At 72.4% G+C, this 48,350-nt stretch carries 43 protein-coding genes and 1 pseudogene; 31 read left to right on the forward strand and 13 right to left on the reverse strand.

Annotation, left to right across the window (positions count from 1 at the left end):
- Positions 1–43: 43 nt before the first annotated feature.
- A complete protein-coding gene (locus AB0C17_RS05895; protein WP_357476866.1) occupies positions 44–2,170 on the reverse strand; it encodes an MMPL family transporter in 2,127 nt (708 codons plus the stop codon).
- 135 nt (positions 2,171–2,305) lie between these two features.
- Between AB0C17_RS05895 and AB0C17_RS05900 the strand changes: the two genes are divergently transcribed.
- From AB0C17_RS05900 to AB0C17_RS05920, 5 genes are all read left to right on the forward strand, one after another.
- A complete protein-coding gene (locus AB0C17_RS05900) occupies positions 2,306–2,821 on the forward strand; it encodes a MarR family transcriptional regulator (protein WP_357381178.1) in 516 nt (171 codons plus the stop codon).
- Positions 2,818–4,473, forward strand: coding sequence for a CocE/NonD family hydrolase (locus AB0C17_RS05905; RefSeq protein WP_357477266.1), 1,656 nt, complete (start codon positions 2,818–2,820; stop codon positions 4,471–4,473). The genes AB0C17_RS05900 and AB0C17_RS05905 overlap by 4 nt, the downstream gene beginning before the upstream one ends.
- Before the next feature lie 169 nt (positions 4,474–4,642).
- Positions 4,643–5,551: a hypothetical protein gene (locus AB0C17_RS05910; RefSeq protein ID WP_357380990.1), complete on the forward strand. Its 909-nt coding sequence runs from the start codon at positions 4,643–4,645 to the stop codon at positions 5,549–5,551.
- A 97-nt stretch (positions 5,552–5,648) separates the two neighbouring features.
- Positions 5,649–6,224 (forward strand): metalloregulator ArsR/SmtB family transcription factor, encoded by a 576-nt coding sequence (locus tag AB0C17_RS05915; protein ID WP_357476869.1) that lies wholly within the window; start codon positions 5,649–5,651, stop codon positions 6,222–6,224.
- Positions 6,225–6,246: 22 nt separating this feature from the next.
- Positions 6,247–7,521 carry an MFS transporter gene (locus tag AB0C17_RS05920; protein WP_357380994.1) on the forward strand — a complete coding sequence of 425 codons (1,275 nt, stop codon included), beginning with the start codon at positions 6,247–6,249 and terminating at the stop codon, positions 7,519–7,521.
- Positions 7,522–7,571: 50 nt separating this feature from the next.
- Here the strand turns inward: AB0C17_RS05920 and AB0C17_RS05925 are convergent, their stop codons facing one another.
- Positions 7,572–7,775, reverse strand: coding sequence for a cold-shock protein (locus AB0C17_RS05925; RefSeq protein WP_184686822.1), 204 nt, complete (start codon positions 7,773–7,775; stop codon positions 7,572–7,574).
- A gap of 181 nt (positions 7,776–7,956) precedes the next feature.
- Between AB0C17_RS05925 and AB0C17_RS05930 the strand changes: the two genes are divergently transcribed.
- Positions 7,957–8,631 carry a 50S ribosomal protein L11 methyltransferase gene (locus AB0C17_RS05930; protein ID WP_357380996.1) on the forward strand — a complete coding sequence of 225 codons (675 nt, stop codon included), beginning with the start codon at positions 7,957–7,959 and terminating at the stop codon, positions 8,629–8,631.
- 89 nt (positions 8,632–8,720) lie between these two features.
- A complete protein-coding gene (locus AB0C17_RS05935; RefSeq protein ID WP_357476872.1) occupies positions 8,721–9,329 on the forward strand; it encodes a VTT domain-containing protein in 609 nt (202 codons plus the stop codon).
- 45 nt (positions 9,330–9,374) lie between these two features.
- Here AB0C17_RS05935 and AB0C17_RS05940 read toward each other — a convergent pair whose 3' ends face one another.
- Positions 9,375–10,028 carry an MBL fold metallo-hydrolase gene (locus tag AB0C17_RS05940; RefSeq protein WP_357476875.1) on the reverse strand — a complete coding sequence of 218 codons (654 nt, stop codon included), beginning with the start codon at positions 10,026–10,028 and terminating at the stop codon, positions 9,375–9,377.
- Between the two features lie 8 nt (positions 10,029–10,036).
- Positions 10,037–10,753 carry a maleylpyruvate isomerase family mycothiol-dependent enzyme gene (locus AB0C17_RS05945; protein ID WP_357381002.1) on the reverse strand — a complete coding sequence of 239 codons (717 nt, stop codon included), beginning with the start codon at positions 10,751–10,753 and terminating at the stop codon, positions 10,037–10,039.
- Between the two features lie 223 nt (positions 10,754–10,976).
- Here AB0C17_RS05945 and rsgA point away from each other — a divergent pair, with 223 nt between their 5' ends.
- The 5 genes from rsgA (at position 10,977) to AB0C17_RS05970 (ending at position 19,273) form a co-directional block, all read left to right on the forward strand.
- Entirely contained in the window at positions 10,977–12,056 is a 1,080-nt protein-coding gene (gene rsgA, locus AB0C17_RS05950) for a ribosome small subunit-dependent GTPase A (RefSeq protein WP_357476878.1), read from the forward strand.
- 209 nt (positions 12,057–12,265) lie between these two features.
- Positions 12,266–15,208: an excinuclease ABC subunit UvrA gene (gene uvrA, locus AB0C17_RS05955; protein WP_357381007.1), complete on the forward strand. Its 2,943-nt coding sequence runs from the start codon at positions 12,266–12,268 to the stop codon at positions 15,206–15,208.
- A gap of 100 nt (positions 15,209–15,308) precedes the next feature.
- On the forward strand, positions 15,309–15,797 hold the full coding sequence (locus AB0C17_RS05960) for a Rieske (2Fe-2S) protein (protein ID WP_357476881.1): 489 nt from the start codon (positions 15,309–15,311) through the stop codon (positions 15,795–15,797).
- An 83-nt stretch (positions 15,798–15,880) separates the two neighbouring features.
- On the forward strand, positions 15,881–17,824 hold the full coding sequence (uvrC, locus tag AB0C17_RS05965) for an excinuclease ABC subunit UvrC (protein WP_357476884.1): 1,944 nt from the start codon (positions 15,881–15,883) through the stop codon (positions 17,822–17,824).
- A 792-nt stretch (positions 17,825–18,616) separates the two neighbouring features.
- Positions 18,617–19,273, forward strand: a complete 657-nt coding sequence (locus tag AB0C17_RS05970) for a C39 family peptidase (protein ID WP_357381013.1) — start codon at positions 18,617–18,619, stop codon at positions 19,271–19,273.
- A gap of 115 nt (positions 19,274–19,388) precedes the next feature.
- Here the strand turns inward: AB0C17_RS05970 and recQ are convergent, their stop codons facing one another.
- On the reverse strand, positions 19,389–21,245 hold the full coding sequence (gene recQ / locus AB0C17_RS05975) for a DNA helicase RecQ (protein WP_357381015.1): 1,857 nt from the start codon (positions 21,243–21,245) through the stop codon (positions 19,389–19,391).
- A gap of 172 nt (positions 21,246–21,417) precedes the next feature.
- On the opposite strand from recQ, the gene rapZ reads away from it, so the two are divergent.
- The 8 genes from rapZ to AB0C17_RS06015 all read left to right on the forward strand — a co-directional run bounded on the left by rapZ (position 21,418) and on the right by AB0C17_RS06015 (position 28,466).
- Positions 21,418–22,341 carry an RNase adapter RapZ gene (gene rapZ / locus AB0C17_RS05980; protein ID WP_262014426.1) on the forward strand — a complete coding sequence of 308 codons (924 nt, stop codon included), beginning with the start codon at positions 21,418–21,420 and terminating at the stop codon, positions 22,339–22,341.
- Entirely contained in the window at positions 22,338–23,342 is a 1,005-nt protein-coding gene (gene yvcK, locus AB0C17_RS05985) for a uridine diphosphate-N-acetylglucosamine-binding protein YvcK (RefSeq protein ID WP_357381018.1), read from the forward strand. The genes rapZ and yvcK overlap by 4 nt, the downstream gene beginning before the upstream one ends.
- A gap of 54 nt (positions 23,343–23,396) precedes the next feature.
- Positions 23,397–24,377 carry a DNA-binding protein WhiA gene (whiA, locus tag AB0C17_RS05990; RefSeq protein WP_018788213.1) on the forward strand — a complete coding sequence of 327 codons (981 nt, stop codon included), beginning with the start codon at positions 23,397–23,399 and terminating at the stop codon, positions 24,375–24,377.
- 265 nt (positions 24,378–24,642) lie between these two features.
- The gene (gene gap, locus AB0C17_RS05995) at positions 24,643–25,647 is read left to right on the forward strand and encodes a type I glyceraldehyde-3-phosphate dehydrogenase (RefSeq protein ID WP_357476887.1); all 1,005 of its coding nucleotides are present in this window, start codon (positions 24,643–24,645) and stop codon (positions 25,645–25,647) included.
- The gene (locus tag AB0C17_RS06000) at positions 25,644–26,843 is read left to right on the forward strand and encodes a phosphoglycerate kinase (protein ID WP_357476890.1); all 1,200 of its coding nucleotides are present in this window, start codon (positions 25,644–25,646) and stop codon (positions 26,841–26,843) included. Before gap ends, AB0C17_RS06000 begins: the two co-directional genes overlap by 4 nt.
- Complete coding sequence (gene tpiA / locus AB0C17_RS06005) at positions 26,844–27,635, forward strand: triose-phosphate isomerase (RefSeq protein ID WP_357381024.1); 792 nt, start codon at positions 26,844–26,846, stop codon at positions 27,633–27,635. It abuts the gene before it with no gap.
- Between the two features lie 95 nt (positions 27,636–27,730).
- Positions 27,731–27,991: a preprotein translocase subunit SecG gene (gene secG, locus AB0C17_RS06010; RefSeq protein WP_091420428.1), complete on the forward strand. Its 261-nt coding sequence runs from the start codon at positions 27,731–27,733 to the stop codon at positions 27,989–27,991.
- 130 nt (positions 27,992–28,121) lie between these two features.
- Positions 28,122–28,466 carry an RNA polymerase-binding protein RbpA gene (locus AB0C17_RS06015; RefSeq protein WP_018788218.1) on the forward strand — a complete coding sequence of 115 codons (345 nt, stop codon included), beginning with the start codon at positions 28,122–28,124 and terminating at the stop codon, positions 28,464–28,466.
- Positions 28,467–28,531: 65 nt separating this feature from the next.
- Here the strand turns inward: AB0C17_RS06015 and pgl are convergent, their stop codons facing one another.
- The 6 genes and pseudogenes from pgl to tkt all read right to left on the reverse strand — a co-directional run bounded on the left by pgl (position 28,532) and on the right by tkt (position 35,661).
- Positions 28,532–29,302 (reverse strand): 6-phosphogluconolactonase, encoded by a 771-nt coding sequence (pgl, locus tag AB0C17_RS06020; RefSeq protein WP_357381026.1) that lies wholly within the window; start codon positions 29,300–29,302, stop codon positions 28,532–28,534.
- 69 nt (positions 29,303–29,371) lie between these two features.
- The gene (locus AB0C17_RS06025; protein ID WP_357474555.1) at positions 29,372–30,388 is read right to left on the reverse strand and encodes a glucose-6-phosphate dehydrogenase assembly protein OpcA; all 1,017 of its coding nucleotides are present in this window, start codon (positions 30,386–30,388) and stop codon (positions 29,372–29,374) included.
- On the reverse strand, positions 30,385–31,899 hold the full coding sequence (gene zwf, locus AB0C17_RS06030) for a glucose-6-phosphate dehydrogenase (RefSeq protein ID WP_357476893.1): 1,515 nt from the start codon (positions 31,897–31,899) through the stop codon (positions 30,385–30,387). The genes AB0C17_RS06025 and zwf overlap by 4 nt, the downstream gene beginning before the upstream one ends.
- A gap of 50 nt (positions 31,900–31,949) precedes the next feature.
- Positions 31,950–32,144 (reverse strand): annotated as a pseudogene (locus tag AB0C17_RS06035) (glucose-6-phosphate isomerase); the annotation flags it as partial.
- 183 nt (positions 32,145–32,327) lie between these two features.
- On the reverse strand, positions 32,328–33,506 hold the full coding sequence (gene tal / locus AB0C17_RS06040) for a transaldolase (RefSeq protein WP_357476896.1): 1,179 nt from the start codon (positions 33,504–33,506) through the stop codon (positions 32,328–32,330).
- A gap of 16 nt (positions 33,507–33,522) precedes the next feature.
- Positions 33,523–35,661 carry a transketolase gene (tkt, locus tag AB0C17_RS06045; RefSeq protein ID WP_357476899.1) on the reverse strand — a complete coding sequence of 713 codons (2,139 nt, stop codon included), beginning with the start codon at positions 35,659–35,661 and terminating at the stop codon, positions 33,523–33,525.
- A 263-nt stretch (positions 35,662–35,924) separates the two neighbouring features.
- Here tkt and AB0C17_RS06050 point away from each other — a divergent pair, with 263 nt between their 5' ends.
- The 3 genes from AB0C17_RS06050 to AB0C17_RS06060 all read left to right on the forward strand — a co-directional run bounded on the left by AB0C17_RS06050 (position 35,925) and on the right by AB0C17_RS06060 (position 38,361).
- Positions 35,925–36,884, forward strand: a complete 960-nt coding sequence (locus tag AB0C17_RS06050; RefSeq protein WP_357476902.1) for a heme o synthase — start codon at positions 35,925–35,927, stop codon at positions 36,882–36,884.
- Positions 36,885–37,103: 219 nt separating this feature from the next.
- Entirely contained in the window at positions 37,104–37,436 is a 333-nt protein-coding gene (locus AB0C17_RS06055) for a hypothetical protein (protein ID WP_349876021.1), read from the forward strand.
- A gap of 10 nt (positions 37,437–37,446) precedes the next feature.
- Positions 37,447–38,361 (forward strand): hypothetical protein, encoded by a 915-nt coding sequence (locus AB0C17_RS06060; protein WP_357476905.1) that lies wholly within the window; start codon positions 37,447–37,449, stop codon positions 38,359–38,361.
- 26 nt (positions 38,362–38,387) lie between these two features.
- On the opposite strand, the gene AB0C17_RS06065 is transcribed toward AB0C17_RS06060, so the two are convergent.
- Together AB0C17_RS06065 and AB0C17_RS06070 are read right to left on the reverse strand one after the other, a co-directional pair.
- Positions 38,388–40,055, reverse strand: coding sequence for a right-handed parallel beta-helix repeat-containing protein (locus AB0C17_RS06065; RefSeq protein ID WP_357476908.1), 1,668 nt, complete (start codon positions 40,053–40,055; stop codon positions 38,388–38,390).
- 72 nt (positions 40,056–40,127) lie between these two features.
- On the reverse strand, positions 40,128–41,090 hold the full coding sequence (locus tag AB0C17_RS06070; protein ID WP_357476911.1) for a COX15/CtaA family protein: 963 nt from the start codon (positions 41,088–41,090) through the stop codon (positions 40,128–40,130).
- A 98-nt stretch (positions 41,091–41,188) separates the two neighbouring features.
- Here AB0C17_RS06070 and AB0C17_RS06075 point away from each other — a divergent pair, with 98 nt between their 5' ends.
- The 8 genes from AB0C17_RS06075 to AB0C17_RS06110 are packed head-to-tail and all read left to right on the forward strand — an operon-like array spanning position 41,189 to position 47,963.
- Positions 41,189–41,965 carry a metalloregulator ArsR/SmtB family transcription factor gene (locus AB0C17_RS06075; RefSeq protein ID WP_357381045.1) on the forward strand — a complete coding sequence of 259 codons (777 nt, stop codon included), beginning with the start codon at positions 41,189–41,191 and terminating at the stop codon, positions 41,963–41,965.
- Positions 41,962–43,392, forward strand: a complete 1,431-nt coding sequence (gene sufB, locus AB0C17_RS06080) for a Fe-S cluster assembly protein SufB (protein WP_013287447.1) — start codon at positions 41,962–41,964, stop codon at positions 43,390–43,392. The genes AB0C17_RS06075 and sufB overlap by 4 nt, the downstream gene beginning before the upstream one ends.
- A gap of 60 nt (positions 43,393–43,452) precedes the next feature.
- The gene (sufD, locus tag AB0C17_RS06085; protein ID WP_357476914.1) at positions 43,453–44,595 is read left to right on the forward strand and encodes a Fe-S cluster assembly protein SufD; all 1,143 of its coding nucleotides are present in this window, start codon (positions 43,453–43,455) and stop codon (positions 44,593–44,595) included.
- Entirely contained in the window at positions 44,595–44,939 is a 345-nt protein-coding gene (locus AB0C17_RS06090) for a non-heme iron oxygenase ferredoxin subunit (protein WP_013475890.1), read from the forward strand. Before sufD ends, AB0C17_RS06090 begins: the two co-directional genes overlap by 1 nt.
- The gene (gene sufC, locus AB0C17_RS06095; protein ID WP_018788235.1) at positions 44,939–45,712 is read left to right on the forward strand and encodes a Fe-S cluster assembly ATPase SufC; all 774 of its coding nucleotides are present in this window, start codon (positions 44,939–44,941) and stop codon (positions 45,710–45,712) included. Before AB0C17_RS06090 ends, sufC begins: the two co-directional genes overlap by 1 nt.
- 9 nt (positions 45,713–45,721) lie before the next feature.
- On the forward strand, positions 45,722–47,026 hold the full coding sequence (locus AB0C17_RS06100) for a cysteine desulfurase (protein WP_357476918.1): 1,305 nt from the start codon (positions 45,722–45,724) through the stop codon (positions 47,024–47,026).
- Positions 47,026–47,499 (forward strand): Fe-S cluster assembly sulfur transfer protein SufU, encoded by a 474-nt coding sequence (sufU, locus tag AB0C17_RS06105; RefSeq protein WP_357474541.1) that lies wholly within the window; start codon positions 47,026–47,028, stop codon positions 47,497–47,499. The genes AB0C17_RS06100 and sufU overlap by 1 nt, the downstream gene beginning before the upstream one ends.
- Positions 47,496–47,963, forward strand: a complete 468-nt coding sequence (locus AB0C17_RS06110) for a metal-sulfur cluster assembly factor (protein WP_357476921.1) — start codon at positions 47,496–47,498, stop codon at positions 47,961–47,963. Before sufU ends, AB0C17_RS06110 begins: the two co-directional genes overlap by 4 nt.
- The last annotated feature ends 387 nt before the right edge of the window (positions 47,964–48,350 follow it).

Here is a 48,350-nt window from a genome sequence, read left to right on the forward strand (position 1 = left end):
GGGCCGGGCGCGTACGCGCCCGGCCCCCGCCCGTCTGTTCGGCTCAGTCCCGTGCGGGAACCGGCTCGGCCGGCGCCACGGCGGGCGCGTCGGCGTCCCGGGCGATCCGCCCGGGCCACCAGAACCGGTCGCCGAGCAGGAACGCCAGCGCCGGCACCAGCACGGTACGGACCAGCAGCGTGTCCAGCAGCACGCCGATGCAGACGATGATGCCGATCTGGGTGAGCGTGATCAGCGGCAGCACGCCGAGCACCGCGAACACCGCCGCGAGCAGCACACCCGCACTGGTGATCACGCCGCCGGTGACGCGCAGCGCGGACAGCATGCCGTCGCGGGTGCCGCTGCGCCGCGCGTCCTCCCGGGCCCGGGTGACCAGGAAGATGTTGTAGTCGACGCCGAGCGCCACCAGGAACACGAACGCGAGCAGCAGCACCCCGCTGTCCAGCGCCGGGAAGTCCAGCACGTGGTCGAAGAGCAGCCAGGCCGCGCCGAGGCTGGCGAAGAACGAGCCGATGACGGTGAGCACCAGCAGCAGCGGCGCCAGGATCCCGCGCAGCAGCAGCACCAGCACCGCGCCGACCAGAAGCAGGATGAGCGGCAGGATCAGCTGGAGGTCCTTGGTGTTCGCCTCGTTCGAGTCGTACGTGGCGGCCACCGAACCACCGACCAGCGCGCCGTCGGGGGCGTCCGCGCCGTCCACCGCGGGCGGCGCCGAATCCGGTACGGCGGCCACGGCGTCGCGCAGCGCCACCACGGCCCGGTCGGAGGCGGCGCTGCCCGGCTCGGCGGTGAGCACCACGTCGATCTGGGCGACCCGGTCCCCGGCGGCGCCGGGGCGGGCCGAGGCGACCCCGTCGACGTCGGAGGCGGCGGCGAGGACCGCCGGGGCGGCCTGTGGGTTGGTGATGACCGCGACCGGCTGGGTGCTGCCGGCCGGGAAGGCCCGGGCGAGCGTCTCCGCCCCGGCGACCGCCTCGGGCTTCTCGCTGAACTGCTCGGTCTCGGACAGCCCGGTACGGATGCCCAGGCCGCCGAGTGCGAGGCCGGCGAGCAGCAGGACGGCGAGCGCGGCGACCGGCAGCGGGCGGCGGACCACCAGCTCGCCGAGGCGGCCCCAGATCCGGCCCTCGCGGGCGGCGCTGCCGACCCGGGGGACGAACGGCCAGAACAGGCCCCGGCCGAACAGCAGCAGCGCGGCCGGAAGCACGAACAGCGCGGAGAGCATGGCGAGGATCACGCCGGTGGCGCAGGCCAGGGCCAGCGCCCGGTTGGTCTCCTGCTCGGAGAGCAGCAGCGTGAGCACGCCGAGGACGACGGTGCTGCCGCTGGCCAGGATCGGCTCGGCGGTACGGCGCAGCGCGGCCCGCATGGCGGCGAACCGGTCCTCCTCGCGGCGCAGTTCCTCCCGGTAGCGGGCGATGAGCAGCAGCGCGTAGTTGGTGGCGGCGCCGAAGACCAGCACGCTGGCGATGCCCGTCACCTGCCCGCTGGGCAGGTAGATGCCGAACGCGGGGACGAGGGACTCCACCACGCGCAGCGTGATCTGCTCGGTGGCGCCCACCACGAGCAGCGGCACCAGCCACAGGAACGGGCTGCGGTAGGTGATGAGCAGCAGCACCGCCACCACGGCGGCGGTGAACAGCAGCAGCGTGGTGTCGGCGCCCTCGAAGACCTTGCCCAGGTCGGCGGTGAACGCCGGGCCGCCGGTGACCTCGACGTTCAGCTCGCCGGGCAGGTCACCGACCGCCTCGCGGAGCTTCTCCACCTCGTCGACCACCGCCGACGGGCCGCCCTCGGTGGACAGCGGCACCGCGACCAGCGCCACGGTGCCGTCGGGGGAGACCTGGGCGGGGGAGACCCGCCCGCCGGCGGCGAGCGAGTTCAGCTCGCCGGCGATGCCGTCGAGCGTGCTGCGGTCCGTGCCGCTCAGCGGTGCCTGGTCGGCGCGGCTGACCACCACGAGGGCGGTCTGGGCGTCCTTGGAGGGCAACTGGTCCTGGAGCCGTTCGACCTGCGTCGACTGCCATTCCACGGACAGGCCGGTGCCGGACACCGGGTCGGGGTTGTCCGGCTTCGGCAGCCCGAAGGCGACCACGCCGACGACGAGCGCGACGGCCAGGGTGAGCCAGGCGGCGAGCCGGCCCCGGACGACGCGGGAGAACAGTGACATCGGATGCCCTCACATATTGGTCGCGGAGGATTCTCTTTGAGCGAGTATCTTGATAAGCGAGATTATCCGGGGTGGCTCTATGCTGCAACCGGACCGGTTCGGACAGGGGGGCGACAAGCGGTGGCGGCGCACAGGATGTATCGGCGACGCGACGACCCGCGCGGTCGGATGGTCGCCGAGATCACAAACGACCTGCGCCGTTACTCGGTCGACGCCCAGCACATCGGGCACGCGTTCGCCGGGCTGCACGGGCTCAACGCCACCGACCTGTACGCCCTGATCGCGGTCATGGAGGCCGAGCTGGTGGGCGACCCGATCACCCCCGGCCGGCTCGGCGAGGCGCTCAACCTCTCCTCCGGCTCGGTGACCGCGCTCGTCGACCGGCTGGAGCGCGGCGGCCACATCCGGCGCGACCGGGACACCACCGACCGACGCAAGATCCTGCTGCACTACGCCGACCGGGGCGCCACGCTGGCGCAGAGCTTCTTCGGGCCGCTCGGCCGCCGTACCGACGAGGTGATGGACCGCTTCAGCGACGACGAGCTGGCCGTGGTGCGGCGGTTCATGGCCGAAATGGTGCACTCCATGCGTACCCACCGGGACGAGATCCGCGCCGCCCCGCGCCGCGGCGCCGGGTCCGGGGACGCCTGACCGTGCGGCTGGTCACCCGGGCCGCCGCCGCGGCGCTGCGACTGCCCGCCGCCCGCACCGGGCGGGTCGCGGTCCGCCGGGACATCCCGGTGCGGGTACGCGACGGCGTGACGCTGCGCACCGACCACTACGCGCCCGACCTGCCCGCCGCGCCGTGCGTGCTGATCCGCACCCCGTACGGTCGGGGCGGCCCGGTCCGGCTGCTGGGCCGCCTGATCGCCGAGCGGGGCTTCCACGTGGTGATCCAGTCGTGCCGCGGCACGTTCGGGTCCGGCGGCGAGTTCGCGCCGTTCGTGCACGAGCGCGACGACGGCCTGGACACGCTCGACTGGCTGCGCCGCCAGCGGTGGTGGACCGGCGCGTTCGGCATGTTCGGCGCCAGCTACCAGGGCTTCGTGCAGTGGGCGCTCGCCGCCGAGGCGGGCGAGGAACTGCGCGCGATGGTCGCCGTGGTGACCGCGTCGGCCACCCGCGACTCCACGTACGCGGGCGGGTCGTTCGCCCTGGACACGGTGCTCACCTGGGCCGAGCTGATCGAGGCGCAGACGGTGCCCTGGCTGGCCCGGCAGTGGGAACTCAAACGCGGCCAGCCCCGGCTCGCCCGCGCCCTGACGCACCTGCCGCTGGCCGAGGCCGACCGGATCGCCACCGGCGTGACGGTGCCGTTCTTCCAGGAGTGGCTGCGCCACCACACCCCCGGCGCCGACTACTGGCGTACCCGGGTCTTCGGCGACCGGATCACCGAGGTCCGCGCGCCGGTCGTCATGGTCAGCGGCTGGCAGGACATCTTCCTGCCCGCCCAGCTCGACGACTTCGCCCGCCTGCGGGCCGCCGGGGCGCGTCCCCGCCTCGTCGTCGGGCCGTGGACGCACGGCAGTCCCGGGCTGCTCCTGGCGTCGCTGCGGGAGGGGCTGGACTGGCTCGACGCGCACCTGGCCGGGCGGCCCGCGCCACAGCGGGCGCCGGTGCGGGTGCACGTCGGCGGCGTCGGCGGCGGCTGGCGCGACCTGCCGGACTGGCCGCCGCCCGCCACGCCGGTCCGGTGGTACCTGCGGTCCGGTGGCGCGCTCGCCCCGCAACCGCAGGAGCACGGCACGCCGGACCGCATCCGGTACGACCCGGCCGACCCGACCCCGTCGCTGGGCGGGCCGCTGCTGGTGACCCAGCGGGCCGGCCCGGTGGACAACCGGCCGGTGGAGGCACGCCCGGACGTGCTCACGTACACCAGCGAGCCGTTGCGGGAGCCGGTCGAGGTGGCCGGGCCGGTACGCGCCGAGATCCACCTGCGCAGCGAACTGTCGTACCTGGACGTGTTCGTGCGTCTGTGCGACGTGGACCGGCGCGGGCGCTCGTGGAACGTCTGCGACGGCCTGGTGCGCGTCGAGCCGGGCCGGTTCCCGCGGGATGCGTCCGGCGTGGTCACCGTGCCGGTCCCGCTCTGGCCGGCCGCGTACCGCTTCGCGCCCGGGCACCGGCTGCGGGTGCAGGTCTCCGGCGGCGCCCACCCCCGGTACGCGCGCAACCCCGGCACCGGCGAGCCGCTCGGCACCGCCGTGACCCTCCGTGCTGGGTGGCGGGAGATCCTCCACAATCGCGAGCATCCCTCGGCGCTGGTGCTGCCGTTCGTGCCGGCACCGTCCATAGCGGGCTGAGAGTTCAAAAAGCGCCCCTGAGCTGGGCATTTCTGCCTAACTGCGGTTAAGCTCGGAGCAAGTGCCCGGTGCCGTGCAGTTCTCCGGCGGGGCGCGTCCGCGGATCTCATGTCATCGCGCGGTGTGATTGTCGTGTCCTCGCCGGTCATCGATCGGAAGGGGATCTGCCATGACGTCGGCCCCGGCGAACCTGCTGGCCGTCCGGAATCTGTTACTCACCTACCTCAACGTCGACAAGAACGCCGTACGCGCCGACGACCTGGAGCCGGCGGAGGTCGGCATCGTCGGCGACGTCAACCACCGCGGCGGCTACCACTGCGGCTCCGACCGGGTCGTCACGAACGACTACTCCGTGGTGGAGTCCAGCCGGGACCGGTCCGGGCTCACGCTCTACGCGTCGGCGCTGGACGTCGGCACGTTCTCCGTCCGCTCCGGCGGCGGTACGCACAACCTGCGGACGTTCTCCACCTGGATGGTGGCGCAGTGCGTGGCGAACGCGGCCGACACCCGGGACATCCGGGAGATCGTCTACTCCCCGGACGGGCGGACCGTACGCCGCTGGGACCGGCTGGGACGGCGCACCGGCGGCGACAGCAGCCACCTGTTCCACACCCACTTCAGCTTCTTCCGCGACTCCACGAAGGCGGGCCGGGACCAGACCCCGCTGTTCCGCCGCTACCTGACCGCGATCGGGATGATCGCCATCGCGAACCCGGAGGACGACATGGAACAGACCGACAAGCTCATCAACGACACCGGAGCCAAGAACCGTACCGTCGGCGATGTCCTGGCCGACCTGCAGAACCTGCGCAACTGGCTCATCTCGCCGGCCAACACCACCGGGCTGGTCAACCCGCCCATGGCGAACTCGCCGTTGCAGCAGATGCTGGCGATGCTGCGGGCCTGGCCGGCGCTGGTGGCGCAGGTGAACGAGCTGTCCGGCAAGGACTTCACCGACGAGGAGCAGATCGTCTCCGGGGTGCTGGCCGGGCTGCCGCCGGAGAAGATCGCCGAGGCCATCCCGCCGCAGATCGCCCGGGACGTCGCCGACGAGCTGTCCCGGCGGCTGACCGCCTGACCGTCCGGCGCCGCGACCGTCACATCGCGGCGCCCCGGTTCCCCGCAATCCGCAATATGTGTTGCGCAATGTTTCTTGCGGATGTCAGACTCGCCGCATGGAACAGCCCTCCGTCCGGCAGATCACCGACTCGCGAGTGCTCGCCGCGCTCGCCCATCCGCTGCGCCGCCGGCTCATGGACGTGCTGAAGGTGTACGGCCCGTGCACCGTCGGCATGCTCGCCGAGCGCACCGACCAGGCACCGGCGAACGTGAGCCACCACCTCAAGGTGCTCGCCGCCGCCGACCTGCTGGTCGAGGCGCCCGAGCTGGCCCGGGACCGCCGGGAACGCTGGTGGAAGCCGCGCAACCGGGGCGTGCGCTGGTCCGAGTCCGACTTCGGCGACGACCCGTCCACCCGGGTCGTCGTCGAGGCCGCCGGCTCGCTCAACCTGGAGCGGCACGCCGAACTGGTACGGGCCTGGCATGCCGCGTCGGACGAGACGTACGCCGCCTGGAACGACGCGCCGTTCAGCACCGACCACTGGCTGCACCTGACCCCGGAGGAACTGGACACGCTCGGCCGTGAGGTGATCGCCCTGCTCACCCGCTGGGCGGACCGGCCCGTCCCGGACGACGGACAGCACCGCGAGCCGGTCTTCGTGTTCGCCCACGGCGTTCCGGGCCGGCCGTGACCGCCGCAGCGGGGCGGCGGTCGTGACCGCCCCCGCGCACACCTCAGGGCCGGTCGACGCCGCACCCGGCCCGCTGTTCCGGCACCACGACTTCCGGCTGCTCTGGACCGGTCACACGGTCAGCGCCGTGGGCAGCAACATGACCACAGTGGCGCTGCCACTGGTGGCGGTCGCGGTGCTCGACGCGACCACGTTCCAGGTGGCGGTGCTCACCGCCGCCGCCTGGCTGCCCTGGCTGCTCGCCGGCCTGCCGGTCGGGGCGTGGGTCGACCGGGTCCGCCGCCGCCCGGTGATGATCGCCGCCGACCTCGCCGCAGCGGCGCTGTTCGCGAGCGTGCCGGTGGCCGCCCTGGCCGGACTGCTCACCGTCGGGCATCTGCTGATCGTGGCGCTCGGCGCCGGCCTGGCCCGGGTCTTCTTCGAGACCGCCGACCAGGTCTACCTGCCCACGCTGTTGCGTCCGGCGCAGGTGCCCGAGGCCAACGCGCGGCTGCACGCCACGCAGACGGCGAGCTACCTGGTCGGGCCGGGACTGGCCGGTCTCGTCGCCCAGCTGGTCGGCGCGGTGACCGCTGTGGCAGTGGACGCGTTCAGCTTCCTGCTGTCCGCGCTGTGCCTGCGGCGCATCCGCGCGGTCGAGCCCCGACCGCACCGTCCGGACGGGTCGACGTCGCTGCGCCGCGAGGTCGCCGCCGGGCTGCGATTCGTCGCCCGCGACCCGTACCTGCGGGTCCTGACGGTGTTCGGGGCGGCGAGCAACATCGGGCTCACCGGCTACCAGGCGGTGCTCGTGGTGTTCCTGGTCCGGACGGCCGACCTTCCGGCGGGCCTCGTCGGCCTCCTGATCGGGCTCGCCAGCCTCGGCGGCGTGATCGGCGCCGCGCTCGCCGCGCGCCTGGCCCGCCGGCTCGGCAGTGCCCGCACACTGCTGGTCGCCGGCGCCCTGACCGGCCCGCCCGCGCTGCTCATCCCACTGGCCGGGCCCGGCGCGCGTACGGCGTGGCTGGTGCTCGGCGGCGTGCTGGTGAGCCTGGGCGTGGCGATCGGCAACGTGGTGAAGGGCAGCTTCCGGCAGACGTACACGCCGCACCGGCTGCTCGGCCGGGTGACTGTGAGCATGCACCTGCTCAACTACGGCACCATTCCGCTGGCCGCGCTGCTCGCCGGGGCGCTGGGCGCGGCCTGGGGGCCGGGCGGCGCGATCCGGGCGATGACCGCCTGGCTGGCGCTGACCCCGCTGATCCTGCTGGCCGGGCCACTACGGAAACGGCGCGACCTGCCGGTCGCGCCGTCCTGATGATGCGCTGCGACGGCGGTCGGGTTCCGACCGCCGTCACCGGCACGTCACTACATGGGACGGACGTTGTCCGCCTGCGGGCCCTTCTGGCCCTGCGTCACCTCGAACTCGACCTTCTGGCCCTCGTTCAGCTCGCGGTAGCCATTGCTCTGAATGGCCGAGTAGTGGACGAACACGTCCGGGCCTCCGCCGTCCTGCTCGATGAAGCCGAAGCCCTTTTCCGAGTTGAACCACTTGACCGTGCCGGTTGCCATGCGTCTCTCCCTGTTCAATGCGGGCGAGCACCTGTCCCTCGACCGATGATCGCCCTCTACCACCCCCGACAGTAACCGTCCGGACGGCATTCCGCTGCCGGAAGCGCGCGGCGCGCCCGTGAATACGCGCGCGGCGGGAAAAAGACCCCACCGCCGGGCGGGGCGCGGCATGCTTGCCCCGATGAGCACGCAGACCGCTCTGGCCGACCTGGAACAGGAGATCGCGGCGCCCGGCGCGGGCCCGGACCGCCTGCGCCTGGTCGGCACGCCGTTCGTCCCCGAGGTGCGCCTGCACCTGGCCGAGGACGCCATCCTGTGGTGGGCCCGGATGGAGGCCGCCGCCGGGCGGTCGCTGCCGCCGCCGTACTGGGCGTCGGTCTGGGCCGGTGGCCAGGCGCTGGCCCGGCACCTGCTGGACCATCCCGAGCTGGCCGCCGGGCGACGGGTGCTCGACCTGGGCGCCGGATCGGGGCTGGTCGCCATCGCCGCCGCGCTCGCCGGGGCCGACGAGGTGGTCGCCAACGACATCGACCCGTACGCGGTGGCCGCCGTCACGGTCAACGCCCGCGCCAACCGGGTCCGGGTGAGCGTCGACGGCGCCGACCTGCTCGACGGGGTGGCGGACGCCGACCTGCTGGTGGCCGGCGACGCGCTCTACGACGCGGGCCTGGCCGCCCGGGTCCTGCCCTACCTGCGGCGCTGCGCCGCGCACGGGGTGCAGGTGCTGGTCGGCGACCCGGACCGGGGCCACCTGCCGCCGGACGGGCTGGAACCGGTGGCCAGCTACCTGGTGCCGACCACCGAACCCTTTGTCGACTCCCCGGTACGCCGGGTGCAGGTGCTGCGCCCCCGCTGACCCTCAGGGATCTCCGGGTCGGGTGTCGGGGACCACTGGGGGTTCATGCCCCATGTGCCGGCGTGCCGCCGGGACATAGCGTGCAGCTCATGAACGAACTCGTGGCCGCCGCCGGTGAGCTGCCCACCAGCCTGCTGATGGGGCTGCTCGGCGTGGTCATGCTCGCCGACGCCGTACCCCTGATCGGGGTGCTGGTGCCCGGCGACGCCGCGGTCCTCGCGGCGGTCGGCGCGGGCCGCGCGGCCGGCGGAGCGCTCACCGTCGCGGCGGTGGTCGCCGGCTGCCTGGCCGGGTGGTCGCTGAGTTTCTTCGCCGGCCGGCGCTGGGGCGGGTGGCTGCGGGACAGCCGGGTGGGCGGCTGGATCGGCGAGTCCCGCTGGGCCGCCGCCGAGACGCTGCTGCACCGCGGCGGCGGCCGGATCGTGCTGGTGGCGCCGTTCCTGCCGGTGTTCAACGCGTTGCTGCCGCTGGCCGCCGGCGGGCTGCGGATGTCGTACCGGCGGTTCCTGGCCTGCGCGGCGGCCGGGGCGACCGCGTGGGCCGGGCTCTACGTGGCGCTGGGGCTGGCCGCGCGGGCACTGACCGGCCTGTTGCCCGCGGCGCTCAACCCCACCGTGCTGACCATGGCGGTCGGGCTGCTGCTGGCCGGCCCGGTGCTGCTCGCCACCCGGCGGCGGTTGCGGGCGGTCACCGGCTGACCGCGCCCGGCCCGGCCGCCACGGGGGAGGCCGGGCCGGGCGTGCTCACCAGCCGCGGGCGCGCCACTGCGGCAGCGCGGGCCGCTCGGCGCCGATGGTGCTGTCCCTGCCGTGGCCGGGGTAGAACCAGGTGTCGTCCGGCAGCCGGTCGAACAGCTTGGCCTCGACGTCGTCGATGAGATGGCCGAAGCGCTCCGGGTCCTGGTCGGTGTTGCCCACACCACCGGGAAACAGCGAGTCCCCGGTGAAGAGATGCGGGGTGCCGGCCGGGTCGCGGTAGAGCAGCGCGATCGAACCCGGCGTGTGCCCGCGCAGGTGGATGACCTCCAGCGCGCAGTCACCGACCGGCACCGTGTCGCCCTCGGCGAGCCGCTCGGCCTCGATGGGCAGGCCCTCGGCGTCGTCGGCGTGCACCAGTGCGCGCGCACCGGTCTTGGCCACCACCTCCTCCAGCGCGACCCAGTGGTCCATGTGCTGGTGGGTGGTCACCACGGCGGCCAGCCCGCCGTCGCCGACCAGCTCCAGCAGGCGAGGCGCCTCGTTCGCGGCGTCGATCAGCACCTGCTCGCCGGTGGCCCCGCAGCGCAGCAGATAGGCGTTGTTGTCCATCGGGCCCACCGACAGCTTGGTGACGGTGAGCCGGTCGAGCTCGCGTACGGCCGGCGGGCCGCCGGGCGTGACGTCTCCGGTGTAGGTCATGACGATGTTCAGATCCATTCCGGTGGGTTCGGCAGGGGGCCGTCGGGTTCGACGGTGAGCATCTCGCCCGCGCCCCGGCCGGTCAGCCAGGCGGCGAGTTCCGGCGCGGGGCCGGTGACCGTGGGCGCCCCCTCGGGGTCGCCCACGACGAGTTCGGACGCGGCGCCGTCGAAGCGCAGCACCATGGACGGCGCGGCCGGGTTGGCGGCCAGCCCGGTGACCACCTCGTGCAGCAGCCGCTGGGCGAACGCCTCCGGCCACTCCGCGGGCCGGTAACCGGCGGCCAGGTCGACGTGGTGCACCTCGACCTCGCGCAACCGGCCCCAGACCAGCATCGCCGCCGGCCACGGGCCACGCCGGGTCCGCACCGTGGCGCCCCAGGCGTCGACGGGCATCGCCGCCACCGCCGCGTCGAAGCGCTGGCCGCTGCGGCGTACGTCGTCCAGCAGGTCGGCCGGGCCACGGCTCGCGCCCGCGTCGATGTCGTCGGCGCGGGCCTGCGCCGAGGCGTACATCGGGATGTCCTCGCCGGTGCGCGCGGAGGTGAGCAGGTTGACGAACCCGTCGGCGTTGCGGGCCAGGTGGGTGAGCACGTGCGCGCGGGACCAGCCCGGCAGCAGCGACGGTGCCGCGACGTCCTCGGCGGTCAGACCGGACACGGTACGCAGCAGCCGGTCGTTCGCCTCGGCCAGCGCGCCGGTCAGCAGCAGGGGGTCGGCGGTCATCGCGTTCTCACGGTTCGACAGTAGCGGGCCGGACCGGGCCGTGCCGCCGGGGAAATCGCTTTCGGCGCGTCGGCGCGGCCCCTACCGTCAGGGCCGACGACCTCGGACCGTCTGGTCCGTGCCGTCGTCTACGCGGCACCGGGAGTCGGAGGGGAGGTGGTGCGCATGCCGGTCGCAACGCGTGTGTTCCGCCGTATCTCCCCTCGACACCGATGAGGACACCATGACTCTCGATCTGACCGCCCTCGGCTGGGACGCCGGCTGGGCGGCCCATCTCGACCGTCGCTCCGGCCGTACTCCCGGGCGGGTCGCCCGGGTGGACCGGGGCGTCTGCACCGTGCTGTGCCCGCAGGGGCCGGTGCGGGCCAGCCTCGGCGGCGGCGTGCTGTCCGCCGCCGCCCGCGACGCGACCGCGCTGCCCTGCGCGGGTGACTGGGTGCTGCTGTGCGCCTGGCCGGACGGCCCGGTCACGGTGGAGGCGGTGCTGCCCCGGCGTACCGCGCTGGTGCGGCGTACCGCCGGCAAGGACGCCAGCGGCCAGGTGCTGGCCGCAAACCTCGACGCCGCGGCGGTGGTCGAGCCGGTGCACCCGGAGCCGGACGCCGCGCGGATCGAACGGCTGCTGTCCCTGGTGCACGAGTCCGGCGCGGAGCCGCTGGTCGTGCTCACCAAGGCGGACCTGGCCGCCGACCCGGCGGCGGTCGCCCGGCAGCTGGCCGACCTCGCGCCGGGGGTGCCGGTGCTGCCGGTCAGCGCCGAGCACGGCACCGGCCTGGCGCCGCTGCGCCCGCACGTCGCCCCGGGCCGCACGCTCGGCCTGCTCGGCCCCTCCGGGGCCGGCAAGTCGAGCCTGGTCAACGCGCTGGCCGGGGCCGATGTGATGCGCACCCAGGCGATCCGCCGGGTCGACGGCAAGGGCCGGCACACCACCACCTGGCGGTCGCTGGTGCCGCTGCCGGGTGGGGGAGCGGTGCTGGACACCCCGGGCGTACGGGCGGTCGGCCTGCTCGACGGCGCGACCGGCCTCGACCGGGCGTTCGCCGACATCACCGAGCTGGCCGCCGGCTGCCGGTACGGCGACTGCGCCCACGACGCCGAGCCGGGCTGCGCGGTGCGGGCCGCGCTGGACGACGGCGCGCTGCCGGTGCGCCGCTGGGAGAGCTGGCGCCGGCTCCAGCGGGAGATCGAGTACGAGAGCGGCCGGCGCGCGGCCCGGCTCGCGGCCGAACGGCGGAGCGGCCGGCGGGGTGGGCGGCGACGCACCGGGCGTCCGGCGACCCCGCCCGCACCAGGGGGATTCTGAGCCGGCCCGGGCCGGTCGGGTGGGGCTGCGTGGTTCGCACCCGACCGTCCTGAGCTGGGGGAATGTTCGCACGACGGAAGTTGTCATACGTCGGGGCTAGAGTTGCCGGGGCGTTTTCTCTGCGCCCCCGACAACCTGTGAAAACCATCCAGACCCGGCGTCTGGTGCACAGATCCGCCTCATATTCTTCTTCCGGGAGCACACGCACCGTGGCCGACCGACTGATCATCCGTGGCGCGCGCGAGCACAACCTGCGTGACGTCAGTCTCGACCTGCCCCGGGACGCCCTGATCGTCTTCACCGGGCTCTCCGGTTCGGGCAAGTCGAGCCTGGCGTTCGACACCATCTTCGCCGAGGGGCAGCGCCGCTACGTCGAGTCGCTGTCGTCGTACGCCCGGCAGTTCCTCGGCCAGATGGACAAGCCCGACGTCGACTTCATCGAGGGCCTCAGCCCCGCCGTCTCCATCGACCAGAAGTCCACCTCGCGCAACCCGCGCTCCACCGTCGGCACCATCACCGAGGTCTACGACTACCTCCGCCTGCTCTTCGCCCGCATCGGCGAGCCGCACTGCCCGATCTGCGGCGAGCGGATCTCCAAGCAGAGCCCGCAGCAGATCGTCGACCGGGTCCTGGCCATGGCCGAGGGCACCCGGTTCATGGTGCTCGCGCCCGTGGTGCGCGGCCGCAAGGGCGAGTACGTCGACCTGTTCGCCGAACTCCAGGCCAAGGGCTACGCCCGTGCCCGGGTCGACGGCGTGGTGCACCCGCTGACCGAGCCGCCGAAGCTCAAGAAGCAGGAGAAGCACACCATCGAGGTGGTGATCGACCGGCTCAGCGTCAAGCCGAGCGCCAAGCAGCGGCTTACCGACTCGGTCGAGGCCGCGCTCGGCCTGTCCGGCGGCCTGGTGCTGCTCGACTTCGTCGACCTGCCCGAGGACGACCCGGCCCGGGAGCGCCGCTACTCCGAGCACCTGGCCTGCCCGAACGACCACCCGCTCGCGATCGAGGACCTGGAACCCCGGGTCTTCTCCTTCAACGCCCCGTACGGCGCCTGTCCCGAGTGCACCGGCCTGGGCACGAAGAAGGAGGTGGACCCGGAGCTGGTCATCCCCGACCCGGAGCGCACGCTGCGCGAGGGCGCGATCCAGCCCTGGGCCACCGGGCACAACCTCGAATACTTCCTGCGGCTGCTGGAGGCGCTCGGCGAGGCCGAGCACTTCGACATCGACACGCCGTGGCGGGCGCTGCCGTCGCGGGCGCAGAAGACGATCCTGCACGGCTCCGACGACCAGGTGCACGTGCGCTACCGCAACAAGTACGGCCGCGAGCGCTCCTACTACACCGGCTTCGAGGGCGTGGTGCAGTGGATCGAGCGCCGGCACACCGACACCGAGTCGGAGTGGTCCCGGGACAAGTACGAGGGCTACATGCGGGACGTGCCCTGCGCGGCCTGCGGCGGCACCCGGCTCAAGCCCGAGGTGCTCGCGGTCACCCTGGCCGGCAAGAGCATCGCCGAGGTCTGCAACCTGTCCGTCGGCGAGGCGGCCGACCTGCTCGCCGGCATCGAGCTGACCGACCGGCAGAAGATGATCGCCGAGCGGGTGCTCAAGGAGATCAACGCCCGGCTGAAGTTCCTGCTCGACGTCGGCCTGGACTACCTCTCGCTGGACCGCCCGGCCGGCACGCTCTCCGGCGGCGAGGCCCAGCGCATCCGGCTGGCCACCCAGATCGGCTCCGGCCTGGTCGGCGTGCTCTACGTGCTCGACGAGCCGTCGATCGGCCTGCACCAGCGGGACAACCACCGGCTCATCGAGACGCTGCTGCGGCTGCGCGGCCTGGGCAACACGCTGATCGTGGTCGAGCACGACGAGGACACCATCCGCGTCGCCGACTGGATCGTCGACATCGGCCCGGGCGCGGGCGAGCACGGCGGCAAGATCGTGCACAGCGGGTCGGTGCCGGCGCTGCTCGACAACACCGAGTCGGTCACCGGGGCGTACCTGGCCGGCCGCAAGGTCATCCCGACGCCCGCCACCCGCCGGCCCCAGACGCCCGGCCGGGAGCTGGTCGTGCACGGCGCACGCGAGCACAACCTGCGCAACCTCACCGTGAGCTTCCCGCTCGGCCAGCTCATCGCGGTCACCGGGGTCAGCGGCTCGGGCAAGTCGACGCTGGTGAACGACATCCTCTACGCCGTGCTGGCCAACCAGATCAACGGCGCCCGGCTGGTGCCCGGCCGGCACACCCGGGTCACCGGCCTGGAGCACGTGGACAAGGTCGTCGGCGTGGACCAGTCGCCGATCGGGCGGACCCCGCGCTCCAACCCCGCGACCTACACCGGGGTCTGGGACCACGTCCGCAAGCTCTTCGCCGAGACCACCGAGGCCAAGGTCCGGGGGTACGGCCCGGGCCGGTTCTCGTTCAACGTCAAGGGCGGGCGCTGCGAGGCGTGCTCCGGCGACGGCACCATCAAGATCGAGATGAACTTCCTGCCGGACGTCTACGTCCCCTGCGAGGTGTGCAAGGGCGCGCGCTACAACCGCGAGACCCTTGAGGTGCACTACAAGGGCAAGACGGTCGCCGAGGTGCTGGACATGCCGATCGAGGAGGCGGCCGAGTTCTTCTCCGCCATCCCGGCCATCCACCGGCACCTCAGGACGCTCGTCGACGTCGGCCTCGGCTACGTCCGGCTCGGCCAGCCCGCGCCGACGCTGTCCGGCGGTGAGGCGCAGCGCGTCAAGCTCGCCTCCGAACTCCAGAAGCGCTCCACCGGCCGCACCGTCTACGTGCTCGACGAGCCCACCACCGGCCTGCACTTCGAGGACATCCGCAAGCTGCTGATGGTGCTGGAGGGCCTTGTCGACAAGGGCAACACGGTCATCACCATCGAGCACAACCTCGACGTGATCAAGACAGCCGACTGGCTCATCGACATGGGCCCCGAGGGTGGCCACCGGGGCGGCACCGTGCTCGCCACCGGCACGCCGGAGGAGGTCGCCGAGGTGCCGGAGAGCCACACCGGGGAGTTCCTGCGGCCGATCCTCAAGCTCGACGGCAAGGCCAAGGGCGCCAAGGCCGCCACCACCCGGGCGGCGAAGGCCAACGGCAGCGCCAAGCAGCGGGCCCGCAAGGTGCCCGCCGGTGCGCGCTGACCGGCGTCCTCCACCGCGACGCCCGGTTCGTTGACGCGTCAATATGAACCGTGCCGCAAGCTTGTGCGTGTTCCGCAGTAAGTCGAGAGAAAGGCCGGAGATGAGTGATGATCAGGCGCTGACCCGACCGGTCACCCAGAGCCGCCGTACCCTGCTCGCCGGAGCCGGCGCGGTGGGGGCGGCAGTGGTGCTCGCGGGTTGCGGCAGCGACGACGACGCGTCACCCGGGCTCGCCCCGACCAGCGGCGGCCCGCCCGGTGCCACCGCCACCGGGGATGCCGGCGGCGGCGACCGGGCCGGCAGCAACTCCGTGGCCCGCACCTCGGACATCCCGGTTGGTGGCGGCGCCGTCTTCGCCAGCCAGGGCGTGGTGATCACCCAGCCCGAGGCCGGCCAGTTCAAGGCGTTCGACCCGATCTGCACGCACCAGCGCTGCCCGGTGTCGAACGTCGACGGCGGCACGATCAACTGCACCTGCCACAACAGCCGGTTCTCCATCACCGACGGCTCGGTGAAGGGCGGCCCGGCCACCAAGCCGCTCGCGGCCAAGGAGATCAAGGTCGACGGCGACCAGATCCGCCTGGCCTGACCGCGTCGGCGCCCCCGTCGCCAGGTGGCCGGCGGGGGCGCGGCGGCGGCCGGGTGTCAGGGGTGCGGACTAGGCTTGGCGCCGTGGCTGACCCCTCGACCTACCGTCCCGCGCCCGGCACCATCCCGGAGTCGCCAGGGGTCTACCGCTTCCGCGACGGCACCGGCCGGGTGATCTACGTCGGCAAGGCGCGCAACCTGCGCAGCCGGCTCAACTCCTACTTCGCCGACCCGGTCGGCCTGCACCAGCGCACCCGGCAGATGGTCTTCACCGCCGAGTCGGTCGACTGGATCACCGTCGCCACCGAGGTCGAGGCGCTCCAGCAGGAATACACCTGGATCAAGCAGTACGACCCCCGGTTCAACGTCCGCTACCGCGACGACAAGTCGTACCCCTATCTCGCTGTCACGCTCGACGAGGAATACCCGCGGTTGCAGGTGATGCGCGGGGTCAAGCGCAAGGGCGTGCGCTACTTCGGGCCCTACTCGCACGCATGGGCGATCCGCGAGACGCTCGACCTGCTGCTGCGGGTCTTCCCGGCGCGGACCTGCTCGTCCGGGGTGTTCAAGCGGGCCGGGCAGGTCGGCCGGCCCTGCCTGCTCGGCTACATCGGCAAGTGCTCGGCGCCGTGCGTCGGCAGCGTCACCGCGCAGCAGCACCGGGAGATCGTCGACGGCTTCTGCGACTTCATGGCCGGCCGCACCGACACCATGGTCCGCCGGCTGGAGAAGGAGATGCTCGACGCCAGCGAGCAACTGGAGTTCGAGCGGGCCGCCCGGCTGCGCGACGACGTCGCGGCGCTGCGGCGGGCGATGGAGAAGCAGACTGTGGTGCTCGGCGACGGCACCGACGCCGACGTGGTCGCCTTCGCCGACGACCCGCTCGAAGCCGCCGTGCAGGTCTTCCACGTCCGCGGCGGCCGGGTGCGGGGCCAGCGCGGCTGGGTGGTGGAGAAGACCGAGGAACTGACCACCGGCGACCTCGTGCACCACTTCTGCACCCAGGTGTACGGCGGCGAGCAGGGCGAGGCCGACGTGCCCCGCGAGCTGCTCGTCCCCGAGCTGCCCGGCGACGCCGACGCGCTCGCCGACTGGCTCACCGCCCGGCGGGGCAGCCGGGTGTCGCTGCGCGTGCCGCAGCGCGGCGACAAGCGGTCACTGCTGGAGACCGTCGAGCGCAACGCCAAGGACGCGCTGGCCCGGCACAAGCTCAAGCGGGCCGGTGACCTGACCACCCGCAGCCAGGCGCTCGACGAGATCGCCGACGCGCTCGGCATGGACACCTCGCCGCTGCGCATCGAGTGCTTCGACGTCTCCCAGATCCAGGGCACCGACGTGGTCGCCAGCATGGTCGTGTTCGAGGACGGGCTGCCCCGCAAGAGCGAATACCGGCGGTTCATCGTGCGCGGCGCGACCGACGACCTGTCGGCCATGTCCGAGGTGCTGCGGCGGCGCTTCGCCCGCTACCTCGACGCCCGCGCCGAGACCGGTGAGCTGGGCGAGGAGACCGCCTCCGACCCCGACCGCCCCGGCATCGACCCGACCACCGGGCGGCCGCGCAAGTTCGCGTACCCGCCGCAGCTCGTCGTGGTCGACGGCGGCCCGCCCCAGGTCGCCGCCGCCGCGAAGGCGCTCGCCGAGCTGGGCATCGACGACGTGGCGCTGTGCGGGCTGGCCAAGCGGCTGGAGGAGGTGTGGCTGCCCGACGACGAGTTCCCGGTGATCCTGCCGCGCACCTCCGAGGCGCTCTACCTGCTGCAACGCGTACGCGACGAGGCGCACCGCTTCGCCATCACGTTCCACAGGCAGCGGCGCTCCAAGCGGATGACCGAATCCGCGCTGGACAACGTCCCCGGCCTCGGCGAGATACGCCGCAAGGCGCTGCTGCGGCACTTCGGCTCACTGAAGCGGCTGTCCGCCGCCACGGTGGAGGAGATCAGCGAGGTGCCCGGGGTGGGCAGGCGTACGGCCGAGGCGATCCTGGCCGCGCTGGACGGCTCGACAGCGGACGCCGCCCCCCGCTCCTGACCTCTTCCTGGGTTCGTCCGCCGCCCGGCTTACCGGCACGTCACCGTCAGCCCCGTCAGGAACCCGTGGGTGCCCGTGCCCCGATGGGTGGTGAGACGGAAGCTCACTCCTCGGACGCGAGTACCGCCGCCCCCCGCTCCGCACCCGCACCCGCCCCACGCCCCACGCGATCTTGCAGTTAGTGCCCCGGGGATGCCGGATTCGCGAGGTTTGCCGGGCACCAAAGTGCAAGATCGCGGGCTGGCCGGGCACGACGTGCAGGATCGCGGTCGGAGCGCCCCGCGGGCGGGCGGGGTGGATCATGGTGGCCGCTGTTCCGAGGCCGGTGTTTCGCGGGTCCGTCCGCGTCCGGGCGGGTGGTCTGGGAAGTGGTGTCCGGTTCGGCTGCGGTGGCCCTGACGGGCTGTGGTCGGTGCCATCGTGAGGGTGGAATCGGTGGCGGGCGCGGGGCGTTGTACATGACTGGCCGCCGAGGCACCGGGTCGAGCGCCGCGCACACGCCCACCGGGGCGTCGAGCGGATCGCCAGGTCAGGGAATGGCCCCGGCCCGCCGGTCGTTACATCCCCGAGCCGCGGACAGCAGGCAACGCCCTCGGGTCGTCAGCCCCGGACGGAGTCACCACCGCCGGGAATGACACCGGGCCGGTCGTCGTTACATCCCCGAGCCGCGCAGAGCAGGCCCCCATGGCCGCCCGCGTGCCAGCCCTTCGACGGGCACCCCGAAGACTTTCCCCCCTTTTCGCGGCACCCCCCGTTTGCCGCGTCATCCCCCACTTCAGGGAGGCAACCATCATGGCTACCACTCTGCTGCGCAAGACCGCTCTGACCGCTGCCGGTATCGCCGCCACCGCCGGTGGCATCGCCGGCCCCGCCATCGCCGCCCAGGCCACCCCGGCCGAGCGCGCCGCCCAGGTCGTCACCACCGACCGCAAGCACGGCGAGCGGGAGCTGGACGTGCGCTACGAAGCCCAGCCCAACTTCTACTTCTGCGGCCCCGCCGCCGCGCGTAACGCGCTGAGCGTGCAGGGCAAGAACATCGACGTGCACGCCATGGCCAAGGAGATGGGCACCACCGAGTCCGGCACCGACTCCATCAACGACATCACCCCGGTGCTGAACAAGGAGACCGGCGCCAAGGACGCCTACAAGTCCGTCGAGATCAGCACCCCCAAGGCCGACGACAAGCAGACCGACACCCTGCGCGCCGACGTGGTCAAGACCGTCGACGCCGGCCGGGCCGTGGTCGCCAACATCGCCGGCACCGCCACCGACACCGACGGCACCACCCACTCCTTCGAGGGCGGCCACTACATCAGCGTCATCGGCTACCGCGACGACGGTAAGACCGTCACCATCGCCGACAGCGCCGACCCGAACACCGCCACCTACCGCATGAGCATCGACAACCTCGCCGACTGGATCGCCACCCGCGGCTACAGCACCAGCTGACCAATCCGCCGCACCCATGGCCGCAGAGCAAGAACACTTGCAGCCAACAGCGAGGCCACAGCACGCCGGAAGGGCCCGACCCCACCACGGGGCCGGGCCCTTCCGCGCGTGCGTGTCAGGACTCGGCGAGCACGGCCAGGATCGACTCGCCATACTTGGCGAGCTTGTTCTCCCCGACGCCGTTGACCCTGGACAGCTCGGCAAGCGAGGCCGGCGGCTCGGCGGCGATCTGCCGCAGGGTCGCGTCGTGGAAGATGACGTACGCCGGGACGCCCTGCTCCTTGGCGGTGGCCGCGCGCCAGGCGCGGAGCCGCTCGAAGACGGGCGCGGCGGCGGGGGAGAGGTCGGCGACAACGGTGGCCGCGCCCCGGGGCTTGGCGGACCGGCCGGCCGCCTGACGCTCGGGCTCCTTGCGCAGCGTGACGGTACGGCGGCGGCCGAGCACGTCCGCGCTGGCCTCGGTCAGCGCCAACGTGCCGTAGTCGCCCTCGACGGCGAGCAGCCCTTCGGCGAGCAGTTGCCGCACCACGCCACGCCACTCGGCCTCGCGCAGCTCGGTGCCGATGCCGAAGGTGCTCAGCGCGTCGTGGCCGTACTGGTCGATCTTGTCGGTGTGCTTGCCGAGCAGGATGTCGATGCTGTGCCCGGCGCCGAAGCGCTGGTTGCGCTCGCGGTCGAGCCGGTAGACGGTGGACAGCAGCTTCTGCGCGGCGACGGTGCCGTCCCAGGACTCCGGCGGTTCGAGGCAGGTGTCGCAGTTGCCGCAGTCGGCCACCCCGGCCTCGCCGAAGTATTCGAGCAGCTGGGCGCGGCGGCAGCGGACCGTCTCGCAGAGCGCCAGCATCGCGTCCAGGTGGGCGGCCAGGTTGCGCCGGTGCGCGAGGTCGCCCTCGGACGTCTCGATCATCTTGCGCTGCTGCACCACGTCCTGGAGCCCGTACGCCAGCCAGGCCGTGGACGGCAGCCCGTCGCGCCCGGCGCGGCCGGTCTCCTGGTAGTAGCCCTCGACCGACTTCGGCAGGTCCAGGTGGGCGACGAAGCGTACGTCGGGCTTGTCGATGCCCATGCCGAACGCGATGGTGGCGACCATGACCAGGCCGTCCTCGCGCAGGAACCGCTGCTGGTTGGCGGCGCGGGTCGCGGCGTCCAGCCCGGCGTGGTAGGGCAGCGCGGGGATGCCGTTGGCGACCAGGAACTCGGCGGTCTTGTCCACCGAGGCCCGGGACAGGCAGTAGACGATGCCGGCGTCGCCCGGGTGCTCGTCGCGCAGCAGGCTCAGCAGTTGGCGGCGCGGTTCCCGCTTGGGCACGATGCGGTACTGGATGTTGGGCCGGTCGAAGCTGGCCACGAAGTGCCGCGCCTCGGTGAGCCGCAGCCGGGTGGCGATCTCGGTGCGCGTCGCCCGGGTCGCGGTGGCGGTCAGCGCGATGCGCGGTACGTCCGGCCAGCGCTCGTGCAGCATCGACAGGTTGAGGTAGTCGGGGCGGAAGTCGTGCCCCCACTGCGAGACGCAGTGCGCCTCGTCGATCGCGAACAGCGCGATCCGGCCGCGTTCCAGCAGGCCGAGCGTGGACCGCACGGCGAGCCCTTCCGGGGCGAGGTAGAGCAGGTCCAGCTCACCGGCGAGGTAGGCCGCCTCGACCCGGCGCCGCTGCGCGGGATCCTGGGTCGAGTTGAGGAACCCGGCCCGGACGCCGACCGCTGTCAGCGCGTCGACCTGGTCCTGCATGAGCGCGATCAGCGGCGAGACGACCACCGCCACGCCGTCGCGGACCAGCGCGGGGATCTGGTAGCACAGCGACTTGCCGCCACCGGTGGGCATGAGCACCAGCGCGTCGCCGCCGGCCACCACGTGGTCGACGACCTCCTGCTGGAAGCCGCGAAACGCGTCGTACCCGAAGACCCGCCGCAACACGTCGAGCGCGTCGCCGGCCGGTGCGGAGGTGGTCCGCTCGTCGGTGGGGGAGACCATCCGCGCAGTCTACGAGCGTCCCCCGACACCGCCCGTCCCGGCGAGCCGTGCTGGGGCCGCCGACATGTTCCGGTCGTCACCCCGTGGAATCCCGGGCCGGGTCGCAGCCGTTAGAGTCGCTGATTGACCATGCGCGGCCGACCGGCCGCGGCGCCACGGCTGGGGGTAGCGGGTGAGCGAGGCGCGTACAGCGGGTGACCTGGGACGGACCGAGGGGGAGACGGCGCCGGCCGAGTCGGACACCTCACTGGTGGTGGTGACCGGCCTGTCCGGCGGCGGGCGCAGCACCGTGGCCCGGGCACTGGAGAACGTCGGCTACTACGTGGTCGACAACCTGCCGCAGGCACTGCTTCTCGACATGGCCGAGCTGGCGTTCAAGGCCGGCGGCGCGGCCCGGCGTACGGCGATGGTGCTGGACGTGCGCTCGCGCGCGTTCTCCACCGACCTGGCCGGGGCGATCCGGGAGCTGCGGGAGCGCGGCTTCCAGCCCCGGGTGGTCTTCGTCGACGCCGACGACGAGGTGCTGATCCGCCGGTTCGAGAGCGTGCGCCGCTCGCACCCGTTGCAGGGCGACGGGCGGCTCGCCGACGGCATCGCTGTCGAGCGGACGCTGCTGGAGGAGGCCCGCGAGCAGGCCGACGTGATCATCGACACCAGCCACCTGAACGTGAACCAGCTGCGCCGCCGGGTGGAGGAGCTGTTCGGCGGTGAGGACGCCCGCCGGCTGCGGATCACGGTGATCTCGTTCGGCTTCAAGTACGGCCTGCCGCCGGACGCCGACTTCGTGATGGACGCGCGGTTCCTGCCGAATCCGTACTGGGTGCCGGAGCTGCGCGAGCACACCGGCCGGGAGGAGGCGGTCAGCGCGTACGTGCTGGGCCAGGAGGGCGCCGACGCGTTCGTGGCCGGGTACGCCGACCTGGTGAACGCCACCACCGCCGGGTTCGAGCGGGAGGGCAAGCGCTACCTGACCGTGGCTGTCGGCTGCACCGGCGGCAAGCACCGCAGCGTGGCCATCGCCGAGGAGCTGGCCTCCCGCCTGCGCCACTCCGGTATCGCCGCCAACGCCCAGCACCGGGACCTGGGGCGGGAGTGATCCCGACCAGGGTGGTCGCCTTCGGCGGCGGGCACGGGCTCTCGGCGTCGCTGCGGGCGCTGCGGCACTGCGTACCCGAGCTTGACCTGGACATCACCGCGGTGGTCACCGTCGGCGACGACGGCGGCTCCAGCGGCCGGTTGCGCGCCGAGCGCGGCGGCCTGCCGCCGGGCGACCTGCGTCAGGCGCTGGTCGCGCTGGCCGGCGACCACCCGGCCACCCGGCGCAGCGCGGCGTTGTTCCAGCACCGCTTCGCCGCCGCCGTGCCGCCGGCGCCGACGCTCGCCGCGCCGGTACCGGTGACGGTCGGCGACTCGCTGGCCGGCCACGCGGTCGGCAACCTGCTGCTGCACGGGCTCACCGAGCTGCTCGGCGACCCGGTGGCCGCGCTCGACCACGCCGGGGCGATGCTCGGCGCGGTGGGGCGGGTGCTGCCGATGTCCCGCCAGCCGGTGGGCATCGAGGCCCGGGTCCGCGGCGCCGACCCGGAGCACCCGGACGAGGTGTCCACGGTGCGCGGCCAGCACCAGGTCGCGGTCACCCCGGGCACCGTCGAGTCGCTGCGGCTCAGCCCGTCCGCGCCGGCCGCGTGCGCCGAGGCGGTGACCGCGGTACGCGCCGCGGACTGGCTGATCTTCGGCCCGGGGAGCTGGTACACGAGCGTGCTGCCGCACCTGCTGGTGCCGGGGCTGGCCGACGCGATCGTGTCCAGCCCGGCGCGGCGGCTGGTGACGCTCAACCTGGTGGCCGAGAACGAGACCTCGGGGCTCTCCCTTCCCGACCATCTGGACACGCTTCGGCGCTATCTGCCCGAGCTGAAGGTGGACCGGGTGCTCGCCGACTCCACGGCGGTGGGTGATCCCGCGGCGGTCGAACGTGCGGCAGAATCGCTTGGTGCCCGGCTGGTCCTCGCTCCCGTCGCCGTCCTCGACGGCACGCCCCGTCATGATCCAGCCGCGTTGGGCGCCGCGCTGGTGCCTGTCCTGCGCGCCGATCGTTAGACACGTACGTAATCACCGGCGACACGCCGGAACCGGTCCGTGAGGGGGCGCACTATGGCGATGACGGCTGCGGTCAAGGACGAGCTGAGTCGGGTCGACGTGCCCAAGCCCTGCTGTCGGCGGGCGGAGATGGCCGCCCTGCTGCGTTTCGCGGGTGGCCTGCACATCGTGTCGGGTCGCGTCGTGGTCGAGGCGGAGCTGGACACCGGCGCGGTGGCCCGCCGGCTGCGGCGGGAGATCGCCGAGGTCTACGGCTACCCGAGTGAGATCCACGTGCTCGCCTCCGGCGGGCTGCGCAAGGGCAGCCACTTCATCGTGCGGGTGGTCAAGGACGGCGAGGCGCTCGCCCGGCAGACCGGTCTGCTCGACGTGCGCGGCCGTCCGGTGCGCGGCCTGCCGCCGCACGTGGTGGCCGCGAACGTCTGCTGTGCCGTCTCGGCCTGGCGGGGGGCGTTCATGGCGCACGGCTCGCTCACCGAGCCGGGCCGCTCCAGCGCGCTGGAGATCACCTGTCCCGGTCCGGAGTCGGCGCTGGCGCTCGTCGGCGCGGCCCGCCGCATCGGCATCACCGCGAAGAACCGCGAGGTGCGCGGCGTGGACCGGGTGGTGGTCAAGGACGGCGACGCGATCGCCGCGCTGCTCACCCGCATAGGGGCGCACTCCAGCGTGCTGGCCTGGGAGGAGCGGAGGGTACGCCGGGAGGTGCGCGCCACCGCGAACCGGCTGGCCAACTTCGACGACGCCAACCTGCGCCGTTCCGCGCGTGCCGCGGTGGCCGCCGCCGCCCGGGTGACCCGCGCGCTGGAGATCCTCGCGGACGACGCGCCGAACCACCTGACCTCGGCCGGCCGGCTGCGGCTGGAGCACCGCCAGGCGTCGCTGGAGGAACTGGGCGCGCTCGCCGAGCCGCCGCTGACGAAGGACGCCATCGCCGGCCGGATCCGCAGGCTGCTCGCGCTGGCCGACAAGCGGGCCCGTGACCTGGGCATCCCGGATACCGAAGCGGCAGTCACGCCGGACATGCTCGTGGTCTGATAGGACTCGGGCGGCGGCGCACCGCGAGCGGGATCACCACCCGCCGCAGCGCGACGTCGCACGCTCGGATATGGTCGCTGAGTACGGCAAGGGGGCCGCGCACAGGCATCCCTCGCCGTGCTCACCGCCTCGGGCGGTCAGGTCTCCGTGACCGCGGCGGGGTGGCCGAGATGACATGTCGACGGCCGGCTCCAACGGTCGGCGCACACACCTCCGCCGGCAGCGGTCTGGCGCCGGCGGACCAGAACGCGAGGAGATGGGACCTGTGACCATCCGGGTTGGCATCAACGGCTTCGGCCGGATCGGCCGCAACTTCTTCCGGGCAGTGCTGGCGTCCGGCGCTGACATCGAGGTCGTGGCGGTCAACGACCTGACCGACAACGCGACGCTCGCCCACCTTGTCAAGTACGACAGCATCCTGGGCCGCCTCCCGCACGAGGTGAAGGCCACCGCCGACGAGATCACCGTGGGCGGCAAGACCATCAAGGCGTACGCCGAGAAGGACCCGGCCAAGCTGCCGTGGGGCGAGGTCGGCGCCGACGTGGTCATCGAGTCCACCGGCTTCTTCACCGACGCCACCAAGGCGAAGGCGCACCTCGACGGCGGGGCCAAGAAGGTCATCATCTCCGCTCCGGCGAAGAACGAGGACGTCACCGTGGTCATGGGCGTCAACCAGGACCAGTACGACCCGGCCAAGCACAACATCATCTCGAACGCCTCCTGCACCACCAACTGCCTCGCCCCGATGGCGAAGGTCCTGCAGGACACGTTCGGCATCCAGCAGGGTCTGATGACCACCATCCACGCGTACACGCAGGACCAGAACCTGCAGGACGCGCCGCACAAGGACCTGCGCCGGGCCCGGGCCGCCGCGCTGAACATCGTGCCGACCTCGACCGGCGCCGCGAAGGCCATCGGCCTGGTCCTGCCGGAGCTGAAGGGCAAGCTGGACGGCTACGCGCTGCGCGTGCCGATCCCGACCGGCTCGGCCACCGACCTGACCGTCACTGTCGGCCGGGAGACCACTGTGGACGAGGTCAACGCCGCGCTCAAGGCCGCCGCCGAGGGCCCGCTGCGGGGCATCCTCAGCTACAACGAGGACCCGATCGTCTCCGCCGACATCGTGACCGACCCGGCGTCGTGCATCTTCGACGCGCCGCTGACCAAGGTGATCGGCAACCAGGTCAAGGTCGTCGGCTGGTACGACAACGAGTGGGGCTACTCGAACCGCCTGGTGGACCTGGTCAAGCTGGTGGGTAGCTCGCTGTGAGCATCCGCAACCTCGACGACCTGCTCGCCGAGGGGGTGTCGGGTCGGCGCGTGCTGGTGCGCGCCGACCTGAACGTCCCGCTCGACAAGCAGACCGGGGAGATCACCGACGACGGGCGGATCCGGGCCGTCCTGCCGACGCTGAGCGCGCTGGTGCGGGCCGGCGCGAAGGTGGTCGTCTGCTCGCACCTGGGCCGCCCGAAGGGCGCCCCGGACCCGCAGTTCAGCCTCCGCCCGGTCGCCGGGCGGCTCGGTGAGCTGCTCGGCGCCCCGGTGCACTTCGCCGAGGACACCGTCGGCGACTCGGCGCGGTCCACCGTGGCCGACCTGGCCGACGGTCAGGTGGCGCTGCTGGAGAACCTGCGCTTCAACAAGGGCGAGACCAGCAAGGACGAGGCGGAGCGGGGCGCGTTCGCCGACCAGCTCGCCGCGTTCGGCGACGCCTACGTCGACGACGCGTTCGGCGCGGTGCACCGCAAGCACGCCAGCGTGCACGACGTGCCGGCCCGGCTGCCGCACTTCGCCGGCCGGCTGGTGCTGCGCGAGGTCGAGGTGCTCAGCCGCCTCACCGGCTCCCCGGAGCGGCCGTACGTGGTGGTGCTGGGGGGCTCGAAGGTCTCCGACAAGCTCGCAGTGATCGAGGCGCTGCTGCCGACAGTGGACCGGCTGCTCATCGGCGGCGGCATGTGCTTCACCTTCCTCAAGGCCCAGGGCCACGAGGTGGGCACGTCGCTGCTGGAGAAGGACATGGTCGAGACCTGCGGCAACCTGATGGAGCGCGCGCCGGGCAAGATCATGCTCCCGGTCGACGTGGTGGTCGCCGACGCGTTCGCGCCGGACGCCGCGCACGACACCGTGCCGGCCGACGGCATCCCCAGCCACCGGCTGGGCCTGGACATCGGCCCGGAGACGGTGGCCGGTTTCGCCGCCGCGCTGTCGCAGGCGAAGACCATCTTCTGGAACGGCCCGATGGGCGTGTTCGAGATGGCGGCGTTCGCCAGCGGCACCCGGGGCGTGGCCGAGGCGATCACCAAGGCCGACGCGTTCAGCGTCGTCGGCGGCGGCGACTCGGCCGCGGCGGTGCGCGCGCTGGGCCTGGACGAGTCCTCGTTCGGGCACATCTCCACCGGCGGCGGCGCCTCCCTGGAATACCTGGAGGGCAAGACCCTCCCCGGCATCGCGGCTCTGGAGAACTGAATGGCGAGCACGACCCGCCGGCCGCTGATGGCCGGCAACTGGAAGATGAACCTGAACCACCTCGAGGCCAACCTGCTGGTGCAGAAGCTGGCCGCGAGCCTGAACGAGAAGCAGCTCACCGACGTCGAGTGCGTGGTGCTGCCGCCCTTCACCGATCTGCGTACCGTGCAGACCGCTGTGGACGGCGACAAGCTGCTGATCGGCTACGGCGCGCAGGACCTGTCGCCGCACCCGTCCGGCGCGTACACCGGTGACATCGCCGGGCCGATGCTCGCCAAGCTGGGTTGCGGCTACGTGGTGGTCGGCCACTCCGAGCGGCGGCAGTACCACCACGAGGACGACGCGCTCGTCAACGCGAAGGTGTCGGCGGCGCTGGCCAACGGGCTCACCCCGATCCTCTGCATCGGCGAGGGCCTGGAGGTCCGGGAGCAGTCGGGTCAGGTGCGGCACTGCTGCGACCAGCTCGACGGCGCGCTCAAGGGGCTCACCGCCGAGCAGGTCACCAAGGTCGTCGTGGCGTACGAGCCGGTCTGGGCGATCGGCACCGGCAAGACGGCGACGCCGGAGGACGCCCAGGAGGTCTGCGGCGCGGTGCGCAAGCGCATCGCCGAGACCTACGACGCGGGCACCGCCGAGCAGGTCCGGGTCCTGTACGGCGGGTCGGTCAAGGCGTCGAACGTCGCCGCGATCATGGCTCAGCCGGACGTGGACGGGGCCCTGGTCGGGGGCGCGAGCCTGGACGCCGAGGAGTTCGCGCAGATCTGCCGGTTCCCGGAGCACACGGCCCGCTGATCGCTCGCTATCCTTGACGCTGCCCGTCCACCGGCCGGTGCCGCAGTGCCCGACAGGTCCGGGCAGTGATCGCAACGAGAGGACTGACCCCCGCCATGCCGATCTGGTTCGCCTACACGATGATCACGCTGCTGGTCATCACGAGCGTCCTGCTCACCCTGCTCATCCTCCTGCACCGTGGTAAGGGCGGCGGGTTGTCGAGCATGTTCGGCGGCGGGGTCAGCTCCAGCCTGGCCGGGTCGTCGGTGGCCGAGAAGAACCTCGACCGCTACACCGTTCTGGTGGGAATCGTCTGGTTCGCGTGCATCGTCGGGCTCGGCCTCTGGCTGCGGCTGCAGATGGCCAGCGGCACCTGAGTCGGCGCTGAGAAGCGTACAATCTGCGCGCGGTCCGTCACGGACCGCGCGCAGTTTTGTTTCTCCGCGCGTCGCCCGTCGCCCACCCCCTCCGGCGGCGGTCCCCTCCGACGACAGGGAGCGAGCAACAGTGCCCAGCAACAACGTCATCCGCGGCACCCGCATCGGGTCCGCCCCCGAGCGGTTCGACCAGCGGGTCGAGCCCGCGCCGCGCCGCCCGGTCGTCTACTGGTGCCGCCACGGGCACCGGGTCGAGTTCCTGATCGCCGCCGAGGCGGAGACGCCCGCCACCTGGGAGTGCCCGCGCTGCGGCGAGCCCGCCGGCCCCGACCCGGGCGACCCGCCGGGCCGCCAGCGCGCCGAGCCGTACAAGACCCATCTGGCGTACGTGCAGGAGCGGCGGACGCCGGAGGAGGGTGAGGCACTGCTCGCCGAGGCGCTCGACGCGCTGCGGCGTCGCCGCGGCCGGGCCTGACCCGAGGTGTTAAGAAGGGGCCCCTTCTCTACCGGAGACGTTAAGAAGGGGCCCTTCCTTACACCTCAGCGGAGACTGCGCAGGCGGGGCGGCACGTTGGCCGCCGCGGCCCGGTCGAGCAGCCAGAGGGTACGGGAGACGCCCCGCACCCCGGCGGCCGGCAGCTGCACCGGCCCCGCCCCGGCCAGCGCCATGCCGACCGCGCGGGCCTTGTCCGCCCCGGCGGCGATCAGCCACACCTCCTCGGCCGTGTTGATCGTCGGCAGGGTCAGCGTGGTCCGCACCGGCGGCGGCTTCGGGCTGCCCCGCACCGCGCTGACCGGCCGGTTGTCGTGGTGCACCGGGTGCTCGGGGAACACCGACGCCACGTGCCCGTCCTCGCCGACGCCGAGCATCAGCACGTCGAAGTGCGGCACGAGCGCGTTCCCGGGCCGGGCCGCCGTCGCGAGTTCCCGCGCGTACCCGGCCGCTGCCGCCTCCGGGTCGTCGCCGGCCGGGCCGTCCGACGCCGGCATCGGGTGCACCCGGGCCGGGTCCAGCGGCACCGAGTCCAGCAGCGCCGCCCGCGCCTGCGTCTCGTTGCGCTCCGGGTCGCCGGCCGGCAGGAACCGCTCGTCGCCCCACCACACGTCGACCCGGGACCAGTCGACCGCGTCCCGGGCGGGCAGCTGCCCGACCGCCCGGTACACCGCCGCGGCGATCCGCCCGCCGGTCAGCACCACCGACGCCTGGCCGCGCTCGGCCTGCGCGTCGAGCAGCTTCACCACCAACCGGGCCGCCACCGCCTGCGCGAGCAGGTCGGGGCCGGCGTGTACGGCGACACTCGCCTCAGTCATCCGTCGTGCCCTCGTGTTCCGACCGCCCACCGGCGGTCTCCTGTGCCTTCGACCGCCCGGTCCGGGCGGTCACTCGTTAGCTGTCGCGCCCGCGTGCGCGGTCACGCCGGCCTCGGCCCGCCGGGCGGTCGCCGGATCCTTCCACACGTGCACCCGCTGGGCCGGACGCTGGTCGAGCCCGGTGATTCCGGCCGCGGCGCCGAGCGCCTCCGCGTACACCTGGTCGGCGTCCAGACGGCGCAGCTCCTCGGCCAATTCGTCGCCGAGCGGCCGGCGGACCAGCGGCAGCGTGCGGTCCTCCTGGCCGGTACGCCGGAACACCGCGATGCTGTCGTCCCGGGTCAGCGTCAGCTCGTCGCCGTTGGCGCAGCGCAACTGCACCTGGCGCATCCGCGGGAACTCCTCGGTGGCGGTCATGACCGGGTCGATGCCGAGCCGGGCCTTGAGCCAGCCGCGCATCAGCGCCGCCGTCGGGTCCGACGGGGGCGCCACCACGCTCGCCTCGGTGACCCGGGCCTGGGTGGTGTCGAACGCGCCCGCCACGAGCGTGCGCCACGGGGTGATTCGGGTCCACGCCAGGTCGGTGTCGCCGGGAGCGTAGTCGTGCGCCCGCTGCCGCAGCGCGGCGATCGGGTCGGCCGCCTGCGCCGCGTCGGTGATCCGCCGGTCCGCGACAACGCCGAGGAAGTCGGTGGAGATCTCCGCCGGCGGTTCGCCGTGCCACCACGTCACCACCGGTACGTCCGGCACCAGCAGTGGCATCACCACCGACTCGGCGTGCAGCGCGAGCCGCCCGTACATCCGGGTCACCACCGCCTCGCACGGCCCGAGCCGGCCACCCACGACGATCTCCGCGTCCAGCCGGTTGCGGTCCCGCTCCACGTCGGAGCGCACCACCACGAGCAGGCGGCACGGATGCGCCGCCGCGGCGATGGTGGCCGCCGCCTCGGCCTCGCGTACCCGCTTCTCGTCCACCACCACGATCAGCGTGAGCGCCATGCCGCTGGCCACCCCGCCCGCGCTGCGCCGTTCCGCGGCCAGCGCCTTGACCACCTCGTTGCCGGTGGTGTCCCACAGCCCGATCATGCTCTTCTCCAAGCCCGGCCCTCGCGGGCCAGCATCTCGTCGGCGGCGCGCGGCCCCCACTCGCCGGCCCGGTACGGCTCGGGTGTGGTGCCCGCCCAGGCGTGCTCCAGCGGGTCGACGACCTGCCAGCTCTGCTCCACCTCGGCGGCGTCCGGGAACAGCGTCCGGTCGCCGATCAGCACGTCCAGCACCAGCCGCTCGTACGCCTCGGGGCTGGACTCGGTGAACGCCTCGCCGTACTGGAAGTCCATCGCGATGTCGCGGACCTCCATCGTGGTGCCCGGCACCTTGGAGCCGAACTTCAGCACCACGCCCTCGTCCGGCTGCACCCGGATGACCAGCTGGTTGGGGCCGAGGGACTCCATGTCGGCGGCGTTGAACGGCAGGTGCGGCGCCTTCTTGAACATGATGGCCACCTCGGTGACCCGCCGGGGCAGCCGCTTGCCGGCCCGGATGTAGAACGGCACCCCGGCCCAGCGGCGGTTCTGGATGCCCAGCTTCACCGCCACGTACGTCTCGGTGGTGGAGCCCTCCGGGACGCCCTCCTCCTCCAGGTAGCCCTTGGCGCGCTCGCCACCCACCCAGCCGGGCAGGTACTGGCCGCGCACGGTGTCCTCGGCGACGTCCCGCGGCACGGTGATCGCCTTCAGCACCTTGAGCTTCTCGGCCCGGATCTCGTCGGCGTCGAAGCTCGTCGGCTCCTCCATGGCGACCAGGGCGAGCAGCTGGAGCAGGTGGTTCTGGAGCACGTCGCGGGCGGTGCCGACGGAGTCGTAGAAGGCCGCGCGGGTGCCGATGCCGACGTCCTCGGCCATGGTGATCTGCACCGAGTCGACGTACTTGGAGTTCCACAGCGGCTCGAACAGGTTGTTCGCGAAGCGCAGCGCCAGGATGTTCTGGACCGTCTCCTTGCCCAGGTAGTGGTCGATCCGGAACACGTCCTGGCTGGTGAAGACGTCGTCGACGAGGTCGTTGAGCGCCTTGGCCGAGGGCAGGTCGTTGCCGAACGGCTTCTCCACCACCACCCGTCGCCAGCCGCCGGACTTGGCGTTGTCCGCCATGCCGGTGCGGGCGAGCTGCTTGAGCACCACCGGGAAGGCCGCCGGGGGGATGGAGAAGTAGAAGGCGGCGTTACCGGGGATGCCGTGCGAGTCGCGCAGCTCGTCGAGCGTGGCGGCGAGATGGTCGAACGCCGCGTCGTCGTCGAACGAGCCGCCGACGAACTTGATGTTGCCGGCCAGCCGGGCCCACACCTCCTCCCGCCACGGGGTACGGGCGTGCTTCTTGGCCGCCTCGTGCGCCACCGACTCGAAGTCGCCGTCGCCCCAGTCCCGGCGGGCGAAGCCCAGGACCACGAAGCCGGGCGGCAGGAGCCCCCGGTTGGCCAGGTCGTAGACCGCCGGCAGCAGTTTCTTGCGGGCCAGGTCGCCGGTCACCCCGAAGATCACCAGGGCACACGGCTCGGGGATCCGGGGCAGCCGCCGGTCCTGCGGATCGCGCAGCGGGTTCACCGGGCCACCTCCTCCTGCGTCTCGGTCCGCTGATTCCAGGTCATTGATCGTCACGTGCGTGTCCGTCCGGCCGTGTGAAGGAGCGGGGCGGCACCCGCCGCCCGCTCGGTCAGGTGCAGCACCTGGCGCTCCCGGCCGGCCAGGGCCCGCCGGTCGCCGGCGGCCCGGGCCGCCTGGAGCTGCGCGAAGGTGTACGGACGGCCGGGCCCGCCCAGATCATCGGTGACCGCACCGGTGATCTGGAGGCGCCGGCCGTGCGGGTCGGTGTGTGCCGGCCGGCGCGGTCCGCGGCCGGCGGTGACCGGCCGTCCGGCGGCCGGGGTCACGGCGTCACCTCGGGCTCGCTCACCGGCAACCACCTCACCCGTTCCACGGTACGGCGCGACGCGTCCCGGGGCCCGGCCCCGGGACGCGTCGGACGCCGTCGGTCACGCGTTGCCGCCGGCCTGCTGGGCCGCCTGCGCGTTCTTCCCGGCGGCCCGGTGCGGGCTACCCGAGCCCTTGGCCGCCTCGGCGAGGGACTTCTTGACCCCCTCCAGCAGCTCCACCCAGCTCGCCTCGAACTTCTCCACGCCCTCGCGCTCCAGCGTGGCGATCACGTCGGACAGGTCCACGCCCACCGCCAGCAGGTCGTCGAAGACCCGGCGGGCGTCGTCGTACGCGACGGTGACGGTGTCCGCCTTCGTCTCGCCGTGCTCGGCGTACGCGTGGACGACCGGTTCCGGCATGGTGTTGACGGTGCCGGGCGCGATCAGCTCCTCGACGTAGATGACGTCCCGGTAGTCCGGGTTCTTCGTCGAGGTGGAGGCCCACAGCGGGCGCTGCGGGTGGGCGCCCGCGTCGGCCAGCTTCTGCCAGCGCGCCGAGGAGAACACCTCGCCGTAGCGCTCGTACGCCAGCCGGGCGTTGGCCACCGCGGCCTTGCCGCGCAGCGCCTTGGCCTGGTCCGAGCCGATCTTCTCCAGCCGCTTGTCCACCTCGGTGTCGACCCGGGAGACGAAGAACGAGGCGACCGAGCCGATCTTCGACAGGTCGTGCCCGTTGGCCTTCGCCTGCTCCAGGCCGGCCAGGAAGGCCTCCATCACCTGCGAGTAGCGGTCCAGGCCGAAGATCAGCGTGACGTTGACGCTGATCCCCTCGGCGAGCGTCGCGGTGATCGCCGGCAGGCCCTCCTCGGTGGCCGGGATCTTGATGAACAGGTTCGGCCGGTCGACAAGCCACCACAGCGCCTTGGCCTCGGCGACGGTCTTCGCCGCGTCGTGCGCCGAGCGCGGGTCCACCTCGATCGACACCCGCCCGTCCACGCCGCCGCTGGCCTCGTACGACGGGCGCATCACGTCGCACGCCCACCGCACGTCGTACGTGGTGAGCATGCGGACCGCCTCCTCGACGTCCACGCCGCGTACGGCGAGGTCGCGAAGCTGCCAGTCGTACTCGTCGGCGTCGCTCAGCGCCTTGGCGAAGATCGTCGGGTTGGTGGTCACCCCGGCCACGTGGGACTCCCGGCGCAGCTTGTCCAGCCCGCCGGAGGTCAGCCGTACCCGGGAGAGATCGTCGAGCCAGATCGCCACCCCGGCGCCCTGGAGCTCCTTCAGCCTGTCGGTCATGACGCCCACGCTCCCCTCAGTTGCCGGTCGTGAAACCGGTGATGTCGCCCACCCGGGTCAGCGCCGCGTGCGCGGCGGCCACGATCCGGTCGGGGGTGAACCCGAACTGCTCGAAGAGCACGGTGTGCGGCGCGCTGGCGCCGTAGTGCTCGATGCTCACGCTCTCGCCGCTGTCGCCGACGATCGCCCGCCACGACATCGCGATGCCCGCCTCCACGCTCACCCGTGCCTTTACCCCGCGCGGCAGCACCGACTCCCGGTACGCCTCGTCCTGGGCGAAGAACCACTCCTGGCAGGGCATGGAGACGACCCGGGTGGGGGTGCCGTCGGCCTCCAGCCGCTCCCGCGCGGTGAGGCAGAGCTGCACCTCGGAGCCGGTGCCGACGATGATCACCTGCGGCTTGCCGTTCGACGCCTCGGCCAGCACGTACCCGCCCTTGGCCACGCCCTCGGCGCCGGCCAGCTCGGTGCGGTCGAGCGTCGGCAGCGCCTGCCGGCTGAGCGCCAGCGCGGTCGGCCGGTCGGTGTGCTCCAGCGCCTGCCGCCAGGCCCAGACCGTCTCGTTGGCGTCGGCCGGGCGGACCACGTCCAGGCCGGGAATGGCCCGCAGCGCGGTCAGGTGCTCGATCGGCTGGTGCGTCGGGCCGTCCTCGCCGAGGCCGATCGAGTCGTGCGTCCAGACGTAGGTCACCGGCAGCTTCATCAGCGCGGCCAGCCGTACCGCCGGGCGCATGTAGTCGCTGAACACCAGGAACGTGCCGCCGTAGGGGCGGGTGCCGCCGTGCAGGGCGATGCCGTTGAGGATCGAGCCCATGGCGTGCTCACGGATGCCGAAGTGCAGCGTGCGGCCGTACTCGTCGCCGGGGAAGTCCTTGGTGGCGTGCGTCGCCGGGACGAACGACGGCTCGCCCTTCATGGTGGTGTTGTTGCTCTCGGCCAGGTCGGCCGAGCCGCCCCACAGCTCCGGCAGCACCGGCGCCAGGGCCTCCAGGACCTTGCCGGAGGCGGCCCGGGTGGCGACGCCCTTGGCGTCCGCCGGGAAGGTGGGCAGCGCGTCGGTCCAGCCGGTCGGCAGCGTACGGGTGGCCATCCGCTCCCACAGCGCCTTGCGCTCCGGGTTTGCCTGCGCCCAGGCGTCGAACCGGGTGGTCCACTCGGCCTGCGCCTGCGCGCCGCGCTCCAGCACCTGACGGGCGTGCTTGAGCACCTCCTCGTCGACCTCGAAGGTGCGCTGCGGGTCGAAGCCGAGGATCTCCTTGGTGGCCTTGACCTCGTCCGCGCCGAGCGCCGAGCCGTGGATCTTGCCGGTGTTCTGCTTGTTCGGCGCGGGCCAGCCGATGATGGTGCGCAGCGCGATGAAGGACGGCCGGTCGGCCTCCGCCTTGGCGGCCAGCAGCGCCTGGTAAAGCGCCTCCACGTCCTCGTGGTAGTCGCCCTGGTCGGCGTCGCCGCTGCGCCAGTCGACGGTCTGCACGTGCCAGCCGTACGCCTCGTAGCGGGCCGCCACGTCCTCGCTCTTGGCGATGCGGGTGTCGTCCTCGATCGAGATCTCGTTGTCGTCGTAGATAACGCAGAGGTTGCCGAGCTGCTGGTGGCCGGCGAGCGCGCTGGCCTCGTGGGTGATGCCCTCCTCGATGTCACCGTCGGAGGCGATGCACCAGATGTCGTGCCGGAACGGCGAGTCGGCGCGGTCCGGCTCCGGGTCGAACAGGCCGCGCTCGCGGCGGGCCGCCATGGCCATGCCGACCGCGTTGCCGAGGCCCTGACCGAGCGGGCCGGTGGTGGTCTCCACACCCGGTGTGTGGCCGTGCTCCGGGTGGCCCGGGGTGAGCGAGCCCCACTGGCGCAGCGCCTTGAGGTCGTCCAGCGACAGCGGGTAGCCGGACAGGAAGAGCTGGATGTAGAGCGTCAGGCTGGAGTGGCCGGCGGAGAGCACGAACCGGTCGCGTCCGGCCCAGTTCGGGTCGGCGGGGTTGTGCCGCATGACCCGGTTGAAGAGCAGGTACGCCGCGGGGGCGAGGCTCATCGCCGTCCCCGGGTGGCCGTTGCCGGATTTCTCCACGGCGTCCATGGCCAGCACGCGGACCGTGTCGACGGCCCTGCGGTCGAGGTCGGACCAGTTGAGAGGGGGAAGCTCGGGTCGGTTGGCAGCCACGATGGTTGTGCTCCTCGGCAGATGGGCGGAACCCTCACTGATGACCCTATCGAGCGGTGCTAAACGTCCGCCCGGGGATCTCAGCATGCTGTTCTGTACGGATCGCGGACGTTCGGTCGTTCAACCCCAGGTGTGACGGCTCGCACCGTTGCCGGGTCCACGGGGCAGCGAAAACGACGCCGCGTAGTGTGTGGGGCGGTGTGTGGACCTCGAAGGGTCCGGGCCGAACGACCTCCCCCGCCGATGCCGGAAGGTGGCAATCCGTGAGCACGATCACCGAGCGCCCCGTCAGCAATCCTGCCGGGCAGCCGCCGGTGGGCACGGTGGCGGAGGCGCCGGCGAGCGGCCGGCGGGACGTACGCGCCGTGGTGGCGGCGTACGTGACGCTGACCAAGCCGCGGATCGTCGAGCTGCTGCTGGTCACCACCGTGCCGGCGATGATGCTGGCCCACGGCGGGATGCCGTCGCTGTGGCTGGTCGCCGTGGTGCTTGTCGGCGGGTCGCTCGCGGCCGGCGCGGCGAGCGTCATCAACTGCTACATCGACCGCGACATCGACCAGCTCATGCGGCGCACCAAGCGCCGCCCGCTGCCCACGCACACCGTGTCGCCGCGCAGCGCGCTGATCTTCGGCCTGGTGCTGGCCGCCGTGTCGGTGGCGTTGATGGCGGTGGCGACGAACTGGCTGGCGACGGTGCTGACGGTGGCCGCGATCGCCTACTACGACCTGGTCTACACGCTGTGGCTGAAGCGCACGACGGCGGCCAACACGTTCTGGGGCGGCATCTGCGGCGCCGCGCCGGTGCTGATCGGCTGGGCCGCTGTCACCGGCTCGCTGGCGCCGGCCGCGTGGGGCCTGTTCGCCGTGGTCTTCTTCTGGCAGATGCCGCACTTCTACGCGCTGGCCATCAAGTACAAGGCCGACTACGCCCGCGCCGGGGTGCCGATGCTGCCGGTGGTGGCCTCGGTGCGGCGGGTCAACGCCGAGATCATCGGCTTCTCGTGGCTCACGGTGCTCTCCTCGCTGGCGGTCTGGCCGCTGGGGATGAGCCCGATCTACGGGGTGACGGCGCTCGTGGTCGGCGGGATCTTCCTGGTCGAGGCGCACAAGCTGTGCCGGCGCGCGACGCGCGGCGAGGCGGTCAAGCCGATGCGGCTGTTCCACTGGTCGACCACGTACCTGACCATCCTGTTCGCCGCCGTCGCGCTCGACGCGCTCCTCTGACCCGGCCGTCCGGCGGTTCATCAGAAATTTTTTTCGGGCATCCTCGGACGGGTGCAACCTGGACAGATTGTGACGATCCTGCCTGCCTGTTTTGCCCGCCTATAAGCGACATGTGCGGGCAAATTACCTGTGCTTCTTCTTAAACCGATGGGTAATTGGCATCACATTCAGTTCATGGTTCTCGCACATCCGGGTGGAACTCTGCTTAGGCTTCGCGTCATGGCAGATGGTTCCGATACGACGCTGACGGCTGACAAGACCGCCGAGCAGGCCCCCAACGGCCTGGTCGCGGGCATCAAGTCGTTCGCCGCCGGGCACGGCGGCGCGAAGGCGGTCATCGAGTACGTCGGCAAGCGCGGCGCACGGATCGTCCTCGTGGGTTCCGACGGGGCATGGGCAGACCAGTTCGCCGACGGCACCGACGTCGCGCGGCAGGCCTGCGCCAAGGCCGGGGTCGACGTGGAGAACGCCTGGGAGCGTGAACTGATGGACCAGATGCGTCCGAGCAACGACCTGTGGCGGTCGATGGCCCGGCGCACGATGGCCCGTTGACATACACCGAATGACCAACCACCACCAGTCGACCCGGGGGAGACCCCGGGTCGCTTTCGTCACCTGCGCCGAGCTGCCCGACCTCGACCCGGACGACCGGCTCGCGCTCGGCCCGCTCGCCGCCCGCGGCGTCACCACCGAGATCGCGGTCTGGGACGACCCGGCAGTCGACTGGTCCGGGTACGACCTCGTCGTGCTCCGCTCCCCGTGGGACTACGCGCGGCGGCGGAACGAGTTCGTGGCCTGGGCGCGTACCGTGCCGGCCCTGGTCAACCCGGCCGACGTGGTCGCCTGGAACACCGACAAGCGCTACCTGTCCGAGCTGTCCGCCGCCGGAGCGCCCACCGTCCCGACGGAATGGGTCGAGCCGGGCCGGGTGTGGGCGCCACCGGCCGGGGGCGAGTACGTGATCAAGCCGGCGGTCAGCGCGGGCAGCCAGGACACCGGCCGCTACGACCTGACCGACGCGCAGCACCGCGAGCTGGCGGTGGCCCACGTGCGGCGGCTCTCCGACGCCGGGCGGGTCGCCATGGTCCAGCCGTACCTCGACGCGGTGGACACCGCCGGGGAGACCGCGCTGCTGTTCCTGGCCGGCCCCGGCGGCCTGGCGTTCAGCCACGCGATCCGCAAGGGCCCGATGCTGACCGGGCCGGACCTCGGCGAGGCCGCGCTCTACAAGGAGGAGCGGATCGACGCCCGCGCCGCCACGGCGGAGCAGCGCGCGGTGGCCGAGAAGGTGCTCGCGGTGGTGCCCGGCGGCCCGGAGCGGCTGCTCTACGCCCGCGTCGACCTGATCCCCGGTCCCGGCGGCGAGCCCGTGCTGGTCGAGCTGGAGCTGACCGAGCCGAGCCTGTTCGTCGGGTACGCCGACGGCGCCCCGGACCGCCTCGCCGACGCGGTGCTCACCCACCTGGCCCGCCGCTGAGGCCGCCGGCCGGCTGACCGCGACGCTCAGTCGCGGTCGCTGTGGTTACGGGCCCAGCGGCCGCCGATCGGCGGCGTGTCCAGCCGCAGCGCGGCCTCGGTGCCGGCCAGGTCGTTGTCCTCGAACGCGCAGGAGACGCAACTGCCCGCCTCGGTGACCCAGATGCCGTACGCCTGGGTGTCGGCGTCCCGGTGCCAGATCCGGTTGCCGCGCACGGTGGCCGAGTCGAACGGCGCGGCGATCGTGATGCCGCCGCACGCCGGCGGAGCATCAGGCAGCTCGTACGCCGTGCCGGGCCCCGGCGTGGCCGCGCTCCAGCCGGTGGAGCCGTCCGGGCGTACCTCGGCCAGGGAGAGCCGGTCGGCGCTGTTGTCGGACACCACGGCGTCGCGGGAGCCGACCCGGACCACCTTTCCCCGGTGACCGCCGGGCGGCCAGTGCGCGTTGCCGTCGGTGACCTCGCGCGGGCCGTAGCGCACCGCGTCGCCGGAGCCGGAGCAGGCCGGCGCGGACCGGCGGCCGTTGTCCCGGATCCGGTTGCCGACGATCGACGTGTCCAGCATCGGCCTGTCGATCCGGATGCCGTCCAGCGCGTTCTCGCGGATATCGTTGTCCTGGATCACCACGTCGGCCGCCGCGCCCCGGTAGCCGTGGCCCAGGTCGTGCTCGTGGTAGCCGAAGCCGCCGTTGCGGCTGATCCGGTTGCCCTGCACCGCGTACGGGCCGGGGGTGTTGCCCATGCTGATGCCGTCACCGACGTTGGAGTCGATCACGCAGCCGGTGAGCAGGCCACCGCGCCCGGCCACCCCGGCGGTGCCGTTGCCGGACACGTCGAAGCCGGCCTCCAGGTTGTTGGTCATGGTGCAACCGGAGACGATCAGCCCGTCCGCGCCCCAGTCGGAGATGCCGAACCGGTTGGCCTGGCTGTGGCAGCCGATGATCCGGATGCCGCGCGGCGGGGTCCAGTAGTCCTTCTGCAGCTCCAGGAAGATGCCGTTGGTGCCGTTGCCGATTGTGGTGCAGTTGGTGATGGTGAGGCGTTCCACGTCGCCCCAGCCGCCGATGCCGACGCCGATCCCGGCGCCGCCCATCTGGTCCTCGTTGTCCAGCCGGCCGCAGCCCACCGCGACCACGCCGTCGATCAGGCTGTCCTGGAGGAAGTCGCAGCCCAGCCCGGTCGCCCCGGTGTGGTGGATGTAGAGGTTGCGGAACACGCCGCGCACCACGTACTGCAGGCCCAGCCCCTTGGCCAGGTAGTCGTACGCGGTCTGGGCGACGCCGGAGCCGTCGATCTCGAAGTCGGCGAACGTGCAGTCGGTGATGTGCCGGTCCCGCTCCGCGCCGTGCTGCACGGTGGTCCAGAACGCGAGCGGGACCGGCGCGCTGCGGTTGCCCTCGTTGCTGAGCAGGAAGCGGGTCGCCGCCGGTCCGGCGCCGAGCAGCGAGACCCCGCTGCGCCAGACGGTGCCGGCGTCGCGGATCGAGTACAGGCCGGGCGGGCAGTAGATCACCCGCGCGCGGCCGTCGGCGTCGTAGCCGGTGCCGAGGTGGTCCACCAGCGCCGCCAGTGCGGGCTGGTCGTTCGTGACCCCGTCGCCGGTGAGGCCGTGCTCGCGGGCGTCGCACCACAGCGGCGCCCCGGCGACCGGGGTCAGCCGCTGCGGGGCGGTGGTGGCGAGGCTCTTGCGCGACACGGGGAGCTCCCCTCGGGCGGGCGGTCGGTGGCCCGGACCGCTTTCCCGCTCCCGCCGCGCGGTAACGCCCGCTCAGGCGGCGGCGCCCACCCGTTCGGCGACCGGCTCGGCCGGGGCCTGCGGGGCGGCCGGCAGCCGCTCGCGGGTCGACCAGAGCACGCCCAGCGTGGCCAGCAGCACCAGGCAGGAGCCGAGCATGTGCGCGCCGACCAGCACGGCGGGCAGGTGGGTGAAGTACTGGACGAAGCCGATCACGCCCTGGCCCAGCTCGACCGCGATCAGCACCGCGGCGGCCCGCGCCGCCCGCGCCGCGCCGACCGCCCGGAACGCGAAGTACAGCGCCACCGACAGGCCGATCAGCAGGAAGACGCTGTCGGCGTGCACCTGGGAGATCGCCGCCGGGTCCAGGCCGTTGCGAGCCGCGCCGTGGTCTCCGGCGTGCGGTCCGCTGCCTGTCACCCACGTGCCGACCACCAGCACCGAGGCGCTGACCACGGTGGTGATCCAGGCGAGGGTACGCAGCGGTCCCGGCACCGTCGGCGCCACCGGCCCGTCCGGGTCCTTGATCCGCCGCCAGAGCGCGTACGCGGCGGCGATCACCGCCATCGAGGCGAGGAAGTGCAGCCCGACCACCCACGGGTTGAGGTTGGTGAGCACCGTGATGCCGCCGATGACCGCCTGGGCCGGGATGCCGAACAGCACGCCCAGCGCGAGCGGGAGCAGCCCGCGGCGGCGGGGGCGGTGGGCCAGCACGGCCAGCACCACGGCGAGCGCGATGATGCCCACCGCGAACGTGAGCAGCCGGTTGCCGAACTCGATCACCCCGTACACGCCCATCTCGGGCGTGGTGACGTACGAGTCCTCGGTGCACCGCGGCCAGGTGGGGCAGCCGAGGCCGGACGCGGTGAGCCGGACGGCCCCGCCGGTGACCACGATCGCGACGTTCGCGATGATCGAGGCGAGCGCGAGGCGGCGCAACAGCGTGGCGGAGACCGGAAACCGGACGGATCGCTTCACGTAGCGAATCCTACGCACCGTAGTTGATCCCGATCGGGTGACTCCGGCACCCCGGTGGTCGGAATCACCGGACCCCGGGTTTGCGGGCCCTCGGCGAATTACGTAACGTTGGCGTTGTGAAAAACGCGGCGGCGCTCTCCCGAACGCCGGTGACCGGTCCGGTCGCCGGTGGTTCGCGCGCACGTCGCGGCGTACGGCCCGGCGAGCGGGAGACCGTTCCGGCCGACCTGTCGACCCGCGACCGGGTCACCCAGTTGCTGCTGGAGCGTGGTCCCACCACCGCCGCGCAGCTCGGCACGGCGCTCGGTCTGAGCCCGGCCGCGATCCGCCGCCACCTCGACGCGATGCTCGCCGACGGTGACGTGGTCGCCCGCGACCAGACCGTCCGCGGCAGTCGCGGGCGCGGTCGCCCGGCCAAGGTCTTCGCGCTCACCGAGGCGGGCCGCGGTCGCTGCGGCACCCACCACTACGACAACATGGCCACCGCCGCGCTGCGGTGGATCGCCCGCACCGGCGGCACCGAGGCGGTCGCGGCGTTCGCGGCCGAGCAGGTCTCCGCGCTGGAGACCCGCTGCCGGGCGGCCATGGAGGACGCCGGAGACGCCCCGCTCGCGCGGGCGGAGGCACTCGCCGGTGCGCTGACCGCCGAGGGTTACGCTGCCAACGCGTCCACGATCGCCTCCGGCGGCCAGCTCTGCCAGCACCACTGCCCGGTGGCGCACGTGGCCGCCGAGTTCCCTCAGCTGTGCGAGGCCGAGACCGAAGTGATCTCCCGTCTGGTCGGCACTCACGTACAGCGCCTGGCCACCATCGCGCACGGCGACGGCGTGTGCACCACGCACATTCCCGCCCAGTCCGGTTCCACCGTCACCACTGTGAGGACAGATAGATGACCGAGCAGATCGTTCAGCCCCTGACCCAGGAGGAGCAGCTCGCCGCCCTCGGTCGTTACGAGTACGGCTGGGCCGACCCCGACGTCGCCGGGGCGTCCGCCCAGCGTGGCCTCAGCGAGGCGGTGGTGCGCGACATCTCGGCCAAGAAGAACGAGCCGGCCTGGATGCTCGACCTGCGGCTCAAGGGCCTGCGGCTGTTCGGCCGCAAGCCGATGCCGAACTGGGGCGCCGACCTCACCGGGATCGACTTCGACAACATCAAGTACTTCGTGCGGTCCACCGAGAAGCAGGCCACCTCCTGGGAGGACCTGCCCGAGGACATCAAGAACACCTACGACAAGCTCGGCATCCCCGAGGCGGAGAAGCAGCGCCTGGTCGCCGGCGTCGCCGCGCAGTACGAGTCCGAGGTCGTCTACCACCAGATCCGTGAGGACCTGGAGGAGCAGGGCGTCGTCTTCCTGGACACCGACACCGCGCTCAAGGAGCACGAGGACCTGTTCAAGGAGTACTTCGGCACTGTCATCCCGGTCGGCGACAACAAGTTCGCCGCGCTGAACACCTCCGTCTGGTCCGGTGGCTCGTTCATCTACGTGCCGAAGGGCGTGCACGTGGACATCCCGCTGCAGGCCTACTTCCGGATCAACACGGAGAACATGGGCCAGTTCGAGCGGACGCTGATCATCGTCGACGAGGGCGCGTACGTGCACTACGTCGAGGGCTGCACCGCGCCCATCTACTCCTCCGACTCGCTGCACAGCGCCGTCGTGGAGATCATCGTCAAGAAGAACGCCCGGTGCCGGTACACGACCATCCAGAACTGGTCGAACAACGTTTACAACCTGGTCACCAAGCGCGCCGTGTGCCACGAGGGCGCGACCATGGAGTGGGTCGACGGCAACATCGGCTCCAAGGTCACCATGAAGTACCCGGCGGTCTACATGACCGGCGAGCACGCCAAGGGCGAGGTGCTCTCGGTGGCGATGGCCGGCGAGGGCCAGCACCAGGACGCCGGCGCCAAGATGGTGCACGCCGCGCCGCACACCTCCTCGACCATCGTGTCGAAGTCGATCGCCCGGGGCGGCGGCCGCACCTCGTACCGGGGTCTGGTGCAGGTGCTGGAGGGCTCGACCAGCAGCAAGAGCACCGTCAAGTGCGACGCGCTCCTGGTCGACACGATCTCCCGCTCCGACACCTACCCGTACGTCGACATCCGCGAGGACGACGTGTCGATGGGGCACGAGGCGACCGTCTCCAAGGTCAGCGAGGACCAGCTCTTCTACCTGATGAGCCGGGGCCTGAGCGAGGACGAGGCGATGGCGATGATCGTGCGCGGCTTCATCGAGCCGATCGCCAAGGAGCTCCCGATGGAGTACGCGCTGGAGCTCAACCGCCTGATCGAGCTGCAGATGGAGGGCGCGGTCGGCTGACGCCGGCTGCCCGCCCTCCGCCTCACCTGACACCTCGTCGTAGAACAGACCAAGGAAGAGATGACTACCCAGGCTTCCGCGCCGCCCACGACCAAGTCGCAGGCGCTCCGCTCGTACGACGTCGCCGACTTCCCGGCCCTCACCGGCCTGGAGGAGGAGTGGCGCTTCACCCCGCTCAAGCGCCTGCGTGGCCTGACCGGGTCGGCGCAGGGCGCGACCGGCACGGTCCGGCACGAGTACGGTGACCTGCCCGAGGGCGTCACAGTCGACCGGATCGGCCGGGACGATCCCCGGGTGGGCAGCGTGCTCACCCCGTTCGACCGGATCAGCGCGCTGGCGTACGGCGGGGCCGACGGCGCGCTGCTGGTGCGCGTCGACCGCGACGCGGTGGTGGAGGCGCCGGTGCGCCTGCGGGTGGTCGGCGAGAACGCCGACGCACCCGCCTTCGGTCACACGTTCGTCGAGGTGGACCGGTTCGCCGAGGCCACAGTGGTGGTCGAGCACGTCGGCTCGGCCACGCTGGCCGACAACGTCGAGGTGACTGTGGGCGACGGGGCGAAGCTGACTCTGGTCACCGTCGCCGACTGGGCCGACGACGCGGTGCAGGCGCAGCACCTCAAGGTGCGGCTGGGCCGCGACGCCCGGATCCTGCACGTGCAGGTGAGCCTCGGCGGCGACCTGGTCCGGCAGTACACGTCGGTGGAGTACACCCAGCGTGGCGGTGAGGCCGAGCTGTACGGCGTCTACTTCGCCGACTCCGGCCAGCACCTGGAGCACCGGCAGCTGGTCGACCACACCGTGCCGGACTGCCGCAGCAACGTCGGCTACCGGGGCGCGCTGCAGGGCGACGACGCGCACACGGTCTGGGTCGGCGACGTGCTGATCCGCGCCGAGGCCACCGGCACCGACACGTACGAGATCAACCGGAACCTGCTGCTCACCGACGGCGCGCGGGCCGACTCCGTACCCAACCTGGAGATCGAGACCGGCGAGATCGCTGGCGCCGGGCACGCCAGCGCGACCGGCCGGTTCGACGACGAGCAGCTGTTCTACCTGATGGCCCGGGGCATCCCGGAGGCCGAGGCGCGGCGCCTGGTGGTGCGCGGCTTCTTCGCCGAGCTGATCAACAAGATCCCGGTCGAGGACCTGCGCGAGCGCCTCGGCGACGCCATCGAGGCGCGGCTGGCCAAGGCGGGCGCCTGATGCTCAAGATCTGCTCCACCGAGGACGTGCCGAAGGGCACCGCGATCAGCGCCGACGTGGACGGCGTGCAGGTCGCGATCGTGCACGGCGAGGACGACGTGTTCTACGCGGTGCACGACGAGTGCTCGCACGCGGCGGTGGCGCTGTCCGAGGGCGAGGTCGAGGGCTGCACGCTGGAATGCTGGCTGCACGGATCCCGTTTCGACCTGCGTACCGGTGAGCCCACCGGGCTGCCCGCCACCGAACCCGTACCCGTCTATCCCGTCGAAGTCCGCGACGGCGACATCTACCTTTCCGTGGACGGCGACGGCCGTCCGCTGCCGAGCAATGGAGTGACCCGCTGATGAGCACCCTGGAGATCCGCGACCTGAAGGTGTCGGTCAAGCTGCCCGAGGGTGAGCTCAAGCCGATCCTGCACGGTGTCGACCTGACCGTGCGCTCCGGCGAGACGCACGCCATCATGGGCCCGAACGGCTCCGGCAAGTCCACCCTGGCGTACTCGATCGCCGGCCACCCGAAGTACGAGATCACCGGCGGTGAGGTGACCCTCGACGGCGAGGACGTGCTGTCCATGTCCGTCGACGAGCGGGCCCGCGCCGGTCTCTTCCTGGCCATGCAGTACCCGGTCGAGGTCCCCGGCGTGTCGGTGGCCAACTTCCTGCGTACCGCCAAGACCGCCCTCGACGGCGAGGCGCCGAAGCTGCGCACCTGGGCCGGCGAGCTGCGCGGCGCCATGGAGAAGCTCCAGATGGACCCGGCGTTCGCCCAGCGCAACGTCAACGAGGGCTTCTCCGGCGGCGAGAAGAAGCGGCACGAGATCGTGCAGCTGGAGCTGCTCAAGCCGAAGATGGCCATCCTCGACGAGACCGACTCCGGCCTGGACGTGGACGCGCTGCGCGTGGTCAGCGAGGGCGTGAACCGGGTGCGCGACACCGGCGACACCGGCCTGCTGCTGATCACCCACTACACGCGCATCCTGCGCTACATCAAGCCGGACTTCGTGCACGTCTTCGTGGCCGGCCGGATCGTCGAGCAGGGCGGCCGCGAGCTGGCCGACAAGCTCGAGGAAGAGGGCTACGAGCGGTACGTCGCCGGGGCCGGCGCGGCGCGGGCCTGAGACACCGACATGACCTCGATGGCCATCCCGGCGGGCATGCCGCAGTACGACGACGTGCCGCGCTTCGACGTGGCGAAGGTGCGCGCCGACTTCCCGATCCTCGACCGGGAGGTGAACGGCCACCCGCTGGTCTACCTGGACAGCGCGAACACCTCGCACAAGCCACGGCAGGTGCTCGACGTGCTCGCCGAGCACTACGCGCTGCACAACGCCAACGTGTCGCGCTCGGTGCACACGCTGGGCACCGAGGCGACCGAGGCGTACGAGGGCGCGCGGGCGAAGATCGCCGCGTTCATCAACGCGCCGAGCGTCGACGAGGTGGTGTTCACCAAGAACTCCACCGAGGCGATCAACCTCGTGGCGTACGCGTTCTCCAACGCCTCGCTGCGCGCGGACGCCGACCCGCGGTTCCGGCTGGGCCCCGGCGACGAGATCGTGATCTCCGAGATGGAGCACCACTCGAACATCGTCCCGTGGCAGTTGCTGGCCGAGCGTACCGGCGCGACGCTGCGCTGGTTCCCGGTCACCGACCAGGGCCGGCTCGACGAGTCCGGCCTGGACGACCTGGTCACCGAGCGGACGAAGATCGTGTCGCTGGTGCACATGTCGAACATCCTCGGCACCGTCAACGCCACCGCGCGGATCACCGCGCGGGTCCGTGAGGTCGGCGCGCTGCTGCTGCTTGACTGCTCGCAGTCGGTGCCGCACATGCCGATGGACGTGGTCCAGTACGACGCGGACTTCATCGTCTTCACCGGGCACAAGATGTGCGGTCCGACCGGCGTCGGCGTGCTCTGGGGCCGGGGCGAGCTGCTCGCCGCGATGCCCCCGGTGATGGGCGGCGGCTCGATGATCGAGACGGTGACGATGGCCGGCTCGACGTTCGCCGCGCCGCCGGCCCGGTTCGAGGCGGGCACGCCGCCGATCGCCGAGGCGGTGGCGCTCGGCGCGGCGGTGGACTACCTCACCGCGATCGGCATGCCGGCCATCCAGTGGCACGAGAAGGAGCTGACGGCGTACGCGCTCGACGCCCTCGCCACGGTGCCGGGCCTGCGGATCTTCGGTCCGACCGTGCCGGTCGGCCGGGGCGGGACGATCTCGTTCGCGCTCGGTGACGTGCACCCACACGACGTCGGGCAGGTGCTCGACTCGCTCGGCGTGCAGGTGCGGGTGGGACACCACTGCGCCAAGCCGGTGTGCACCCGCTTCGGGGTGCCGGCCACGACGCGGGCGTCGTTCTACCTCTACACCACCACCGCGGAGATCGACGCCCTGGTGGCGGGTCTGGAGCGGGTGCGGAAGGTGTTCGAGTGATGCAGCTCGAGTCTCTGTACCAGGAGATCATCCTGGACCACTACAAGCACCCACAGGGCCGCGGCCTGCGGGAGGCCACGGACCCGGCTGCCCGGGTCGGCGAGGCGCACCACGTCAACCCGACCTGCGGCGACGAGATCACCGTACGGGTGGCGACCGACGGCAGCGTGTTCACCGACATCTCGTACGACGGGATGGGCTGCTCGATCAGCCAGGCTTCGGCGAGCATCCTGCACGAGTTGCTGCGCGGCAAGGCGGCGGGCGACGCCGCCGTGGTGCACGGGGCGTTCGTGGAGTTGATGTCCGGGCGGGGCCAGGTCACGCCGGACGAGGACGTGCTCGGTGACGGGGTGGCGTTCGCGGGTGTCGCGCGCTACCCGGCCCGGGTCAAGTGCGCGCTGTTGTCGTGGATGGCGTTCAAGGACGCCGCGGCACGCGCCGGGGTGGGCGTGAGCCCGGAGGTGAAGGCATGAGCGACGAGAACATGACTCCCGAGGCCGGCGCGGTGGCCACCGACGGCGCGGCCGTCAACGGGGCTGTTGCTGACGGCGCGGCCGTCAACGGGGCTGTTGCCGGCGGCGCGGCCGCGGGCGCGGCCGCGCCGGCCGGCGGCAAGGCCGCGATCGGCGACATCGAAGAGGCGATGAAGGACGTCGTCGACCCCGAGCTGGGCATCAACGTGGTCGACCTCGGTCTGGTGTACGGCGTCCACGTCGACGACGACAACGTCGCCACCCTGGACATGACGCTCACGTCGGCTGCCTGCCCGCTGACCGACGTGATCGAGGACCAGGCGCGGCAGGCGCTGACCACCGGTCCCGGTGGCGGCCTGGTGAACGACATCCGGATCAACTGGGTCTGGCTGCCGCCGTGGGGCCCCGACAAGATCACCGACGAGGGGCGCGACCAGCTCCGCTCGCTCGGCTTCAACGTCTGACCGTTCCCCGTTCCCCGCTCACCGCCACGGGCGCGGCGCTCCTGCCAGAGGAGTGCCGCGCCCGCGGCGTCTCTCCAGCACCCTCACCGGCGCCCGCGCGTCGGCTCAGGTTGTAGATCTTGGAACGAAACGGCCGCCAGGGGGTCCCTTCGCTTCCAAGATCTCGCCCGTCTCCAATGCTGGGATTCAGCTCCCTCATTCTGGGATGTCGCGATACGGCGACGAGATCTTGGTACGAAACGGCCCTCATAGGGGCCCTCATAGGGGCCGTTTCGTACCAAGATCTCCAGCCCAGCCCAGCCCAGCCCAGCCCAGCCCAGCCCAGCCCAGCCCAGCCCAGCCCAGCCCAGCCCAGCCCAGCCCAGCCCAGCCCAGCCCAGCCCAGCC

Source organism: Micromonospora sp. NPDC048887, assembly GCF_040649715.1.
Taxonomy (GTDB): domain Bacteria; phylum Actinomycetota; class Actinomycetes; order Mycobacteriales; family Micromonosporaceae; genus Micromonospora.

Bases quoted from the DNA above. Each gene is read 5' to 3' on its own strand.
- AB0C17_RS05900 (WP_357381178.1), top strand. From the start codon at position 2,306: ATGTATCGGCGACGCGACGACCCGCGCGGTCGGATGGTCGCCGAGATC.
- AB0C17_RS05960 (WP_357476881.1), top strand. From the start codon at position 15,309: ATGAGTGATGATCAGGCGCTGACCCGACCGGTCACCCAGAGCCGCCGT.
- AB0C17_RS06110 (WP_357476921.1), top strand. From the start codon at position 47,496: ATGAGCGACGAGAACATGACTCCCGAGGCCGGCGCGGTGGCCACCGAC.
- rsgA (WP_357476878.1), top strand. From the start codon at position 10,977: ATGACTCTCGATCTGACCGCCCTCGGCTGGGACGCCGGCTGGGCGGCC.
- sufD (WP_357476914.1), top strand. From the start codon at position 43,453: ATGACTACCCAGGCTTCCGCGCCGCCCACGACCAAGTCGCAGGCGCTC.
- tpiA (WP_357381024.1), top strand. From the start codon at position 26,844: ATGGCGAGCACGACCCGCCGGCCGCTGATGGCCGGCAACTGGAAGATG.
- AB0C17_RS06055 (WP_349876021.1), top strand. From the start codon at position 37,104: ATGGCAGATGGTTCCGATACGACGCTGACGGCTGACAAGACCGCCGAG.
- AB0C17_RS05945 (WP_357381002.1), bottom strand. From the start codon at position 10,753: ATGACCGCCGACCCCCTGCTGCTGACCGGCGCGCTGGCCGAGGCGAAC.
- sufU (WP_357474541.1), top strand. From the start codon at position 47,026: ATGCAGCTCGAGTCTCTGTACCAGGAGATCATCCTGGACCACTACAAG.
- AB0C17_RS05915 (WP_357476869.1), top strand. From the start codon at position 5,649: ATGGAACAGCCCTCCGTCCGGCAGATCACCGACTCGCGAGTGCTCGCC.
- AB0C17_RS05935 (WP_357476872.1), top strand. From the start codon at position 8,721: ATGAACGAACTCGTGGCCGCCGCCGGTGAGCTGCCCACCAGCCTGCTG.
- AB0C17_RS06100 (WP_357476918.1), top strand. From the start codon at position 45,722: ATGACCTCGATGGCCATCCCGGCGGGCATGCCGCAGTACGACGACGTG.
- AB0C17_RS06060 (WP_357476905.1), top strand. From the start codon at position 37,447: ATGACCAACCACCACCAGTCGACCCGGGGGAGACCCCGGGTCGCTTTC.
- pgl (WP_357381026.1), bottom strand. From the start codon at position 29,302: ATGACTGAGGCGAGTGTCGCCGTACACGCCGGCCCCGACCTGCTCGCG.
- sufB (WP_013287447.1), top strand. From the start codon at position 41,962: ATGACCGAGCAGATCGTTCAGCCCCTGACCCAGGAGGAGCAGCTCGCC.
- AB0C17_RS05925 (WP_184686822.1), bottom strand. From the start codon at position 7,775: ATGGCAACCGGCACGGTCAAGTGGTTCAACTCGGAAAAGGGCTTCGGC.
- AB0C17_RS05895 (WP_357476866.1), bottom strand. From the start codon at position 2,170: ATGTCACTGTTCTCCCGCGTCGTCCGGGGCCGGCTCGCCGCCTGGCTC.
- recQ (WP_357381015.1), bottom strand. From the start codon at position 21,245: ATGGTCTCCCCCACCGACGAGCGGACCACCTCCGCACCGGCCGGCGAC.
- AB0C17_RS05970 (WP_357381013.1), top strand. From the start codon at position 18,617: ATGGCTACCACTCTGCTGCGCAAGACCGCTCTGACCGCTGCCGGTATC.
- AB0C17_RS06025 (WP_357474555.1), bottom strand. From the start codon at position 30,388: ATGATCGGGCTGTGGGACACCACCGGCAACGAGGTGGTCAAGGCGCTG.
- whiA (WP_018788213.1), top strand. From the start codon at position 23,397: ATGGCGATGACGGCTGCGGTCAAGGACGAGCTGAGTCGGGTCGACGTG.
- AB0C17_RS05930 (WP_357380996.1), top strand. From the start codon at position 7,957: ATGAGCACGCAGACCGCTCTGGCCGACCTGGAACAGGAGATCGCGGCG.
- AB0C17_RS06090 (WP_013475890.1), top strand. From the start codon at position 44,595: ATGCTCAAGATCTGCTCCACCGAGGACGTGCCGAAGGGCACCGCGATC.
- sufC (WP_018788235.1), top strand. From the start codon at position 44,939: ATGAGCACCCTGGAGATCCGCGACCTGAAGGTGTCGGTCAAGCTGCCC.
- tal (WP_357476896.1), bottom strand. From the start codon at position 33,506: ATGACCGACAGGCTGAAGGAGCTCCAGGGCGCCGGGGTGGCGATCTGG.
- AB0C17_RS05910 (WP_357380990.1), top strand. From the start codon at position 4,643: ATGACGTCGGCCCCGGCGAACCTGCTGGCCGTCCGGAATCTGTTACTC.
- AB0C17_RS05940 (WP_357476875.1), bottom strand. From the start codon at position 10,028: ATGACCTACACCGGAGACGTCACGCCCGGCGGCCCGCCGGCCGTACGC.
- secG (WP_091420428.1), top strand. From the start codon at position 27,731: ATGCCGATCTGGTTCGCCTACACGATGATCACGCTGCTGGTCATCACG.